The 57,406-nt window shown below is 72.6% G+C and carries 48 protein-coding genes and 1 pseudogene (1 of these 49 cut by a window edge); 25 read left to right on the top strand and 24 right to left on the bottom strand.

What is annotated here, in order from left to right; all coding sequences use genetic code 11:
- The 3 genes from MID12_RS26620 to MID12_RS26610 form a co-directional block, all read right to left on the bottom strand.
- Positions 1–552, bottom strand: the beginning of a protein-coding gene (locus MID12_RS26620; protein ID WP_263171255.1) for a calcium:proton antiporter. 552 nt of this gene lie to the left of the window's left edge; the window shows 552 of its 1,104 coding nt (coding positions 1–552); the start codon lies at positions 550–552; the stop codon falls past the left edge of the window.
- Positions 553–672: 120 nt separating this feature from the next.
- Complete coding sequence (locus tag MID12_RS26615; RefSeq protein ID WP_263171253.1) at positions 673–1,656, bottom strand: TerC family protein; 984 nt, start codon at positions 1,654–1,656, stop codon at positions 673–675.
- A gap of 363 nt (positions 1,657–2,019) precedes the next feature.
- Positions 2,020–3,357, bottom strand: a complete 1,338-nt coding sequence (locus tag MID12_RS26610) for a M64 family metallopeptidase (RefSeq protein ID WP_263171251.1) — start codon at positions 3,355–3,357, stop codon at positions 2,020–2,022.
- 309 nt (positions 3,358–3,666) lie between these two features.
- On the opposite strand from MID12_RS26610, the gene MID12_RS26605 reads away from it, so the two are divergent.
- Positions 3,667–5,055, top strand: a complete 1,389-nt coding sequence (locus tag MID12_RS26605; RefSeq protein WP_263171248.1) for a helix-turn-helix domain-containing protein — start codon at positions 3,667–3,669, stop codon at positions 5,053–5,055.
- Between the two features lie 82 nt (positions 5,056–5,137).
- Here the strand turns inward: MID12_RS26605 and MID12_RS26600 are convergent, their stop codons facing one another.
- The 4 genes from MID12_RS26600 to MID12_RS26585 all read right to left on the bottom strand — a co-directional run bounded on the left by MID12_RS26600 (position 5,138) and on the right by MID12_RS26585 (position 11,218).
- Positions 5,138–7,168, bottom strand: coding sequence for a TerD family protein (locus MID12_RS26600; RefSeq protein ID WP_263171245.1), 2,031 nt, complete (start codon positions 7,166–7,168; stop codon positions 5,138–5,140).
- Positions 7,169–7,384: 216 nt separating this feature from the next.
- The gene (locus tag MID12_RS26595; RefSeq protein ID WP_040254570.1) at positions 7,385–7,963 is read right to left on the bottom strand and encodes a TerD family protein; all 579 of its coding nucleotides are present in this window, start codon (positions 7,961–7,963) and stop codon (positions 7,385–7,387) included.
- A 207-nt stretch (positions 7,964–8,170) separates the two neighbouring features.
- Entirely contained in the window at positions 8,171–10,309 is a 2,139-nt protein-coding gene (gene uvrB / locus MID12_RS26590) for an excinuclease ABC subunit UvrB (RefSeq protein WP_040258371.1), read from the bottom strand.
- A gap of 63 nt (positions 10,310–10,372) precedes the next feature.
- Positions 10,373–11,218: an MHYT domain-containing protein gene (locus tag MID12_RS26585; protein ID WP_263171237.1), complete on the bottom strand. Its 846-nt coding sequence runs from the start codon at positions 11,216–11,218 to the stop codon at positions 10,373–10,375.
- 279 nt (positions 11,219–11,497) lie between these two features.
- On the opposite strand from MID12_RS26585, the gene MID12_RS26580 reads away from it, so the two are divergent.
- The 5 genes from MID12_RS26580 (at position 11,498) to MID12_RS26560 (ending at position 16,693) form a co-directional block, all read left to right on the top strand.
- On the top strand, positions 11,498–12,406 hold the full coding sequence (locus MID12_RS26580) for a glycerophosphodiester phosphodiesterase (protein ID WP_040254567.1): 909 nt from the start codon (positions 11,498–11,500) through the stop codon (positions 12,404–12,406).
- A gap of 118 nt (positions 12,407–12,524) precedes the next feature.
- The gene (locus MID12_RS26575; protein ID WP_263171231.1) at positions 12,525–13,214 is read left to right on the top strand and encodes a methylated-DNA--[protein]-cysteine S-methyltransferase; all 690 of its coding nucleotides are present in this window, start codon (positions 12,525–12,527) and stop codon (positions 13,212–13,214) included.
- A 170-nt stretch (positions 13,215–13,384) separates the two neighbouring features.
- Positions 13,385–14,290, top strand: a complete 906-nt coding sequence (locus tag MID12_RS26570) for a pseudouridine-5'-phosphate glycosidase (protein ID WP_263171229.1) — start codon at positions 13,385–13,387, stop codon at positions 14,288–14,290.
- Between the two features lie 128 nt (positions 14,291–14,418).
- Positions 14,419–15,378 carry a carbohydrate kinase family protein gene (locus tag MID12_RS26565; RefSeq protein ID WP_411577010.1) on the top strand — a complete coding sequence of 320 codons (960 nt, stop codon included), beginning with the start codon at positions 14,419–14,421 and terminating at the stop codon, positions 15,376–15,378.
- A 187-nt stretch (positions 15,379–15,565) separates the two neighbouring features.
- Complete coding sequence (locus MID12_RS26560) at positions 15,566–16,693, top strand: magnesium and cobalt transport protein CorA (protein WP_040254563.1); 1,128 nt, start codon at positions 15,566–15,568, stop codon at positions 16,691–16,693.
- 42 nt (positions 16,694–16,735) lie between these two features.
- On the opposite strand, the gene MID12_RS26555 is transcribed toward MID12_RS26560, so the two are convergent.
- Complete coding sequence (locus MID12_RS26555) at positions 16,736–17,155, bottom strand: CBS domain-containing protein (RefSeq protein WP_040254560.1); 420 nt, start codon at positions 17,153–17,155, stop codon at positions 16,736–16,738.
- A gap of 190 nt (positions 17,156–17,345) precedes the next feature.
- Positions 17,346–17,975 (bottom strand): annotated as a pseudogene (locus tag MID12_RS26550) (uridine kinase); the annotation flags it as partial.
- Between the two features lie 289 nt (positions 17,976–18,264).
- On the opposite strand from MID12_RS26550, the gene MID12_RS26545 reads away from it, so the two are divergent.
- Positions 18,265–18,744 (top strand): DUF1772 domain-containing protein, encoded by a 480-nt coding sequence (locus MID12_RS26545; protein ID WP_040254558.1) that lies wholly within the window; start codon positions 18,265–18,267, stop codon positions 18,742–18,744.
- A 238-nt stretch (positions 18,745–18,982) separates the two neighbouring features.
- Positions 18,983–20,470 (top strand): glutamate synthase subunit beta, encoded by a 1,488-nt coding sequence (locus MID12_RS26540; RefSeq protein ID WP_263171221.1) that lies wholly within the window; start codon positions 18,983–18,985, stop codon positions 20,468–20,470.
- 144 nt (positions 20,471–20,614) lie between these two features.
- Here the strand turns inward: MID12_RS26540 and MID12_RS26535 are convergent, their stop codons facing one another.
- From MID12_RS26535 to MID12_RS26525, 3 genes are all read right to left on the bottom strand, one after another.
- Positions 20,615–21,430: an SAM-dependent methyltransferase gene (locus tag MID12_RS26535; protein ID WP_040254556.1), complete on the bottom strand. Its 816-nt coding sequence runs from the start codon at positions 21,428–21,430 to the stop codon at positions 20,615–20,617.
- 97 nt (positions 21,431–21,527) lie between these two features.
- Positions 21,528–21,743 carry a DUF397 domain-containing protein gene (locus MID12_RS26530; RefSeq protein ID WP_078845505.1) on the bottom strand — a complete coding sequence of 72 codons (216 nt, stop codon included), beginning with the start codon at positions 21,741–21,743 and terminating at the stop codon, positions 21,528–21,530.
- Positions 21,744–21,770: 27 nt separating this feature from the next.
- Positions 21,771–22,634, bottom strand: a complete 864-nt coding sequence (locus MID12_RS26525; protein ID WP_263171218.1) for a helix-turn-helix domain-containing protein — start codon at positions 22,632–22,634, stop codon at positions 21,771–21,773.
- Between the two features lie 323 nt (positions 22,635–22,957).
- Here MID12_RS26525 and MID12_RS26520 point away from each other — a divergent pair, with 323 nt between their 5' ends.
- Both MID12_RS26520 and MID12_RS26515 read left to right on the top strand, forming a co-directional pair.
- On the top strand, positions 22,958–23,392 hold the full coding sequence (locus tag MID12_RS26520) for an ATP-binding protein (RefSeq protein ID WP_397914704.1): 435 nt from the start codon (positions 22,958–22,960) through the stop codon (positions 23,390–23,392).
- Positions 23,383–23,817 (top strand): hypothetical protein, encoded by a 435-nt coding sequence (locus MID12_RS26515; RefSeq protein ID WP_411577009.1) that lies wholly within the window; start codon positions 23,383–23,385, stop codon positions 23,815–23,817. Before MID12_RS26520 ends, MID12_RS26515 begins: the two co-directional genes overlap by 10 nt.
- A 101-nt stretch (positions 23,818–23,918) precedes the next feature.
- Here MID12_RS26515 and MID12_RS26510 read toward each other — a convergent pair whose 3' ends face one another.
- The gene (locus tag MID12_RS26510) at positions 23,919–24,092 is read right to left on the bottom strand and encodes a hypothetical protein (protein ID WP_107071397.1); all 174 of its coding nucleotides are present in this window, start codon (positions 24,090–24,092) and stop codon (positions 23,919–23,921) included.
- A 327-nt stretch (positions 24,093–24,419) separates the two neighbouring features.
- On the bottom strand, positions 24,420–25,130 hold the full coding sequence (locus MID12_RS26505; RefSeq protein WP_263171215.1) for a TetR/AcrR family transcriptional regulator: 711 nt from the start codon (positions 25,128–25,130) through the stop codon (positions 24,420–24,422).
- Positions 25,131–25,239: 109 nt separating this feature from the next.
- On the opposite strand from MID12_RS26505, the gene MID12_RS26500 reads away from it, so the two are divergent.
- Positions 25,240–26,838, top strand: a complete 1,599-nt coding sequence (locus MID12_RS26500) for an FAD-binding oxidoreductase (RefSeq protein ID WP_263171212.1) — start codon at positions 25,240–25,242, stop codon at positions 26,836–26,838.
- A 127-nt stretch (positions 26,839–26,965) separates the two neighbouring features.
- Here MID12_RS26500 and MID12_RS26495 read toward each other — a convergent pair whose 3' ends face one another.
- Positions 26,966–28,009 (bottom strand): phosphatidylinositol-specific phospholipase C domain-containing protein, encoded by a 1,044-nt coding sequence (locus MID12_RS26495; RefSeq protein ID WP_040254550.1) that lies wholly within the window; start codon positions 28,007–28,009, stop codon positions 26,966–26,968.
- Positions 28,010–28,397: 388 nt separating this feature from the next.
- Between MID12_RS26495 and MID12_RS26490 the strand changes: the two genes are divergently transcribed.
- The 3 genes from MID12_RS26490 (at position 28,398) to MID12_RS32515 (ending at position 31,137) form a co-directional block, all read left to right on the top strand.
- Positions 28,398–29,258 carry a serine protease gene (locus MID12_RS26490; RefSeq protein WP_040254549.1) on the top strand — a complete coding sequence of 287 codons (861 nt, stop codon included), beginning with the start codon at positions 28,398–28,400 and terminating at the stop codon, positions 29,256–29,258.
- A gap of 260 nt (positions 29,259–29,518) precedes the next feature.
- Positions 29,519–29,935 carry a (2Fe-2S) ferredoxin domain-containing protein gene (locus tag MID12_RS26485; RefSeq protein WP_263171205.1) on the top strand — a complete coding sequence of 139 codons (417 nt, stop codon included), beginning with the start codon at positions 29,519–29,521 and terminating at the stop codon, positions 29,933–29,935.
- Positions 29,936–30,141: 206 nt separating this feature from the next.
- Complete coding sequence (locus MID12_RS32515; RefSeq protein WP_411577008.1) at positions 30,142–31,137, top strand: RNA-binding S4 domain-containing protein; 996 nt, start codon at positions 30,142–30,144, stop codon at positions 31,135–31,137.
- A 214-nt stretch (positions 31,138–31,351) separates the two neighbouring features.
- On the opposite strand, the gene MID12_RS26475 is transcribed toward MID12_RS32515, so the two are convergent.
- Positions 31,352–32,032 carry a class I SAM-dependent methyltransferase gene (locus tag MID12_RS26475; RefSeq protein WP_263171202.1) on the bottom strand — a complete coding sequence of 227 codons (681 nt, stop codon included), beginning with the start codon at positions 32,030–32,032 and terminating at the stop codon, positions 31,352–31,354.
- 209 nt (positions 32,033–32,241) lie between these two features.
- On the opposite strand from MID12_RS26475, the gene MID12_RS26470 reads away from it, so the two are divergent.
- Entirely contained in the window at positions 32,242–32,502 is a 261-nt protein-coding gene (locus MID12_RS26470; RefSeq protein ID WP_040254546.1) for a DUF6343 family protein, read from the top strand.
- A gap of 111 nt (positions 32,503–32,613) precedes the next feature.
- On the opposite strand, the gene MID12_RS26465 is transcribed toward MID12_RS26470, so the two are convergent.
- The 3 genes from MID12_RS26465 to MID12_RS26455 all read right to left on the bottom strand — a co-directional run bounded on the left by MID12_RS26465 (position 32,614) and on the right by MID12_RS26455 (position 34,430).
- The gene (locus tag MID12_RS26465; protein ID WP_040254545.1) at positions 32,614–32,994 is read right to left on the bottom strand and encodes a tetratricopeptide repeat protein; all 381 of its coding nucleotides are present in this window, start codon (positions 32,992–32,994) and stop codon (positions 32,614–32,616) included.
- A 160-nt stretch (positions 32,995–33,154) separates the two neighbouring features.
- Positions 33,155–33,778, bottom strand: a complete 624-nt coding sequence (coaE, locus tag MID12_RS26460) for a dephospho-CoA kinase (RefSeq protein ID WP_040254543.1) — start codon at positions 33,776–33,778, stop codon at positions 33,155–33,157.
- Positions 33,779–33,827: 49 nt separating this feature from the next.
- Positions 33,828–34,430, bottom strand: coding sequence for a TetR/AcrR family transcriptional regulator (locus MID12_RS26455; protein ID WP_263171196.1), 603 nt, complete (start codon positions 34,428–34,430; stop codon positions 33,828–33,830).
- Between the two features lie 111 nt (positions 34,431–34,541).
- Between MID12_RS26455 and MID12_RS26450 the strand changes: the two genes are divergently transcribed.
- Entirely contained in the window at positions 34,542–35,567 is a 1,026-nt protein-coding gene (locus MID12_RS26450; protein ID WP_263171192.1) for a DMT family transporter, read from the top strand.
- 42 nt (positions 35,568–35,609) lie between these two features.
- Here the strand turns inward: MID12_RS26450 and MID12_RS26445 are convergent, their stop codons facing one another.
- Both MID12_RS26445 and rpsA read right to left on the bottom strand, forming a co-directional pair.
- On the bottom strand, positions 35,610–36,548 hold the full coding sequence (locus MID12_RS26445; RefSeq protein WP_040254538.1) for a proteasome assembly chaperone family protein: 939 nt from the start codon (positions 36,546–36,548) through the stop codon (positions 35,610–35,612).
- Positions 36,549–36,734: 186 nt separating this feature from the next.
- Positions 36,735–38,234 carry a 30S ribosomal protein S1 gene (rpsA, locus tag MID12_RS26440; RefSeq protein WP_040254537.1) on the bottom strand — a complete coding sequence of 500 codons (1,500 nt, stop codon included), beginning with the start codon at positions 38,232–38,234 and terminating at the stop codon, positions 36,735–36,737.
- Between the two features lie 288 nt (positions 38,235–38,522).
- Between rpsA and MID12_RS26435 the strand changes: the two genes are divergently transcribed.
- Both MID12_RS26435 and MID12_RS26430 read left to right on the top strand, forming a co-directional pair.
- Positions 38,523–39,455: a class I SAM-dependent methyltransferase gene (locus MID12_RS26435; RefSeq protein ID WP_078845248.1), complete on the top strand. Its 933-nt coding sequence runs from the start codon at positions 38,523–38,525 to the stop codon at positions 39,453–39,455.
- Positions 39,456–39,617: 162 nt separating this feature from the next.
- Positions 39,618–42,392 carry an ATP-dependent RNA helicase gene (locus MID12_RS26430; protein WP_263171188.1) on the top strand — a complete coding sequence of 925 codons (2,775 nt, stop codon included), beginning with the start codon at positions 39,618–39,620 and terminating at the stop codon, positions 42,390–42,392.
- 134 nt (positions 42,393–42,526) lie between these two features.
- Here the strand turns inward: MID12_RS26430 and MID12_RS26425 are convergent, their stop codons facing one another.
- From MID12_RS26425 to polA, 3 genes are all read right to left on the bottom strand, one after another.
- Entirely contained in the window at positions 42,527–44,197 is a 1,671-nt protein-coding gene (locus MID12_RS26425) for a lytic murein transglycosylase (protein ID WP_263171185.1), read from the bottom strand.
- 315 nt (positions 44,198–44,512) lie between these two features.
- The gene (locus MID12_RS26420; protein ID WP_263171184.1) at positions 44,513–44,938 is read right to left on the bottom strand and encodes a hypothetical protein; all 426 of its coding nucleotides are present in this window, start codon (positions 44,936–44,938) and stop codon (positions 44,513–44,515) included.
- Positions 44,939–45,132: 194 nt separating this feature from the next.
- Entirely contained in the window at positions 45,133–47,865 is a 2,733-nt protein-coding gene (gene polA / locus MID12_RS26415) for a DNA polymerase I (RefSeq protein WP_263171183.1), read from the bottom strand.
- Between the two features lie 150 nt (positions 47,866–48,015).
- Between polA and MID12_RS26410 the strand changes: the two genes are divergently transcribed.
- From MID12_RS26410 to MID12_RS26380, 7 genes are all read left to right on the top strand, one after another.
- A complete protein-coding gene (locus tag MID12_RS26410; protein WP_263171180.1) occupies positions 48,016–50,295 on the top strand; it encodes an FdhF/YdeP family oxidoreductase in 2,280 nt (759 codons plus the stop codon).
- Positions 50,296–50,345: 50 nt separating this feature from the next.
- Complete coding sequence (locus tag MID12_RS26405) at positions 50,346–50,819, top strand: PaaI family thioesterase (protein ID WP_263171177.1); 474 nt, start codon at positions 50,346–50,348, stop codon at positions 50,817–50,819.
- Between the two features lie 681 nt (positions 50,820–51,500).
- Positions 51,501–52,736 (top strand): branched-chain amino acid ABC transporter substrate-binding protein, encoded by a 1,236-nt coding sequence (locus MID12_RS26400; RefSeq protein WP_040258364.1) that lies wholly within the window; start codon positions 51,501–51,503, stop codon positions 52,734–52,736.
- Positions 52,737–52,903: 167 nt separating this feature from the next.
- On the top strand, positions 52,904–53,833 hold the full coding sequence (locus MID12_RS26395) for a branched-chain amino acid ABC transporter permease (RefSeq protein WP_040254520.1): 930 nt from the start codon (positions 52,904–52,906) through the stop codon (positions 53,831–53,833).
- Between the two features lie 5 nt (positions 53,834–53,838).
- Positions 53,839–55,647 (top strand): branched-chain amino acid ABC transporter permease, encoded by a 1,809-nt coding sequence (locus tag MID12_RS26390; protein ID WP_040258363.1) that lies wholly within the window; start codon positions 53,839–53,841, stop codon positions 55,645–55,647.
- 5 nt (positions 55,648–55,652) lie between these two features.
- The gene (locus MID12_RS26385; RefSeq protein WP_040254517.1) at positions 55,653–56,579 is read left to right on the top strand and encodes an ABC transporter ATP-binding protein; all 927 of its coding nucleotides are present in this window, start codon (positions 55,653–55,655) and stop codon (positions 56,577–56,579) included.
- Positions 56,576–57,292 carry an ABC transporter ATP-binding protein gene (locus MID12_RS26380; RefSeq protein WP_040254516.1) on the top strand — a complete coding sequence of 239 codons (717 nt, stop codon included), beginning with the start codon at positions 56,576–56,578 and terminating at the stop codon, positions 57,290–57,292. The genes MID12_RS26385 and MID12_RS26380 overlap by 4 nt, the downstream gene beginning before the upstream one ends.
- Positions 57,293–57,406: the final 114 nt, after the last annotated feature.

The raw sequence follows: 57,406 nt of genomic DNA, 5'->3' as shown, positions 1-57,406 counted from the left end.
GACGAAGAGCCCGTACAGGACGAGGGAGGCGAGCGCGGCGAAGATCAGCTGGACCGTGCTGAACTCCGCTCCCGACCTGCTGGTGGTGAACTTCGGCAGCACCAGGCTGAGGGTGGCCAGGGTCGCGACGGTCGCGAGGGCGGCGCCGGTGCCCTCGGGGTTGAAGACGGCGACCCGGTGGCGGAGCGAGGCCACCAGGAGGCTGATGCCGACGATGCCGTTGCAGGTGATCATGACCGCGGCGAAGACGGTGTCCCGGGCGAGGGTGGCGCCCTTGGACCCGCCGTCGGCCATGAGGGTGACGATGAGGGCGACCTCGATGATCGTCACGGCGACGGCGAGGACGAGGGAGCCGAAGGGTTCGCCGACCCGGTGCGCGACGACCTCGGCGTGGTGCACGGCCGCGAGGACGGACACGGCCAGGATCACGGAGACCAGGCCCACGAGGAGCGGGGCGAGCGAACGCCCCCAGGTGAAGATCAGGAGCACCACGGCGAGTACGGGGACCGCCGTGGTCCACTTGGCGGCCAGAGTGCGGGGTCCCCACGTCATGCGGCTGATACTGGCAGTCCTTTCCGGCATGTGCATGCGCGGTCGCCGCCCCTCGGGCGGGGGCGGCGACCGTGATCGTCATGCGTCGGTCTACGGGTCTACGGGACGGGCAGGGGCGGGTCAGGCATCGATGTGCTTGCTCTCGCTCTCCCGCGCGGCGGCCTCGGCCTTGCGGGAGGCCCGCAGGCTGGTGATCGTCGTGATCACGAGGACACCGCAGATGACGCCGAGGGAGACCGGGATGGAGATCTCCGGTACGTGCACCCCGGTCTCGTGCAGGGCGTGCAGCACCAGCTTGACCCCGATGAACCCGAGGATCACCGACAGCCCGTAGCTGAGGTGGACCAGCTTCCTGAGCAGCCCGCCGATGAGGAAGTACAGCTGGCGCAGGCCCATCAGCGCGAAGGCGTTGGCGGTGAAGACGATGTACGGGTCCTGGGTGAGGCCGAAGATCGCCGGGATCGAGTCGAGCGCGAAGAGCACGTCGGTGGTGCCGATGGCGAGGATGACGACGAGCATCGGCGTCATCACACGCTTGCCGTTCTGGCGCACCCACAGCTTGGTGCCGTGGTAGCGGTCGGCCACGCCGAAGCGGCGCTCGACGGCCTTGAGGAGGCGGTTCTCCTCGAACTCCTCGTCCTCCTCGTCCTGGCGCGCCTCCTGGATGAGCTTCCAGGCCGTCCAGATGAGGAAGGCGCCGAAGAGGAAGAAGATCCAGGAGAAGCTGGCGATGATCGCGGCGCCGGCCGCGATGAAGATCGCGCGCAGCACCAGGGCGATCAGCACGCCGATGAGCAGGACCCGCTGCTGGTACTGGGTGGGCACCGAGAACTTCGCCATGATCAGCACGAAGACGAAGAGGTTGTCCACGCTGAGGGATTTCTCGGTGATGAAGCCCGCGAAGAACTCGCCCGCGGGCTGGCCGCCCGCGAAGGCGAGCAGGCCGAAGCCGAACAGGGCGGCGAGCGCGATCCAGACCACGGTCCAGATCCCGGCCTCCTTGAGGGAGACCTCGTGCGGCTTGCGGCCGATGAAGAAGTCGATCGCGATGAGGGCACTCAGCCCCAGGATCGTGCAGACCCACAGGGTCGTCGAAACATCCACTGCGCCTCCGGCAGTACGTAACGGCAAGGTCAGCGTCGTCGCTGCCGGAGGTCTCTTCCACCCGGGGCACTGCGCCCGGCGGGCCGGCGCCCCGGGACCGTGACCGGTCCGTACTGACGGGAACGCCGCAGTAGGAGTACTCCCCTCCGCACCAAGGAAGAGTACACGAATCACCAAGGAAGAGTAAAGAAAAAGGTAAAGGGCGCCCAAGTGCCCTGGTGGGGTAGGTGAGTTGGCGATCGCCCCGCACGGGGCCCGTCCGGCGTCCGTTGGGCGGGAAGGACCCGTGCGGGGCGATCGGCCGCGTGGTGCGCGGCGGTGGACGTCTGCCCGGGCGCCTGGTGCGGCGCCCGGGCGATCCGGTCAGCGCGCGAGCGGCCAGGTGAGCGAATCGGTGAGCCCCCGGCGCAGCGCCGGGTCCCGTACGGCGGCGGTCGGGTCGCTGACCGCGGCGGTCAGCCGGTGCGCGCGCCGGTCGCCCGCCGGGAGCAGGCCGTCGAGCCCGAGGGAGCGGGCACCGCGGGCCCCGGTGAGCTCCCGGCCGTCGAGGTACCAGCGCAGCTCGGGCTGGTCGACGGCCCCCGCGAGCCGGGTCACCCCGACCCGTACGGTGTCCTCGGCCGTCAGCTTCCGCCCGGCGGGGGCGCTCGCGGAGAGCATGCTCGCGTGGCGGTGGAAGCCCGCGATCATGGCCTCCCGGCCGACCACGTTGAACTCCCGGCCGAGCGTGCGCATGATCGAGTCCTCGCTCGGACGGTACAGGCCGAGCGGGTAGTAGCCCGCGCCCTCGAAGGCCCCGATGACGCCGCCGTCGGGGGTCGGCTCGCCGAGCCAGCGGTACCACTTGGCCTGCCGGGCCTCCAGCTGCCCGGCGTCGTACACCGAGGTGTTGCCCTCGCCGGTCTCCGCTCCGGTGTAGCGGCCGTACTCGTCGTAGGTGTACTCGTCGGCGAGCTTGCCGAGGGAGTGCCCGGTCTCGTGCACGGCGATCTGGCCGGACTGCTCGTTGCCGCCGGAGAGGGTGGCGATGCCGTCGTAGCCCACCGTGCTGCTCACGTCGTTGTAGCCCGCGCCGCCGTACTTGGTGCTGTTCGAGATCACGATCACCAGATCCGCGGCGGGCGCCTTCGCGGCGTAGCCCTCCACCTTGCCGGTGTCCACGCACAGCAGCCGCTCCAGACCGTCGCACCAGAAGTACGAGCTGAGCGCGGTGTCCTTGACGACGTCCTGCCCGGGGTCGCCGGAGACCCCGGACTCGCGCGAGACCGCGTCGACGGTCCACACATTGAAGAGGTTCTGGTACGTGGTGTACGGCTCGACGCCGGTGATGTCCTGCCACTTCTCCTTGGCGTCGGTGTGGAAGCGCTCCTGCTCGCCCTCGGTGTAGCCGTCCCCGATGACCACCACGTCGAGCTTGTCGGCGGTGGAGCCGTTGTTGACGACCTGGCCGACGTCCCCGTCCCCGGCGGGCGCCGGTGCCGCCGCCGAGGCGCGGGCTATCCGCTCGGGGGTGGCGGCCGGGACCTCCACGGGGCGCGGGTGCGCGGTGGGCGAGGAGAAGTACTCGACGTGGTGGCTGCCGCCCCGCGGGGACGACTCGGCCGCCCCGGGATCCGGAGCGGCCGATACGGGTGCGGTGGCGGCGGCGAGGACGACGGCGAGGATCGCACCGGCCGCTGCGCTGACTCTGGCTCTGTGCACGGTTGTTACCTCCCGGTGGGGGACGGGCGGGGGCAAGGGAGTACCGAGGTGACTTAAGTGCTGACGTAAGTGCACTTAAGTCAGTGAGCAAACATAGGAGCCGGCGCGCCGCGTGACAATGGCCCGGCGGCCCGATTCCCCTTCTCCGCAGACGACTTGGGAGCGGCACCCGACAGGCGAGGCACCCGGTTCGCACTGGTGACCCTTCGGCCTTTCCATGGTGCTCAACCCGTCGGTTAACTAGCCTTGAGCCGAGTACCGGACGAGCGGGCGGGGTCCGGTGCGACGGACACCGGGAGGCGTGCACGGATGGCAGCAGGCGGCGAGGCCCGGCGGCGGACGGACGCCCTGGACACGGACACCGGCATCGGGCGGCGCGTGCTGCGGCTGCGCACCGAACGCGGCCTGACCCAGCGCGAGTTGGCCGAACCCGCCTACACCGCCGCCTATATCTCCACCGTGGAGTCCGGCAAGGCCCGCCCCTCCCCGGCCGCGCTGCGCCATCTCGCCGCCCGGCTGACGGTGAGCGAGGAGGAGCTGGCCACCGGCCGCCCCGCGCATCTGGCCACCGAACTCGGCCTGCGCATCACGGAGGCCCGCCATCTGGCCGGCTCCGGCGACGCCCGGGAGGCCGCCGCCCGCCTGCGCGAACTGGCCGCGGAATCCGCCCGGTTCGCCCTGCCGGAGCAGGAGGCGGACGCCCGGACCGCGCTCGGCGACTGCGCCCTGGACCTCGGCGACCTCGACCTCGCCCGCGAGAACTACGCGTCCGCCGAGCGGCTCCTGTCCGGCACTCCCCTCCCCCGCCGCGCCGCCGCCGTACGCGGCCGGGCGGTGACGCACCTGCTCGCCGGTGAACTCCGCTACGCCTGCTATCTCCTTGAGTCCGCGATCGAGGAACTCGGCGCCCAGGGCCTCCAGGATCCGGAGGCTCTGGTGCTGCTGCACAGCGCGGTCATCGCCCCCTATGTGGACATGGGCGCCTACGCCCGCGCCGCGCAGAGCGCCGAACTGGCCCTGTCGCTGGCCCCGCGCGTGGAGGATCCGGCGCTGGTGGCACGGATGCACCGCGGGGTGGCCCGCGCCATGCTGGCCGCCGGCCGTACCGCCGAGGCCGACGCCTCGCTGGCCAAGGCGCAGGAACTCTACGGTCAGCTGCACATCCGCACCGAGCTGGCGCACTGCCACTGGATGCGCGGCTACGGGCGCGCCCAGGAGGGCGATCTGGCCGCCGCGGAACGGGAGTTGCGGCGCGCCCAGGACATGCTGGTGGCCGAGCGCGCCCAGTTGTTCGCCGCGCAGGTCGGGGTGGAGCTGGCGGACGTCCTGCGGCGGCGCGGTCGCCGCGAGGAGGCGGTCGCCGTGCTGGCCCGGCTCCTCGACGGCATCGGCGCCGAGCGGGGCGCCGTCCACGCGGGCGCCGCGCACCGCCTGCTCGGTCTGATCAGCGAGGAGGAGGGCGAGACCGGCGCCGCCGAGGGCCACTACCGGGACGCCCTCTCCCTCCTCGCCCACACCGGCGCCGCCGGGGACCTCGCCGACATCTGCCGCCTCCTCGGCGACCTCCTCCGCCGCCTCGGCCGCACGGAAGCCGCCCTGGACATCTACCGCACGGGCCTCGGCCACCGCGCGGCCCCGGGCACGACGACGCTGGGGCCGGGGGTGGAGGGGGTACCGGGACGGGCGGTGCCGCTGTGAGGGGGCCCGCCCGGGCAGGAAGGCGCCCGACCGGTCGGTGCCTGCCCGGTGTCGGCGCGCCCGGGTCGTGTCCCGATGCGGCCTAGCGACGGTACTCCCGTCCGGCCGCTATCTGGGCCAGTACCTGGTGCAGGATCCGGCTGCCGGGTGGGGTGAGGGGTGGTTCGTAGGTCCAGGCGTGGCCGACCCAGGGGTCGGCGAGGTGGTCGTCGGCCACGGGGGTCAGGCGCATCAGGGTGCGCCAGAGCGGGTCGAGCAGCGGGCCGTAGGCGGCGGCTGCCTCGCGGTCGGCGATCATCATCAGGTGGACGCCGACCTGGGGGCCCTCGTCGGCGAGGTATCTGAGCTGGGTGACGGCGCGGTCGTCGAAGCCGTGCGGGAAGTCGTGGACCAGGAGGAGGTGTTCGCCGGTGTCGATGTCGGGCGGCAGCGCGTCCGCGGCGCCGCTGCGGACGGCCATCTGGACGAGGTCGACGCGGCGGGTCAGCCGGGTCAGGGTCTCGGAGACCCCGGCGGCACCGGTGGCGGTCGGTGCGGTGAGCACGCCGGTGCGCAGCAGCGGGTCGAGCGCGGTGGCCGCCGATCCCGCCGGGTCGAGGACATGGACGCCGTACTCGCCCGCCGGGTAGGAGGCGAGCAGCCGGGCGACGAGCGCGACGGCGGTCTCCAGGGCGAGGCGGCGCAGGTCGTCCTCGTCGGTGAGGGTGGCACCGGAGGCGTGCCGGGCGCCGCTGTCGATCCACAGCCCGCGTTCGAGCGGCAGGCGGACCAGCATGGGGATGCGCAGCGGGCTCTCGGGCAGGTGCAGGTCGCCCAGGCGCAGCGCCATCGGCAGTTCGGTGGGCACCTGGTAGCCGTGCCAGACCGGGTTGTCCCAGCGGGCGTAGGCGGGCGGCAGCGCGGGCTCGACGACCTCGGCCTCGGCGCTGAGCTGCGCGAGGTCGCGGTCGAGGGCCTGGCGGGCCTGTTCGACGAGTGCGGTGTTGCGGTCCTGGGCCGCGGCGCGGGCGGCCTCGGCCTGGCCGCCGATGCGGCTGCGCGGGTCGGAGAGGACCTTGTCGAGTTCCTGCTCCAGGCGCGAGTCGGCGAAGTCGACGGCGCTGCGGTACGCGGCGACGGTCCGGGCCAGGTCCTCGAAGACCCCCCAGACCTGGTTGTACAGCCGCTCCTCCATGGACCAGCCGTTGGCGTCGCCCGCGACGGGCACCGCGGGCTGGGCGGGCGGCGCGGCCGGGGGCGGCGGGGTGGCCGTACGGCGGCCGGGGTGCGCGTAGTCGATGGGTCCCGTGGACGGCGGGCGCGCGGGCTCCGGCGCGGGCGGGGCCGCCTGCCCGGGCTGCGTGGCCGGTGACGGCTGGGGGTCCGGGGCGGGCTGCGCGGTCGTCGACGGCTGGGGGTCCGGGGCGGGTCGGGCTGCCGCTGTCGGCTGGGGGTCCGGGGCGGCCGGTGACGGCTGGGGGTCAGGAGCGGGGGCGGTGCCCGACGGGCCCGGGGCCGCGGTCCGGGTCCGGGGGGAGTCCCCGGCGGTGGTGCGGGGCGGGGGTGCGGCGACGGAGCGGGCCAGGCCCTGGGCGACGGCTTCGTCGATGGCGGTGGCGAGCTGCTGTGCCTCGGTCAGGCCCTGGTCGGTCAGCAGCTCGGCGAGTCCGCCCGCGTAGCCCTGGCCGACGGCCCTGACCTTCCAGGCCTCGCCGCGGCGGTAGAGCTCCAGGGCCACCACCGCGGACTCGGAGGCGAGTCCGGTGAGGGTGTAGCTGGCGATCTCGGTGGCGTCCAGGCCGGTGACGGCGACGAAGGGCGCGGCGAAGGAGCCGAAGTGGGCCGGTCCGCCGCCGGTGCGCGGCAGGGCGAGGAGGATGTTGACGCGCTGCGCTTCGGCGGGGAGGGCGTCCAGGTCGACGGCGAGCCGGTGCGCGGCGGCGGCCTGCTGGGGGACTTCGAGCCCGGGCAGGGCCGGGTTGCCGGGGTGGGCCACCCAGTCGCTGCCGCGGACCCGGTCCTGGTCGTCGCTGAGTGTCGCCCCGGCGGTGACGGGTGCCCCCGCCGAGATCCGGATCTCCAGACGGGTCCGGGTGAGGGCGTGGTTCTGCCCTCGGACCAGCTCGGCCGACATCGCCCTGCTCCCCCTCGCCGGCGCCGCCCCGGGCGGCGCCGTCCGCTGTGCCCGCCGCGCGGCGGGCCGTGTGTGCGGCGCGGTCTCCCGCGCCGGGTGGCCCGCTCCGCGGCGCGGAGGGGCCGTCCGCCTGTGCTGCCCGGTTCGCCCAGGTGGTGTCCGCGAGGTCTCGCCGCCGCCCGGAGGGCGGGGCGGACGGGACCGCGCGGGGAGGGCCTAGAGGTGCGGCAGGATCGCGGGCATCAGGTCCTGGAAGGTGCGGCCGTTGGACGGAGTGCCCAGGGCCGTCATCTGCCAGCCCTGGCCTGCGCGGTGCACCTTGGCCATGATCTGCGCGGTGTACTGGCCGCCGCCCGCGAGGGTGTAGCGCGCGAGCTCCTGGCCGTTGGTCTCGTCGACCAGGCGGCAGAAGGCGTTCTGCACCTCCTGGAAGGTCTGGCCGGTGAAGGAGTTCACCGTGAAGACGATCTGGTCGATGTGGACCGGGACGCGCTGGAGGTCGACGAGGACGGCCTCGTCGTCGCCGCCCTGGCCGACGCCGCCGACCAGGTTGTCGCCGGTGTGCCGCACGGAGCCGTCGTCGCTGACGAGGTGGCGGAAGAAGACCACGTCCACGGGCTGCTTGTCCGCGAAGAGCACCGCCGAGGCGTCCAGGTCGATCTCCCGGGTGCGCGAGCCGAACAGTCCGCGGCGCGGCGCGGCCTGCCAGCCGAGGCCCATCCGCACGGCGGTCAGCGAGCCGCCGTCGTTCTTCTGCAGGCTGATCGCCTGCCCCTTGGTCATATTGACCGTCACGCGCTCTTCCCCTCGTCGAGCTGTTCCCCCGCGGTCTCCGCGGTCGTGCAGGAAACCCTACGCAGCGCCACTGACAGCGCCCTCCCCCAGGCCGACTTTGTGTCGCTCTTGCAACACATCCGGCCCTCCGGTACGCGGCCGGACCTGCGCAGGCGGCACAGGCGGCCCACCTGCCCCGGGTGCGCCGCCCGGCCCGCGCCCGGGGCTTCAGGCCTGACCGGCCTCGCGCATCTGGCGCAGTTCCTTCTTCATCTCGGAGACCTCGTCCCGCAGCCGGGCCGCGATCTCGAACTGCAGGTCCGCCGCGGCGGCCCGCATCCGCTCGGTCATCTCCTCGATCTGCTGGGCGAGTTCGGCGGCGGGGGTGGTGGTGGGCGTGGTCTTGCCCGCCTTCTTCTTCCCGGCGGGCTTGCCTCCGTCCGCCCCGGCCTTGCCGAGCGCGGGCACCGGCGCCTTGGCCTTGCCGTTCGACGCCTGCCGGTAGCCGGTGCCGAGCAGCTTCTCGGTGTCGACCTGCTCGCGGGCGATGGTCGCCACGATGTCGTTGATCTTCTTGCGGAGCGGCTGCGGGTCGACGCCGTTGGCCGTGTTGTAGGCGATCTGCTTCTCCCGGCGCCGGTTGGTCTCCTCGATGGCCCGCTCCATCGCCGGGGTGATCTTGTCGGCGTACATATGGACCTGTCCGGAGACATTGCGCGCCGCGCGGCCGATGGTCTGGATCAGGGAGGTCCCGGAGCGCAGGAAGCCCTCCTTGTCGGCGTCGAGGATGGCGACGAGGGAGACCTCCGGCAGGTCGAGGCCCTCACGCAGCAGGTTGATGCCGACGAGGACGTCGTACTCACCGGCCCGCAGCTCCCGCAGGAGCTCCACCCGGCGCAGGGTGTCGACGTCGCTGTGCAGATAGCGGACCTGGATGCCCAGTTCGAGGAAGTAGTCGGTGAGGTCCTCGGCCATCTTCTTGGTGAGGGTGGTCACCAGGACGCGCTCGTCCTTCTCGGTGCGGCTGCGGATCTCGTGCACCAGGTCGTCGATCTGCCCCTCGGTCGGCTTGACGACGACCTCCGGGTCCACCAGGCCGGTGGGGCGGATGATCTGCTCGACATGGCCGTCGGAGCGGGACATCTCGTAGGTGCCGGGGGTGGCCGAGAGGTACACCGTCTGCCCGATGCGCTCCTGGAACTCCTCCCATTTCAGCGGGCGGTTGTCCAGCGCGGAGGGCAGCCGGAAGCCGTGGTCGACGAGGGTGCGCTTGCGGGAGGCGTCGCCCTCGTACATGGCGCCGATCTGCGGGACGGTGACATGGGACTCGTCGATGACGAGGAGGAAGTCGTCGGGGAAGTAGTCGAGGAGGGTGTTCGGCGGGGAGCCGGGCAGGCGGCCGTCGAAGTGCATCGAGTAGTTCTCCACGCCGGAGCAGGAGCCGATCTGGCGGAGCATCTCGATGTCGTAGGTGGTGCGCATGCGCAGCCGCTGGGCCTCCAGGAGCTTGCCCTGCTTCTCCAGTTCGGTGAGCCGCTCGCCCAGCTCCTTCTCGATGTCGCCGACGGCGCGCTCCAGGCGCTCGGGTCCGGCGACGTAGTGGGAGGCGGGGAAGACGTAGAGGTGGTCGTCGTCGCTGATGACCTCGCCGGTGAGCGGGTGCAGGGTGGACAGCGCCTCGATCTCGTCGCCGAACATCTCGATGCGCACGGCGAGTTCCTCGTACACCGGGAAGATCTCGATGGTGTCGCCGCGGACCCGGAAGGTGCCCCGGGTGAAGGCGAGGTCGTTGCGGGTGTACTGGATGTCGACGAAGCGGCGCAGCAGGTCGTCCCGGTCGATCTCGTCGCCGACCTTGAGGGAGACCATGCGGTCCACGTACTCCTGCGGTGTGCCGAGGCCGTAGATGCAGGAGACGGAGGCGACCACGACGACGTCGCGCCGGGTGAGCAGCGAGTTGGTCGCGGAGTGCCGCAGGCGCTCGACCTCCTCGTTGATCGAGGAGTCCTTCTCGATGTAGGTGTCCGACTGCGGGACGTACGCCTCGGGCTGGTAGTAGTCGTAGTACGAGACGAAGTACTCGACGGCGTTGTTCGGCAGGAGTTCGCGGAACTCGTTGGCGAGCTGTGCGGCCAGGGTCTTGTTCGGTGCCATGACCAGCGTGGGGCGCTGGAGCCGCTCGATCATCCACGCGGTGGTCGCGGACTTGCCGGTGCCGGTCGCGCCGAGGAGGACGACATCCTTCTCACCCGCGGTGACGCGCTTCTCCAGCTCGGCGATGGCGGTGGGCTGGTCACCGCTGGGCTGGTAGGGGCTGACGACCTCGAAGGGCGCCACGGTGCGTTCGATCTGGGTTACGGGCCGCATGAAGACCACCGTACGACCCCGCACTGACAACCGGCTCCCGGCGGCCTCGCGACCGGGGCGGGCTCAGCGCTGCGGGGTGCGGACCCGGGGCCGCTGGTGGGGTATGCGCCCGCCGGGGTTGACCGCGGACGGCAGCGACTCGGGGCCCCGGCCGGGGCGCCTGACGCGGGGGCGGCCCATGACCCGCATCGGGTCGAAGAGCACGATCGCCCCGGCGAGCAGGAGGAAGCCGAGGGGGCCGATCAGCATCGGGGCGAGGAGGGAGGCGGGTGAGCCGCCCGCCGGGTCCGCGGCGACCCCGTGGTCGTGCAGGCGCACGTCGACCGCGGCCATCCCGGTGTAGTGCATCCCGGCGGTCGCGAGGCCCATGGCGAGGCTGGCGCCGACGCTCCAGGCGAAGCCGCGCACCTGGCCCGCGGCCCAGAGCGCGGCGGTGGCGGCGACGACCGCGATCAGCACCGAGGCGGCGACGAGGAGGGTGTTGTAGTCGATTCGCCCGTTCAGCCGTATGCCGGCCATGCCGAGGTAGTGCATGGAGGCGATGCCGAGGCCGGTGACCGTCCCACCGGTGAAAAGGGCGGTGCCGCGCGGGCCCCGGTAGCCGACGATGAAGATCCCGACGCCGGTCATCACGACGGCCACACCGAGGCTCGCGACCATGGTCAGCCGGTCGTAGGCGAGGGTGCTCTCCCGTACGTCGAAGCCCATCATCGCGATGAAGTGCATGGACCAGATCCCGGAGCCGATGGCGGTGGAGCCGAGGGCGAGCCAGCCGGCCCGGCGGCGCGGGGGTTCGGCCAGGGAGCGCACGGTGCACCGCAGCCCGAGGGCGCCGCCCAGGCAGCCCATCAGGAAGGCGACGACGGGTGTGACGAGCCCGTAGCTGAATCCGTCGACCGTGCCGTGCATGCGCCGGTGCTCTCCCCTCCCGTCTCGCGCCTGGAGCCGCCGTCCCGTGCCTGCCCGCGGGTCCGCGGGCGGGGGGCCGTGGCCGAAGCAGAGATTATGACCCGCCACGCGGGCCCCGAACGGTTTTCCGGCAAAGAATCACGGTGACTCCCCACTTGTGTCCCCGGAGTGACCAAAGGAGCGCCGGTCTTCAACCTGTGGCAATCCTGGACTGGCCGTCCGTTGACTCTCCGCTGCCACAGTCCCCCCGACCGTGAGGTTCAGACACGAGGAGTCGCCGTGCTAGTACGTGCAGTCGCCATCACGTCCGCCGCCGTCCTGGGAGCCACCGCACTGCTCCAGCCCCCGCTCCCGGCCCGGGCGTCCACGCAGACCTCCCCCGCGCGTCCGCAGGCCCCCGCCGCCACGGACAGGATCAGCGTCATCGCGCACCGCGGGGCCTCCGGCTACGCCCCCGAGAACACCCTCGCCGCCGTCGACAAGGCGCACGAGCTGGGCTTCACCTGGGTCGAGAACGATGTGCAGCGCACCAAGGACGGCGAGCTGGTCGTCCTGCACGACACCGACCTCAAGCGCACCACGAACGCGGAGGAGCTCTACCCCGGGCGCGCGCCCTGGAAGGTCGCCGACTTCACCGCGGCGGAGATAGCGAGACTCGACGCCGGCAGCTGGTTCGGCGCCGAGTTCACCGGGGCGAGGGTGCCGACCCTCAAGCAGTACCTGGAGCGCGTCGACGAGAACCGGCAGAAGCTGCTCCTGGAGATCAAGGCGCCGGAGCTGTACCCGGGCATCGAGCGCGACATCCTGCGCACCCTGGACGAGGAGCACTGGCTCGCCGCCTCGGGCTCCTCCCGGCGGCTGGTGGTGCAGAGCTTCAGCGCGCCCTCGCTGCGCACCCTGCACGGCCTGCGCGGCGGGGTCACCACCGGCTTCCTCGGCACCCCCGCCGTCTCCGACCTCGGTACGTACGCCGAGTTCGCCGATCAGATCAATCCGACCGCCGCCACCCTGACCGCGGACTACGTCACCTCGGTGCACGCGGTGCACGGCGTCCACGGGCGGCCGCTGCACGTGTCCACCTGGACGGTGAACGACGCGGACACCACGCGCCGGGTCGCCGGGTACGGCGTGGACGGCATCATCACCAATGTCCCGGACACGGTGCGGGAGGCGCTGGAGTCCCGCTGACCGCGGGCAGGTCACGGCCCGGCGCACCCAGCCGGGCCGAGGCCGAAAACCGCTGCCCGCCACCCCTCGATGCCGCCAGCGGTCCGGCGATGTCAGTGGTGGTCCGTACGGTGTCCGCATGAACACCGAGAGGACTGCCGGGCCCGCGGCGGAGACCGGCACGGGCCCCGCGACGGACACCGGGACGGACGCGGTGCCGGACACCGGGACGGGCGCGGCGCCGGAGACCGGCGAGGGCGCCGGGCAGAGCGCCGGGCGGCGGGAGGCGGAGCGGCTGGTGTGGACGGTGGTCCGCACCGACATCGGCCCGCTGCTGCTCGCGGCCACCGAAGTCGGCCTGGTCAACGTGGTCTTCCATGCCTCGGAGCGGGTGCGCGGGAAGGCACTGGAAAGACTGGCGGGCCGCCTCGGGACACCACCGGTCCACGAACCCGACTCGCCGCTGCTCGCGGAACCGCTGCGCCAGCTCACGGCCTACTTCGCCGGTGAGCTGCACGACTTCTCCCTGCCGCTCGACTGGCGGATGCTCGGGGGCGCCAGGGGCTTCAACAGGCAGGTCCTCGAAGCTCTGGCGGCGGGCGTGCCCTTCGGCAGCGTCGCCGGGTACGGAGATCTGGCGAGCCGGGTCGGCCAGCCGAGGGCCGCGCAGGCGGTGGGGATCGCCATGGGCTCCAATCCGCTGCCGGTGGTGGTGCCCTGCCACCGCGTGGTGGAGAGCGACGGCGGCATAGGCGGCTTCGGCGGCGGACTGGAGACCAAGCGCCAACTGCTCGCCCTGGAAGGGGTACTTCCGCAGCCGCTGTTCTGAGCACTGCCGCGCGCCGCGGCCCCGCGCGGCCGGACACCGGAGGACAGACACCGGAGGACGGAAAAGGACGGAAAGAGCGCGCGCGACCGGACACGCGCGGGGCGAAGGGGTTTGATCCGCGGGCGCGCCCGCCAGGGATGAGAGGAGGTCCCCGAGCGCGGAGGTGCGCAGTGCTGGAGGTTTCCGAGGAGGTGGGCGAGGCACTGGCGAGCGGACGGCCGGTCGTCGCCCTGGAGTCCACGATCATCGCGCACGGGCTGCCCCGCCCGCGCAATCTCCAGGTCGCCCAGGAACTGGAGGCGGCGGTACGGGAGGAGGGCGCCGTCCCCGCGACCGTCGCCGTACTCGACGGGCGCCCCCTGGTCGGCCTCGGCAAGGCCGAGTTGGAGCGGGTGGCCAACGACGCCTCCGTACGCAAACTCAGCCACCGGGACCTGCCGCTCGCGAGGGCGACGGGGGCGAGCGGCGCCACCACGGTCTCGGCCACCGCGCTGCTGGCCGCCCGCGCCGGACTGCGGGTGTTCGCCACCGGCGGGCTGGGCGGAGTGCACCGCGACTGGGTGCAGACCCAGGACGAGTCGGCGGACCTGGAACTGCTGGCGCAGACCCGGATCACCGTGGTGTGCGCGGGGGTGAAGTCCCTGCTCGACGTGCCCGCCACCCTGCAGCGCCTGGAGACGCTCGGGGTGGCCGTCGCCGGATTCGGCACCGACCGCTTCCCCGGCTTCTACGTGACGGACTCGGGCAGCCCCGTCGACTGGACCCTGCACACGCCCGCGCAGGTCGCCGAGGTCATGCGGGCGCAGGACGACCTGGCGGCCCCGGACTCGGCGCTGATCGTGGCCAACCCGGTCCCCGAGGCCGAGCAGCTCGATCCGGCGGTGCACGCCCGCGCCCTGGCGGCCGCGCTCACCGCCTGCGCGCAGGAGGGCATCACCGGGCAGGCCGTCACCCCCTTCCTGCTCAGCCGCTTCGTCCGCGAGACCGACGGCGCCTCCCTGGAAGCCAACCTCGCCGCGGTACGCGGCAATGTCCGCCTCGCGGCCCGTATCGCGGTGTCCTGGTCGCGGCGGTGAGCGGGCGTCCGCGAGGGGCGGCCGGGGAGCCGGGGGCAGGGGGCTCCGGCGGGGCCGGGGACTCTGCTGGGTCCGGGGCGGCCGGGGGTCTTGCGGAGTCTCGTGGCTTCGCGGAGTCCCGTGGCTTCGTGGGATCCCGTGGCTCCTCGGAGTCCGGTGGCTTCGCCGGGTCCGGTGATGCCGTCGAGTCCGGGGCCGGGGCTCTGCTGGTGCTCGGGGAGGTGGTCACGGATGTGGTGGCCCGGCACCGCGGTCCGCTGGCCTCCGGTACCGACACGGCCGCCGAGATCCGCACGCTGCCCGGCGGGGCGGGCGCCAATGTGGCCTGCTGGGCGGCGCGTTGGGGCTGCCCGCGGGTGCGGATGCTCGGCAGCGCGGGGGCGGACTCCGCGCACTGGCACGAGAGCGCCCTGCGCGCGGCGGGTGTCGAGCCGCGGCTCGTCGTCCTGCCCGGGGAGCCGACCGGCACGGTGATCAGCCTGGTCGACGAGAGCGCCGCGGCGGAGCGGACCTTCCTCACCCAGAGCGCGGCCTCCCTCGGACTGACCCCGGCCCACTGGTCCGCCGCGGAACTCGACGGCTTCGCCCATCTGCACCTCTCCGGCTATCTGTTCTTCTCCCCGACCTCGCGCGCGACGGTGCGGGCCGCCCTGGCCTCGGCACGCGCACGCGGGGTACGGGTCAGCGTGGACCCCGCCTCGACCGGCTTCCTCTCCGCACTCGGTGTGGACCGCTTCCTGACGATGGTCGAGGGCGTCGAGGTCCTGCTGCCGAATCTGGACGAGGCCCGGCTGCTCACCGGACTTCCCGAACCGGCCGATGCCGCGGCCAAGTTGAGCCGCCAGTTCCCGCTCGTCGTCGTGACCCTCGGCGCCGAGGGCGCACTCGTCGCCCAGGACGGCCGGGTGGCGCCCCGGGTGCCGGGAGAGCCCGCCGTCCCCGTGGACACCACGGGCGCCGGGGACGCCTTCACCGGGGCCCTGCTCGCGGCGCTGCTCGCCGGTGCGCCGCCGGTGGCCGCGGCGGCGGAGGGGTGCCGGGCAGGGGCGCTGGCGGTGCGGCGCACCGGGGGCCGGCCCGTGGTGTGAGGGGAGCCCCGGGCCTGTGGAAAACCTGCCGTCTGTCCGATGGTCCGGCAAGCACACCCTCGTAAGAGCGGAGCGGAATGTCCCTTTTCCACAGGGCCGCCGCCGGACTCCGCCCCCGGCTGGCAGACTTGCCCGCCAAGCACGGATTCACCGTCCGCCCAGCTCACCTCAGTGCAAGGAGCCACACATGCCCATGGCCGGCAACCTACGGAAGGTTGGCAGCCTCCGCGGGGTCGACAGCCTGCGGAAGGTGGCGCGCCTTGGCCGCAGAAAACCCCGGGTCGACCTCAGCCACCCGGCGCGCTCACCGCTCGGCTCGGCCGTCGTCAACTGCGTGACCTACCGGCACGGCATACGCCAGCCCGGGAGCAGCGATGTCACGGCCGCCGTCAAGCAGGTGCGCGCCCAGGGGGACGGCTTCGTCTGGCTCGGACTGCACCAGCCCACGGTGCGGGAGTTCGAGGGAATCGCCGAACTCTTCGACCTGCACCCGCTCGCCGTCGAGGACGCGGTCCTGGCACACCAGCGCCCCAAGGTGGAGCGGTACGGGGAGACCCTCTTCGCCGTCTTCAAGAGCTGCTACTACGTCGACCACGCCGAACTCACCGCCACCAGCGAGGTCGTGGACACCGGCGAGATCATGGTGTTCGTCGGCCACGACTTCGTCATCACGGTGCGCCACGGCCGGCACGGTTCGCTGGGCCACGTCCGCGAGGAACTCGAGTCCAACCCGGATCAGTTGGCCAAGGGACCGGCGACGGTACTGCACGCCATAGCCGACCACGTGGTCGACGACTACCTGAACGTCGTCGAATCCGTCCAGGCGGACATCGACCAGGTGGAGACGGATGTCTTCGCCGAGGACAGCGCCGGGGTGGACCCGGGACGCATCTACCAGCTCAAGCGCGAACTCCTGGAGTTCAAGCGCGCGGTGGTCCCCCTCGCCCGCCCGCTCCAGGAACTCGCGAGCCGCCCCCTGAGCGTGGTGCAGCCCGAGATACAGGCGTACTTCCGGGACGTGGAGGACCATCTGCTCCGGGTGACCGAACAGGTCGCCGCCTTCGACGAACTGCTCAACTCCATACTCCAGGCACACCTGGCGCAGGTGACCGTCGCGCAGAACGCCGATATGCGCAAGATCACCGCCTGGGCCGCGGTCGTCGCCGTCCCCACGATGGCCTGCGGGATCTACGGCATGAACTTCGACCACATGCCCGAGTTGCACACCCGCTACGGGTACTGGGTGACGCTCGGCGCCATCGCCCTGGTCTGCGCGGTGCTGTACCGGGGCTTCCGGAGGAACGGATGGCTGTGAGTTCGCCGTAGACGTCAGGACGCAGGTGTCAGGACGTGGGCGTCAGGCCCTGGCGTAGACGCTTTCCATCCAGCCCGCGAGCTGCTCCTCGGAGAGGTGCCCGGCGAGGTCCGCCTCGCTGATCATGCCGACGAGCCGCTTGTCCTGGATGACGGGAAGCCGCCGGATGCGATGGTCCTGCATCTCGCCGAGGACCTGGCTCACATCGGCGTCGGCCTCGACCCAGCGGGGTGTGCCCCGGGCCATGTCGCCGGCCGTGGTCCGGGCCGGGTCGTGCCCCATGGCCACGCAGCCGATCACGATGTCGCGGTCCGTGAGGATGCCGCACAGCCGCTCGTTCTCGTCGCTGATGGGCAGGGCGCCCACATCGAGTTCGCGCATCAACTGGGCGGCGCGGTCGAGGGTTTCGTGGGCGGGGATCCAGCGGGCCCCCGGATGCATGATGTCCGCAGCGGTGGTCATGAACGGCCTCCCGGTCATCGGCAGCCGGCGCGGCGCGGGACACGTCGCAAGTCCCGGCCCCTTCATTGTGGGGGCGAGGCGGGGGACACGCACTTGCGGGCGGCGGGGAGGGGTGGGTGGGGTGGAGAGGGTGGGAGGGCGGTGGGGGCGGGGGGGGAGGAGGCCCCCACCCCCCCACCTCACCCCCGCCCCCCACCCAAGCCGGATGCCGGTCGTCGTCCGCGCGTACCACCACGTCGGCGGCGCGGACGGGGTCGGTCTCCCGCTCGTACCGTGCGAAGGCGGGCAGCGTCCACTGCTGGTCCTGCGGAGTGCGCCTGCGAAGCGCGGCGGGTGACAGGTTCAGGTGGACGGTGAGGTCGAAGGGGAACCAGTGGTGCAGCAGCAGGGGCCCGTGGAGCAGGAGGACGCCGCCGGGCGGGAGTTGGGTACGGGGGCTGCGGGTCGCGCGGTCGGTGGCGGGGTCCCAGAGGTCGGGGAGGACCCAGCCGGTGCCGCCCTCGTCCAGGGGTGTGAGGACCTCCCGCCACAGGGCCTTGATGTCGAACCATCCGTCGTAGAAGGACTCGGGGTCCTCATGGCCGAACTCGAAGCGCAGGGAGGCGGGGCGCAGGAACCCCTCGGTGCCGACGACGAGGGCGGGCCGTCCGCGGAGGCGCAGTTCCGCCGCGAGGCGTTCGGCCAGTTCGCCGGGCCGGGCGGCGGGTGCTCCGTCGACAGCCGCGCGTACGTGTGCCCCGCCCTCCGGCGGTTCCACGCGGAGCAGCCGCTCGGCGAGGTTCTGGCCGAGCCGTTCCCAGGTGATCGGTTCGAGTCGCACCTGATCATGATGCCCCGCGGCCGAGGCACGGGACAGGCGCGTCCCTCCCCGAAGAAGCCGCCCGGCACCGCCCTCCCCCGGCCCTCCCCTCGCACCGCCCGCACCGCGATCCTGGCCACGAGGGCAACCTCCTGACACAGTGGCGCACGCCGGGGTGGCCGACGGCGACCCCGCACCCGACACTCGGCACGCGCGGCGATGGCAGCCCCGGCAGACCCGAGCCTCGCCCTCCCCCACCCCCGAAACCCAGGACCCGACCCCCGGAACCCAGAACTCAAGGAGCAGCCCCATGGTCGAAGGACCGTACTTCGTGTTCACCGTGCTGGCGGCGCTGGCCTGTGGTCTGGTGGCCGGGGTCTTCACCGCGTTCTCGGCCTTTGTGATGCGGGGGCTCGCCGCGCTGCCCCCGAACCGGGGCCTGGCCGCGATGCAGTCGATCAATGTGGCGGCGGTGCGGCCGGCCTTCATGGCGCTGTTCCTGGGCGCCGCGGTGCTCAGCGCGGTGGTCGCCGTGTTCACCCTGGTGAAGTGGCCGGAGGAGGCCGGCGTGGAGCTGCTGCTCGGCGCGGCCCTGTATCTGGCGGGGTCGTTCGGCGTGACCATGGCCGCGAACGTGCCCCGCAACACGGCTCTGGCGGAGCTGGACCCGGAGGCGCCGGAGAGCGAGGAGCCCTGGCGTGCCTACGTCGGCGAGTGGACCGCGTGGAACCACATCCGCGCCGGTGCCGCGCTGGCCGCCACGGCCTGCTTCGTCCTCGCCCTCACCTGACCGCGCCGCCCCGCACACCACCCACCACACCCGGCACCACGCACCACATCCCACTCGCCACCCACCGCAGCACGCACCACGCTCACGCACTCACGCATCACGCACCACGCACCACGCACCGCACCCGAAATCCCGCACCCCCGAGCTTCGCGCCTCCCGCCCCCTCCGTCGTATCGTGGGCTGGAGGTGTTCGCCGCGCCCCGGGCGTTCGCCTCACCCCAGGCAAGGGAGACGGCCCATGGCCGACCCCAAGGGTTTCCTCACCACCGGCCGGCAGGAGTGGCCGCGTCGACCCGTGGACGAGCGGGTCCGGGACTGGGACGAGGTGTATGTCCCGGGCGGGCTGCTGCCGATCATCTCGGAGCAGGCGGACCGGTGCATGGACTGCGGGGTGCCGTTCTGCCACGAGGCCTGTCCGCTGGGGAATCTGATCCCCGACTGGAACGATCTGGTGGCCAGGGACGACTGGCGGGCCGCCTCGGAGCGCCTGCACGCCACCAACAACTTTCCCGAGTTCACCGGGCGGCTGTGCCCGGCGCCCTGCGAGTCGGGGTGTGTGCTGGCCATCAACCAGCCGGCGGTCACGATCAAGAACGTGGAGGCGGCGATCGCCGACCGCGCCTGGGAGGACGGTCTGGTGCCACCGCGTCCGCCCGACCGCCTGTCGGGGCGCTCGGTCGGGGTGGTGGGTTCGGGTCCGGCGGGTCTGGCCGCCGCGCAGCAGTTGACGCGGGCGGGGCACACGGTCGCGGTGTACGAGCGGGACGACCGTGCCGGGGGTCTGATGCGGTACGGGATCCCGAGTTTCAAGATGGAGCGGGTGCATCTGGAGCGCAGGCTGCGGCAGATGGCGGAGGAGGGAACGGTCTTCCGTACGTCGACGGCGGTGGGCAAGGACGTCGGGGCGAAGGAGTTGCTGGCGCGGCACGACGCGGTGGTGCTGGCGGTGGGTGCCACCGCCGGGCGTGAACTGGCGCTGCCGGGCCGGGAGTTGGCGGGGATCCACCAGGCGATGGAGTATCTGCCGCTGGCGAACCGGGTGGGCGAGGGCGATCTCGCGCGGTCTCCGCTGAGCGCCTCGGGCCGGCATGTGGTGATCGTGGGCGGCGGGGACACGGGGGCGGACTGCCTGGGTACGGCGGTGCGCGAGGGGGCGGCCTCGGTGACCCAGCTGGACATCTATCCGCAACCGGCGCGGGGGCGGGACGAGGAGGCGGAGCCCTGGCCCACGTATCCGAAGATCTACCGGCTGACGCCCGCGCACGAGGAGGCCCGCGAGGTGCGCACGGCCCCCGTGGCGGATGCCGACGCGCGGCTCTTCGCCTCCTCGACGGTGCGGTTCTCGGGGGATGCCGCGGGGCATGTGCGGGAGCTGCACCTGGTGGAGGTGGACGAGCGGCGGCGCACCCGGGAGGGCACCCGGCGCTCGCTGCCCGCGGATCTGGTGCTGCTGGCGCTCGGCTTCTCCGGCCCGGACCGTACGGACGGTGTCGCGGAGCAGTTGGGCCTGGAGGTGGACATCCGGGGGACGTACGCGCGTGACGCGGGGTTCGCGACCAATGTGCCCGGGGTGTTCGCGGCGGGCGACGCGGGGCGGGGCCAGTCGCTGATCGTCTGGGCGATCGCCGAGGGGCGGGCGGTCGCGGCGGCGGTGGATCGCTGGCTGTCCGGGAGTACGCGGCTGCCGTCGCCGATCGGTCCGTACGACAGTCCGATGCGGGTGTGACCGGGGAGGCGGTGGCAGCATGCGGCGGTGGGCGACCGCCCGGCCTGCTGCCTCGCGCGGGGCGCCGACGCTCCCCCACCTCACCCGTCAGCGGAAGGTGGGGCCTGCCCGAATCCCTGCGCCCCTGCCCCTGGCCCCTGCCCTCTAAGCCTTGCGAGCCACCGCTCCGAAGCCCGGCATGGGCTGGAAGTCCTCCTGGCCTTCGACGGGTTCGCCGAGTTCGGGGTGCCAGGTGTCGAGGACGGCGACGCCCGGTTCGACGAGTTCGAGCTTGTGGAAGAAGCGTTCGACCTCGTGGCGGTCGCGCAGGGCGAGGGTGATGCCGCTCTTCTTGTAGAGGTCGTCGGCCTCGTCGGCGTTCTCGCGGGTGAACTGGCCGGTGCCGTGGGACAGCATGAGGTAGCTGCCGGAGGGCAGGGCGTCCATGAAGCGGTCGACGAGTTCGTAGGCGCCGTCCTCGTCGGGGACGAAGTGCAGGAGCGCGATGAGCGAGAGCGCGATGGGCCGGGTGAAGTCGAGGGCCTCGCGGGCGCGTTCGATGATGGTCTCGGGGTCGCGGACGTCGGCCTGGAGGTATTCGGTGCTGCCTTCGGGGGTGCTGACCAGGAGTGCTTCGGCGTGGGCGAGGACGATGGGGTCGTTGTCGCAGTAGACGATGCGGGCGTCGGGGGCGATCTGCTGGGCGACCTGGTGCAGATTGGGCGCGGTGGGGATGCCGGTGCCGATGTCGAGGAACTGCTTGACGCCCTGCCCGGCGAGCCAGCGGGTGGCGCGGTGCATGAAGGCGCGGTTGGCGCGGGCCATGATCGGGATGCGGGGTTCGATGGCGAGGAGCTGGCGTCCCATCTCCTCGTCGACCGGGTAGTTGTCCTTGCCGCCCAGCCACCAGTCGTACATCCGTGCCGGGTGCGGCTTGCTGGTGTCGATGCGGGAGCTGGGGGTGGCGTCGTGCCCGGTCATGAGGATCTCCGTAGGTCCGTGGGGCGTGGGGCGGGTGACGGGTGCGGCAGGCGGAGGCGCGGGGTCGAGGCGGAGGCCGGGGGCAGGGGGGCGGAGGTCAGGAGAGCAGGAAGTCGGCTTCGCCGGACTTGGCGCCCTGGATGAAGGCGGTGATCTCGCCGGAGGTGTAGATGAGGGCGGGTCCGTCGGGGTCCGCGGACTGGCGTACGGCGACGCGGCCGTCGGCGAGTTTCATGGCTTCCACGCAGTTGCCGCCGTTGCCGCCGCTCCAGGGCCTGAGCCAGCCCTCGGTGCCGAGTTCGCGTGCGGGCATGCCGTTGTATATGCGGGAGCGGTCCACTCAGAACTCCTTGCGGAGATCGCGCAGGATCTCCTTCGTGCGGTGTGCCGTCGCGGCGTGTGCCGCCATGCGGTCCATGACCTCCAGGTGGGTGGCCACCTCGGCGCGGGCGTCGAGGTAGACGGCTCCGGTCAGGTACTCGCTGTAGACCATGTCCGGGAGTTCGGGCATGGCGAATCGGAACAGCACGAAGGGCCCGTACGTGCCGGGGTGCGGACCGGCGGCGAACTCGGCGATCTGCAGGGTCACATTGGGCATGTCCATGGATGCGAGGAGCCGGTCGATCTGGGCGCGCATGGTGGCGTTGCCGCCGACCGGGCGGCGCAGCGCGGTCTCGTCCATGACGACCCACAGCCGCGGGGGGTCCTCCTCGCGGGTGAGCAGTTCCTGGCGGCGCATGCGCAGGGCGACGTGCCGTTCGATGTCCTCGGGCACGGTCTGCCCGATGGCGCCGGAGTCCATGACGCCACGCGCGTAGTCCTCGGTCTGCAGGAGGCCGGGGACGAAGTGCGGGTCGTAGGAGCGGATGAGGCTGGCGGCGCCCTCCAGGCTGACGTACATGGAGAACCAGCCGGGCAGGATGTCGTGGAAGCGCTGCCACCAGCCGGGTTTGTTGGCTTCCTCGGCGAGGGTGACGAAGGCTTCGGCCTCTTCCTCGCCGACTCCGTAGGACTTCAGCAGGAGTTGGAGGTAGGGGATCTTGAAGCCGACCTCGGCCATCTCCATGCGCCGGACCGTGGCGGGCGCGACGCGGAGGATCTTGGCGGCCTCCTCGCGCTTGAGGCCGGCGCGTTCGCGCAGGTCCTGCAGTCGCCGCCCGAGGACGACCTGGCCGACCGTCGGCGCGGACCGCGGCTCGCTCACGTCGTTCCTCCACGAAGTCGCGTCACACGATGTCCCGTACGTCCGGCCGTGTCCCAACTCGGGGCGCCCGGGACGCTGTTGCGAGCAGTGTGCCACGGGCTCCACCAACAGCCCACACCACTCTGCAATTTTCAAAGTGCCACTTGCCAAGTGTCCGTGGCGCCGCGATAGTGGCAAGCGTGACTTTGTCCGCGCCGTTAGGAACAGACGCCACCGCCGCCCCCCACGGCGCCGCCGCTCCGGCGGACCGGACGGGGACCGGCGCGCGCCGTTTCCGCTTCGAGCTGGCCCCGCACCCGGGGTCGGCCGCGCATGCCCGGCAGGTGACCCGTGACCGCCTCGGTGGCTGGTCCGTCTGCCAGGACACCCGCGAGGCCGCGGAACTGGTCGTCTCCGAACTCGTCACCAACGCCGTGGTGCACACCGTCTCGCGCCGCATCGTCTGCGAACTGCACGACGACGCGGCGGGAGTGGTACGGATCGCGGTGCGCGACGAGGGCTGTCCCGACGGCGCTCCGCGCCCCTCCGCACAGCAGCCGGAAGAGGAGCACGGGAGGGGACTGCTCCTCGTCTCCGCGATGTGCAGTGCCTGGGGTGCGCAGGACACCGGCCCGGGACTGCTGGTCTGGGCGGAACTGCCCCGGCAGTCGGACGACCGGGACCGCGGCGCGCGGGCCGACGACGCCGGGCGGACTCACACCGGTACGCGCGGTACCGAGCCGGACCGGACGGGCGGAGGGGAGCGGGTATGGGTATGAGCGCGGCCCCGATGCCGACGATGGACAGCCTGGTCCGCCTCTCCCGGGCACGGCGCACCACCGCCCCGCCGCCGGTGCGGCTCGCCGTGCCGGGCTCGATGTCCACCCCGCTCGGCTGCGACGCCGTCGCCGTCCCCGCGGTCTACGGGCGGCTGCTGCTGGCCCGGCTGCCGCGCGCGGGCTGCGTCTACGAGGACGGCAGCCGCTGGTGGTGGATCGTCCCCTCGGACTCCGATGTGGCCCTGAAGTGGCCCGCGCCCGCGCACTACGCGGCCGGTGCCCTGGTGCCCGACGCGCCCGCCCGCCCCGGACTGATCCACCGTCCGGAGGCGGAGGTTCCGTACACGCCGCCGATCCCGCTGTATCTGGCCCTGTGCCGCCTGACCGGTACGCCGCCCGCCTGGTCCCGGCCGGTGAGCGCCTGACCGGCCCGTAGTCCTTTTCTCGGTTCAGGTGCAGCTGAGCCCCGGCGCCCGCTCGTGGCACCGGGGCTCAGCTGTGTCCCGGTGCTGCCGGGGGCGGGAGGCTACTCGACGGGTTCGCGGGCGCGCACGATCACCAGGAAGGCGTCGCTCGCCAGGTCCATCACGACCTCGGCGCGCTCGCCTTCCAGGCGGCGGGCCCGCGCGAACTCCTCCGCGGGCCACGACCCCCGGGGTCCCCCGGCGGGGAAACGCTCCAGAACCGTCCGCCCGGTCATCCGGCACCTCCGCTCACGCGCCACGGCGGCGCCCCGCGGCCGGGGTCCCGGCCGGTGCACCTGCAACGACGCTCCACGCCGTCTTGTCACTCGACGGCTCGCAGATCATGACCGCGGATCGCCCCCTCCGGCTGTGCCCGCGCTCACAACGTGACCGGAAAGACACCGCGAAACCCCAGGCAGACCGCCCCCACCCCCGCGCACACCCGGCCTGGACACGCGCCCCGCCCACCTCGATGCGCCCCTCCGCGCCCCACTGCACCCGGGCGACCGCGCTCCCTTCAGCCCCCTCGGCCGTCGTACGCGTCAGCCCTCGCGCTCGCTGCGTCAGCCCTCGCCCCCGCCGCGGTGGCGCTCACCCCCGTCGTGGCGGCGCTCGCCCCCGTCGTGACGGCGCTCACCCTCACCGCCCGCGGGGCCGCCGAAGCGCACCGCCTGGAGGATCCGCGCGCACCGCTCCCCCATGCTCGCGGCGCTCTCCTCGGGGTGGCGGGCCCACCAGACGACGCTCTGGCCGACGAGGGTGTTCCACAGGCGCTTGAGCAGGTCGGCGTCGAGCGGGTCCTCGATGTTCCCGGCGCGCAGGACGTCCTGGGCGCCGCCCGCGGCCAGTTCGTCGATGGCGTCCCGGTAGCGCCGCGCGGTCTCGTAGGGCGCGCTGCCGGCGGGCAGGGACTGGTCGTACAGCAGGAACCAGGCGCCCGGGCGGCCCTCCAGGGTGGCGAACACCGCCCGCAGTACAGCGATCGGGGTGGCGGGCTCGGCCGCGGGGCGGTGCATCGCGGCCCGTACGGCGGTGGCGAGGGGTTCGCCGACCCGGGCCAGGCAGGTGGTGTAGAGGCCGTCCTTGGACCCGAAGTACTGGTAGAGCAGCGGCTTGGTGACGCCGATCCGCCGGGCGAGGGCGGCCATCGACACCCCGGTGTAGCCGTGCCTGCCGAACTCCTCGGTCGCCACGGCGAGGATCTGCTCCTCGCGGTCGCGGCGCGGGACGCCCTTGGTGCCCGCGCGGGCCGCCGCCGCTCTTGCCTTCTCCATGACCGGCATCTTACCTTACGGTAATATACCTCTGGGTAAGTTCACTCCCGGAGCGTCCGCCACCCAGCCGCAGGCCGAGCCGCACGCCGGCCCGAACAAGGAGTACGCCATGGACGAGGGGCACCCGGAGGAGCACCCGGCCGAGCACCGCACCCGGTCGTGGTGGGGCTGGGGCTGGCGCGAGGAGGCGCTGCCGGACGCGGAGTGCGCGGCCCTCGGCGCCCTGCTGCCGGGGCTGCCCGCGGACCCGCTGCCGGTCCCCCGGGTCGCCGACCTCGACCTGCCCGAGCCCGCCGCGACCGTGCCCGCCTCGCTCGCCCCGCTGGTGACCGCGGACCCGGCCGACCGTGCCGCGCACGCCCTCGGCAAGGCGTACCGCGATGTGGTCCGCGCCCTGCACCGCACCCCGGGCCGGGTGCCCGACCTGGTGGCGCGGCCCCGCGGCGAGCAGGACGTGGCCGATCTCCTGGACTGGGCGGGCCGCACCGGCACCGCCGTGATCCCCTACGGCGGCGGCTCCTCGGTCGTCGGCGGCGTCGAGTACCGGGGCGAGGCGCATCCGGCGGTGCTGAGCCTGGACCTGACGCGGATGGACCAGGTCCTGGAGGTGGACCGGGTCAGCCGCGCCGCCCGCGTCCAGGGCGGGGTGCTCGGCCCGCACCTGGAGCGGCAGTTGCGCCCGTACGGGCTGACCCTGCGCCACTTCCCGCAGAGCTTCGAGTTCTCCACCCTGGGCGGCTGGCTCGCCACCCGGGCCGGCGGCCACTACGCCACCCTGCACACCCATATCGACGACTTCACCGAGTCCCTGCGGGTGGTCACCCCGATCGGCGTCAACTCCTCCTGGCGGCTGCCCGGTTCGGGCGCGGGCCCCTCCCCCGACCGGCTGTTCCTCGGCTCCGAGGGCACCCTGGGCGTGATCACCGAGGCCTGGATGCGGCTCCAGGACCGGCCCGTGCACAAGGCCTCCGCGGCCGTCCTCTTCGACTCCTTCGAGGCCGCCGCCGAGGCCGTACGGGTACTGGCCCAGTCGGGGCTGCACCCCGCCAACTGCCGCCTGCTCGACCGGGGCGAGGCCGCGTTCTCCGGCGCCGCCGCGGACGGTTCGACGGTCCTCGTGCTCGGCTTCGAGTCCGCGCACGCCCCGGTCGGCGAGAGCCTCGCGGCGGCCGTCTCGCTCGCCCGCGACCACGGCGGGCGGCCCGCGCCGGAGCCCGCCGGGGCGCGGGGCGCGGTCGACTCCTGGCGGGCGGCCTTCCTGCGGATGCCCTACCAGCGCGATGCCCTGGCCCGGATGAGCGGCATCGTGGAGACCTTCGAGACGGCCTGCACCTGGGACCGGCTGCCCGCACTCTACGAGTCGGTACGCGCCGAGACCGCCGCCGCGGTCAAGGAGGTCACCGGCGCCGAGGGCCTGGTCAACTGCCGCCTCACGCACGTCTATCCGGACGGCGCCGCCCCGTACTTCACGGTGATCGCGGCGGGGCGGCGCGGTGCGGAGCTGCGGATGTGGGACGAGGTCAAGGCGGCCGCCATGGAGGTGCTGGGGCGCCACCGGGCGACCGTCACCCACCACCACGCCGTCGGCCGCGACCACCGCCCCGGCTACGACCGGCAGCGCCCCGAGCCCTTCGCCCGGGCCCTCGGCGCGGTGAAGTCGGCCCTCGATCCGCAGGGCGTGCTCAACCCGGGGGTCCTCCTCGGCTGAGCCGCCGGAGGAGCGGACGCGCGGCCGGACGGTCGGGGGCGGGGCACGCAGTCATCCGGTCACACCGGTCACCCACTCACTCGGCCGGGCGGGACCCGCCGTCGCCCGCCCGCCCGGCCGCGCTCGCTCAACTCCCGTCGCCCCGCGGCAGTACGGAGGACACGACGCCCGGCAGCGGATACCAGTCCGCCGAGGCGATGGTGGCCTGGTGGGCGGCGAGCAGCGCCACGCGTTCGCGGGCCTGGGCCTCGGTGGGGCGGGTGCCGTCGATGACCGGGGGCACGTTGTGGGCGTCGGTCATGATCAGGAGGTAGTTGCCGCGCCCGTACCAGTCGGTGTCGATGGAGCCGCCCAGGTAGGTGGCGGCGTCCCCGTCGAAGACGACGAACCAGGGGCGCAGCGAGGCGTCGGTGTAGCGGGTGCGGGGGTCGCCCGCGGCGGCCTTGTGCACGGCCGGGAAGGCGGCGGCCCGGTCGAGTTGGCCCGCGGCGGCGAGGTCGCGCAGGTGGATGGCGTACTCGCGGTCGGTCCACAGGGTGTCCAGCGGGTTGGACTCCTCCACGGTGCCGGGGATCAGCTCGACGAGGAACTTGCCCGCGAGGTCCGCGCGGCGGGGCCAGGCCCCGGCGCGGGAGGCCTCGTCCAGGTCGGCGTGGCCCGCGGCGAGATCGCCGGGGCGGAAGAGCGCGTCGCCGAGCTTCTCGCCGAGGAGGGTGTCGAGTGCGGCGGGTCCGCGGCCGCGGTTGGCGAGGAAGCCGTCCTTGAGTTCGAGCTTGAGGACGACGGGGCGGTGGCCGGGGTGCGCCTCGTGCCAGGCGCGGATGTCGGAGAGGCAGCCGCCCAGGTCGTGGCTGGTGGGCCCGGTGCGCAGGTCCTCGGGGCGCTGGGCGTTCTCGCAGTTGTTGTCGTTGCCGAGGGGGTTGCTGTGCGAGACCCGCCAGGAGCTGCCGAGGGCGTTGGCCCACACGTCGAGTTCGAGCATGCCCGCGCCCGAGTCGAGCGCGTCCGCGAAGTACGGGTAGGTGGACTTCTCGTAGGCGTTGTGCACACCGACACCGGTGGTGGAGGCGTACGGCAGCTGTGCCGGATCCGCCGCGCCCGCCGGGCCGCTGCCCAGGACCAACACCCCCGCCGCCACCAGTGTCGCCACGGCACCCGTACGTCTGACCATCTCCCGGCTCCCTTCGAGACCCCGCAGGATTTCCTGCAAATCGCCTGCACGGTAAGGGAGTTGTATGACCGGGCGGAAGACGGCGGCTTACCGGGGCCGGTCCGCGCACGGACCGCGGACAGGCCTCGGACCGTTCCCGGACGGACCTTGGGCAGGCCTCGGACCGGCCGCGGACCCGCCTTGGACCGCTCTGCGACCGGCCTCGAAGGGGGCGTTTCTTGGCCGTTTCTTTGCCAAAAAGACCTGGGCCAGGGGCCGTTCACCAGGGGTGCGCCCTTGTCCGTCACGTACCGGGCACCCCACAATGCCCTAGCCAAATCCGATAAACCGAAGAACTCCGGCCCAAAGGACCGAAGCGCTCCGGTCGATTCGAAGAGGAACCCCCCACATGAAGAAGCCTCTTGTCGGCGCACTGTTCGCCGCCGTCGCCCTCGTCGGCGCGGGTGCGGTCCCGGCCGCCTCGGCCACGGCCCAGGACGCCGCGCCCGCCAAGCAGTCGAAGGCCAAGGCCGTCGACTTCGCCGGAACGGTGGCGCTCAGCAACTGTTCCGGTTCGCTCATCCGCATGCCCGACTCGCAGCCCGGTGACCCGGCGCTCGTCATGTCCAACGGCCACTGCCTGGAGAGCGGCTTCCCCGGCCCCGGCGAGGTCGTCGTGGACCAGCCCTCCAGCCGCACCTTCACCCTGCTGAACGCCGACGCCTCCGACGCCGCGACGCTGAAGGCCACCAAGGTCGCGTACGGCACGATGACCGACACCGACGTCTCCGTCTACGAACTGGACAGCACCTACCAGGAGATCGAGGACGAGTCCGGCATCAAGGCGCTCGAACTCGCCGACCAGCACCCCGAGCAGGGCAAGGCCATCACCGTGGTCTCGGGCTACTGGAAGAAGACCTACAGCTGCAGCGTGGACGGCTTCGTGCACGAGCTGCGCGAGGGCGACTGGACCTGGAAGGACTCGGTCCGCTACACCCCCGAGTGCCAGACCATCGGCGGCACCTCGGGCTCGCCCGTGGTGGACGACGCGAGCGGCAAGGTCGTCGCCGTGAACAACACGGGCAACGAGGACGGCGAGGAGTGCACGGACAACAACCCGTGCGAGGTGGACGAGAACGGCAACGTCACCGTCCACAAGGGCACCAACTACGCCCAGGAGACCTACAACATCCCCGCCTGCTTCGGCGAGGGCAACAAGCTCGACCTCGGCGCGGAGGGCTGCACCCTGCCCAAGCCCACCCGCCGCTGAGCCCACGGCCTCCAGCCTCCAGCTGAACTGACAGCTGGAATGGCTGAACCAGCCGGAACAGCCGAAACGGCTGAAACGGCTGAAACGGCTGGAACGGCTGAACCAGCTGACGGTACGCACGGTGGCCCCGGCCCGCACCACGGGCCGGGGCCGCCTGGCGTCCGCGACCCCGGCGGCCTCCCGCACCCGCGCGGCGGCGACCATCACCCTGACCGGCGGCCCGGACCATCCGGCTGCCGTCAGCCAAGGAGTCCAAGACCATGCCTACGGCGATCCGGCCCGCCCGCGGCCGCCCGTGCACCCTCGTGGTGTGCCGCGGCTGCTGCTGCGGCCAGCCGCTCAAGTACCCGGGCTGGGACCACGCGGCACAGCTGCGCCGGTTCACCGCGGCCGCCACCGCCTCCGAGGGCCGCTTCGCGGTCCGGGTGACCGACTGCCTCGGCCCCTGCGACCAGGCGAACATCGTCGTGCTGAGCCCCTCCCCCGAAGGACGGCGGCGCGGCGGCCGCCCGGCCTGGATCGGCTGGTCCATGGGCGCGGACTGCACCGAGGAGATCATCCGCTGGGCCCACTCCGGCGGCCCGGGCCTCGCCCCCGCCCCGCTCACCCTGGAGCTCCAGTTCGTCGAGTCCCCCGCGGAACGCCGCCGCCGACAAGAGCAGGACCGCCCTGCCTGAGCTGGCGTACGCCGTCGTGCGTACGAACGCCCTCCGGCGGTACGGGTGTTACGGGTATCGGCTGAGGCGGACGGCAGCGCGGTGCTGCGGAGGTGGGGGCGTGCGGGTGCGCGGGCCCTGGGGGCGTGCGGGCCTGCGGGCTGGCGTACGGGCGAGCGCGGGGAAATCCAGGAGTCCTGCCGGGGCCCAGCGGCTAGGGTCGCCCCATGACGCCGCATCCGTCGCAGAGCAACCCGGAGCCCGAACCGACCGACCCGGCTCCGGCTCCGGCTCCTGTCCAGGCTGAGGCCGAGGCCGGGACCCGAGCAGCGGCCCGCGCCGAGGACCGGGACCAGGCCGACGAGCCCGCGGAGGGCGGCCGGGACCAGGCTTCCGGCGCCGGTGGCGGCGCGGCCGGGGACAGGGCCAACGGCGGTGCCGGGCACGGCGGTTCGGTACGCGTGGACAGCTGGATCTGGTCCGTACGGCTGGTCAAGAGCAGGTCGCTGGCCGCGACCGCCTGCCGTGGCGGCCATGTCCGGGTCAACGGCGACCGGGTCAAGCCCTCCCAGGCCGTACGGGTGGGCGACGAGGTCCGGCTGCGCCATGCGGGCCGGGAGCGGATCGTCGTGGTCAGGCAGCTGCTGCGCAAGCGGGTCGGGGCGCCCGAGGCGGTGAAGTGCTATGTCGACAACAGCCCGCCGCCTCCGCCGCGCGAGGCCGTCGCCCCGGCCGGGATCCGGGACCGTGGCACCGGCCGCCCCACCAAGCGGGACCGCCGTGAAATGGAACGCCTGCGCGGAGCAGGCGGCTTCGCCACACCGCCCTCCCCCGTACCCCCTGGCTTCCAGGGCCCGAACCCCCTCGGCGGCGGCGCCGGAACCCGCTCGGCCGACGAGGCCACCACCGACGAGCAGCAAGCCACGACGGACGACGGCCCGGGCAGCGGGGACGCCCACCCGGACCGCACGGACGCACGCGAGAACCGAGCTGGACGCAAACGCCGGGACGGGCGCGACACCGAAGGCGAACAGGACGACAGAGGCGGACGGAACCGCAGCCGCGGACGGGACAGCGGAGACGGACGCGGCAGCAGAGGCGACCGGGGCAGCGGAGACGGACGCAGCAGCCGAAGCGGACGTGAGAGCAAGCGCGCCGGTGGCCGGAGCGGCGAACCCGAGCGCTCGCACCGCAGGCGCGGAGGCGGGCGTCCGGAGTCCTGACGTACGGCGCCGTCTCCCGTGAACCGGGCGGCGGAAACCGAACCCCGGGACAGACGAAACCGAACCCGGGGCGGACGGGAACCGAAACCCGGGCGGACGGAACCGACGCCAGGGCACCAGCCGGGCCAACGCCCCACAACACGAGGACTGCCCGACCCCGGCGCACGCCCCCGCCGCCTTGCTCTCCTCCTCGGTCGGGCGCTCCGCCCCCCTCTCAGTCCACCGCGACCACCCGTACCCAGATCCGGTCCTCGGTGAGGTACCGGTCGACGGCCAGCCCCTCCTCGGCGAGTGCCGACTCGAACTGCTCCCTGGTCAGCGGCCGGGCGCGGAAGGTCTGGCTCCAGGTGGCGTCGGGGAACTCGTACTCCGCGCGCACCGAGTGCACCCCGTCGCCGACCGGTTCCGAGGAGAGGATCCGTACGGTGAAGCCCTGCGGATCGACGCGTTCGCGCGGCAGGCGGGTGTGGTAGTCCTCGCCCTCCCGCTGGATCACCAGGACCCCACCCTTCGCGAGATGGCGGCGGCAGGTGGCGAGCAGGGCGCGCCGCACCGCGGCGTCCCCGGCGTGCACCAGGAAGGAGGCGAGCAGCACCGCCTCGAAGGTCTCGCCGAGGTCGAGCGACTCGATGGGACTGCACACCGTCCGCGCGCCGGTGACGCGGTCCAGCATCTGCTGCGACTCGTCGACGGCGGTGACGCGGAAGCCGCGGTCCAGGAGCGGGTGCGTGATCCGGCCCACCCCGCTGCCGAGTTCGAGGAGGTGTGCCCCGGCGGGTATCGCGGCGGCGACGATATCGGGTTCCTCCCCCACGGGCAGGCGGGCGTACAGCTCGACCGCGCAGCCGTCCGGGGTGATCGCGCCGGGCCCGGTGCCCTGATGTCCCTCTCTCATCCGTACGTCCATGCCCTCTCCAACGCCCGGCCGCCACCGAGCGTTCCCACCCGCACACACCTGGCGACCATCCGGCCTCGCCGGGTCCGGATCCGGGTCCGGGCCGCCGGGGATGATGTCTCCTCCCGCGCCCGGTGGTCGCACACTGGGGGAAGAGACGGGGGAAGGGAAGGTCGGCCGTCGGAGCAGGGAGGCAGGCGAGGCGCAGGATGCGTACCGGAAACGAGCCCCTCACCGCGCGCAGTCCGTTGCGGATGCGGTTCTGGCTCAGTCTGTGGGGCCTGCTGTGGGCGGTCGGCGGCACGCTCGCCTTCGCCTTCACCGGGCGGGTCGGCTGGGCGGTGGCCTGCGGAGTCTTCGGGATCGTCGTGGTGACCGATCTGATCATCGTGATCCGGCATATCCGCCAGGGCCCGCACTTCCAGCCGGGCCGCGACGTCCCCCCGTACGAACCGCCCCGCCGCCGCTGACCCCCGTACCGGCCGCACCCGGGTGGCTCACCGCACCCTGAACGCTCCCAGCGCCCTGGACACTCACCGCGCTCCGGTGGCTCAGGGCCCGCACCCGCTCACCCGGGAAGCTCAGGAGTCGAAGCGCGCGGCCTTCAGATACTGCGGACGCGGGTCGAGCGCCGCAGCCAGCCGGAAGTGCCGCAGGGCCTGCTCGGGCCGCCCGGCGCGCTCATAGGTGCGGGCGAGGGCGAAGTGCGCGAAGGCGTTGTCCGGCTCCCGCTCCAGGACGATGGTGAACTCCAGCTCGGCGGGGCGCAGTTGGGCCGCCGCGAAGAAGGCGCGGGCGCGCAGCAGCCGGGCGGCGGTGTTCTCCGGGTGGGCGGCGATCACCGGGTCGAGGAGTTTCACCGCGCCCCGGGGATCGCGCGCGGCGAGCAGCTGCTCGGCGGCGCGGAAGTCGATGACATGCGTCTCCGGCGTACGTCCTGCGGATCCACTGCTTTCGGGCACGGCGGAATTCCTTCCCTCGTCGGGGAGGTTCAACGCGCGCGACGGGGGAGGGTATTCCTGTCCGGGCGACTCGGCCGGTCGAGCCCGGGAGACTCGGCCGCCGCGGCGGCGGGCCGCGACCCTCGGGCGAACGGTCCTCCAGGCGTACGGTCCTCGGGCCTCAGGCGTCCGGACCGGCGGTGCTCTGCTCGTGGGCCCGCTTGGCCAGTTCGGCCCAGACCTCCTCGACCCGGGCGCGCAGTGCGGGCAGTTCGCCGTCGTTGTCGACGACGAGGTCGGCGATCTCGCGGCGCTGCTCCCGGGTGGCCTGCGCGGCCATCCGCGCGCGGGCGTCCTCCTCGCTCATCCCCCGCAGCGCCACCAGGCGTTCGAGCTGGGTCTCGGGCGAGGCGTCCACGACGACGACCAGGTCGTAGAGGGGGGCGAGGCCGTTCTCGGTGAGGAGCGGGACGTCGTGCACCACCACGGCGTCCGCGCCGGCGGCGCGCTGCAGCTCGGCGGAGCGGGCGCCCACCAGCGGGTGCACGATCGCGTTGAGGGCGGCGAGCTTCTCCGGGTCGGCGAAGACGATGCCGCCGAGCTTGGCGCGGTCCAGGCTGCCGTCGGCGGCGAGCACCTCCGCGCCGAAGGCCTCGGTCACGGCGGCGAGGCCGGGGGTGCCGGGCGCCACGACCTCGCGTGCGATCCGGTCCGAGTCGATCAGCACCGCACCGTGTCCGACGAGCAGCCGGGACACCTCGCTCTTGCCGGCGCCGATACCACCGGTCAGGCCCACTTTCAGCATGGACGCCAGCGTAGTACGGGCGGCTCCGACCGCTCGGCGGGCCCCGCGCTCAGCCGCCCGCGGTGTGGGCGTCGAGCAGCAACGCGGCCTGAGCGGCGGCGAGTTCGAGCGCCCCGGGGAAGACCTCCAGGCCGTGGGTGGCGAGGGCGCCCTCGTGCAGGAGCATGAGCGAGCGGGCCAGTCGCTCGGCGTCCGGCGCCCCGATCCCCTCGCCGAGGTGGCGGAAGCAGTCGAGCATCCACTGCTTCTGACCGGCGATGACGGCATGCGCCGGGTGCGCCGGATCGCCGACCTCGACATGGGCGTTGACCATGCTGCACCCTCGGCCGCTGTGTTCTCCGGCCCACCGCGCGGAGGCCGCGAAGACGGCAAGGACGCGCGCCCGGGGGTCGGGGCCCGCGGCCGCCAGCCGCTCCGCGAGGAAGGCGCGCCAGCGTTCGTCGCGGTCCGCGAGGTACTCCACGACGAGCTGGTCCTTGGAGCCGAACCGGTCGTAGATCGTCTTCTTGGTGACCCCGGCCTCGGCGGCGATGAGGTCCACCCCGACCGCGTGGATGCCGCGGGCGTAGAAGAGCCGGGCGGCGGCGTCCCGGACCCGCCTCGCCGCGGGGGTCATGGCGATGCGGTGCGGTGACCGTGCTTCGCTGTCCATGGCCCCAGGGTATACCGATCTGTATAGTGGGCGAGGTATACCGATCTGTTTACTCCACGAACGGCACGGCTTGCTCCACGAACCACACGGCCCCCGCGAGGTGACCCCGGCATGAAGCTGCTGATCTCGGCCGCGTTCGTCCTGTGCTGGAGCTCGGGCTTCATCGGCGCCAAGCTCGGCGCGGGCAGCGCGGCGACCCCCACCCTCCTCATGTGGCGCTTCCTGCCGCTGGCCCTGCTGCTGCTCACCGCCGCGGCCCTGCTCCGGGCGGCCCGGCGGCGCACCGCCGCCCGCGCGCTCGTGCCTCCCTCGGAGGCCCTACGGTCCTGGTCGCCCCGGAGCCTCGCCCGGCAGACGCTGATCGGGCTGCTCTCCCAGAGCGGCTATCTGCTGAGCGTCTACTACGCGATCCAGCTGGGCGTCTCCAGCGGCACCACCGCCCTGATCGACGGCACCCAGCCCCTGGTCGCGGGCGCCCTCGCCGGCCCGCTGCTCGGCCAGTACGTCACCCGGCGCCAGTGGCTCGGCCTCGGGCTCGGGGTGAGCGGGGTCCTGGTCGTCACCCTGGCGGACGCGGCGGACAGCCAGGGCGTGGACCGGTGGGCCTACCTCGTCCCGTTCGCCGGGATGCTGGCCCTGGTCGCGGCGACCTTCCTGCAGGGCAGCCGCGCCGCCCGGGCGCCCTCCCCGGTCGCGGCCCTGACCGTGCACGTCACCACCAGCGCCGTCGTCTTCAGCGCCCTCGCCCTCGTGACCGGCACCGCGGTCCCGCCCGCCGAGCCCCGGTTCTGGTGGGCCGTCGCCTGGCTGGTGGTCCTGTCGACCTTCGGCGGCTACGGCCTGTACTGGCTGATCCTGCGGCGCTCGGGCGTCACCCGGGTCAACACCCTGATGTTCCTCATGGCCCCGGTGACCGCGCTCTGGGGAGCCCTGATGTTCGGCGAGACCTTCGGCCCGGGGACCGTACTGGGCCTCGCGCTCGCCCTCGCCGCGGTCCGCGTGGTGCACCGCGGTGCGGCCGGCTCCATGAGCGACCCGGCGGCAGCGGAAACCCCGGCGGGCCGTGGGCACACCGGGGTTGTGGACGAGACGTACGAGGGGCGGGCCGCCCGGGGGCCGGGGAGCCGGACCCGCTGAGAAAGACCGCCAGGGCGCCGTGCGGGACGGTGAAGACCCCCCCTAGCTGTCGCCCTCGCGCTCGGCGAGGAAGCGCTCGAAGTCGCGGCCGATCTCGTCGGCGGAGGGGATGTCGGCGGGCTCGGCGAGCATATTGCCCCGGGTCTGGGAACCGGCCGCCGCGTCGTACTGGTGCTCAAGTCCCTCGACCAGGGCGACCAGTTCGCTGTCGCCCTGCTGGATCTGGCGGTCGATCTCCGTCTGGGTGCGATGGGCCTCGGTACGCAGGCTGTGCGCGACCCCCGGCAGCACCAGACCGGTCGCCGCGGTGATCGATTCGAGCACGGTCAGGGCGGCGTCCGGATACGGGGAGCGGGCGATGTAGTGCGGGACGTGCGCCGCGACCCCGAGGACATCGTGCCCCGCGTTCATCAGGCGGTACTCGACGAGCGCCTCCGCGCTGCCCGGCACCTGCGCCTCCTCGAAGGGGCTGCGGTGGCCGGGGACGAGGTCGGTCCGGCTGCCGTGCGGGGTCAGGCCCACCGGCCGGGTGTGCGGCACCCCCATGGGAATGCCGTGGTAGTTGACGCTCAGGCGGACACCCAGGCGCTCCACGATCTGCTGCACGGCGGCGGCGAACCGCTCCCACTCGACGTCCGGTTCGGGACCGGAGAGCAGCAGGAAGGGGGCGCCGGTGGCGTCCTGGAGCAGGCGCACGTCCAGGGTGGGCTCCTCGTAGGAGCCCCAGCGGTCCCGCTTGAAGGTCAGCAGCGGGCGGCGGGCGCGGTAGTCCACCAGCCGGTCGTGGTCGAAGCGGGCGACGACCTGCTGCGGCAGGGTGTCGAGGAGGTGCTCGTTGAGCTGCTCCCCCGTCTCACCGGCGTCGATGTAGCCGTCGAAGTGATAGAGCATGACCAGGCCCGCCGACTCCTGGGCGAGAGCCACGTCGACGACCGACAGGCCCTTGGGCTCCCATGCGAACAAACCCTGTGGATCAAGCACAGTGACCGCTCCTCCTCGTGTCTGTGAGGAGAACGCGGCCCGTGGGGCGATCATTCCCGGCCCCGCCGAATCCCGCCCCGGGCGCACCGATTCGGCCACTGCGCATCCGGGCCGCACACGCACCGCGGCCCGCACCCCCGGAAGGGTGCGGGCCGCGGTGACGGCTCGATCAGCCGCCGTGGGCGATCAGCTCTGGCCGCCGGCCAGCTTCTCGCGCAGAGCCGCCAGGGCCTCGTCCGACGCCAGGGCGCCGGAGTTGTCCGCGGGCTCCGAGGAGTACGAACCGCCGCCACCGGAGGCAGCCGGAGCTGCCGCGGTGTCGCCGCCCTCGGCGGCAGCGGCGGCGTCCGCCTCGCGGGACTTGATGACCTGCGCCTGGTGCTGCTCGAAGCGCTGCTGCGCCTCGGCGTACTGGCGCTCCCACTCCTCGCGCTGCTTCTCGTACCCCTCGAGCCAGTCGTTGGTCTCGGGGTCGAAGCCCTCGGGGTAGATGTAGTTGCCCTGGTCGTCGTACGAGGCGGCCATGCCGTACAGGGTCGGGTCGAACTCGACCACGGACGGGTCGGCACCGAAGGACTCGTTGGCCTGCTTCAGCGAGAGGCTGATGCGACGGCGCTCGAGGTCGATGTCGATGACCTTGACGAAGATCTCGTCGTTGACCTGGACGACCTGCTCCGGGATCTCCACGTGGCGCTCGGCCAGCTCGGAGATGTGGACCAGGCCCTCGATGCCCTCGTCGACGCGGACGAACGCACCGAACGGAACCAGCTTGGTGACCTTGCCGGGAACGACCTGGCCGATCTGGTGGGTCCGGGCGAACTGCTGCCACGGGTCTTCCTGCGTCGCCTTGAGCGAGAGGGAGACGCGCTCGCGGTCCATGTCGACGTCGAGGACCTCGACCGTGACCTCCTGGCCGACCTCGACGACCTCGGAGGGGTGGTCGATGTGCTTCCAGGACAGCTCGGAGACGTGGACCAGGCCGTCGACGCCACCGAGGTCCACGAACGCACCGAAGTTGACGATCGAGGAGACGACGCCGGAGCGGACCTGGCCCTTCTGCAGGGTGGTGAGGAAGGTCTGGCGCACCTCGGACTGGGTCTGCTCCAGCCAGGCGCGGCGGGACAGGACCACGTTGTTGCGGTTCTTGTCCAGCTCGATGATCTTCGCCTCGAGCTCCTTGCCCACGTAGGGCTGGAGGTCGCGGACACGGCGCATCTCGACGAGGGAGGCCGGCAGGAAGCCGCGGAGGCCGATGTCGAGGATGAGACCACCCTTGACGACCTCGATGACGGTACCGGTGACGATGCCGTCCTCTTCCTTGATCTTCTCGATGGTGCCCCAGGCACGCTCGTACTGGGCGCGCTTCTTCGAGAGGATCAGGCGGCCTTCCTTGTCCTCCTTCTGGAGAACAAGGGCCTCGATCTCGTCACCGACGGCGACGACCTCGTTGGGGTCGACGTCGTGCTTGATCGAGAGCTCTCGGCTCGGGATGACACCTTCGGTCTTGTAACCGATGTCGAGCAGGACCTCGTCCCGGTCGACCTTCACGATGACGCCGTCGACGATGTCGCCGTCGTTGAAGTACTTGATCGTCTCGTCGATCGCGGCGAGGAAGGCTTCCTCGTTACCGATGTCGTTGACCGCTACCTGCGGGGTGGTGGCGGTGGTCTCGGTGCTGCTCGTCATGTGGGAAAGGGCTCCGGTACGGACATTGAAGTCGTAGGTACTGCTACGCCGGAGCCCGTATCGCCCTGAAGAAGCCGGACAGCCTGGGAAGCGCGGTTTCCGGACCCTCCGGAGATCCGGAGAGGGGAAAGCGCCTCGACAACCGAGAGACATGCAACAGAGGCGAGCGCAGCCTGCTCGGTCCGAGGAGCGCAGGCTCGCAGCGCAACTTGTAGCATACGGGGGCAGCCGGGCAGGGTCAACGCACGAAGACGGACACCCGGGGCGGATCGCCGCATACCCGGCACAATTCCTGTTCACCGTGGCCACGCGCGCCCGGCGCGCGCCTTCCGCCACCGGTTCCGGCAGGGGGCCCGCGGCGGATCACCGGAGAATACGACGAGGGAGCCGATCATCCAAGAGCCCGGAACACCCCAGGAGCCGGAGGCGACCCGGCGCACGGCGGGGGTCACGGAGAGCAGCCGCGCCAACCGCGGCTGGTGGGACCGCAACGCCGACGAGTACCAGCGTGAGCACGGCACCTTCCTCGGCGACGACCGCTTCGTCTGGGGCCCCGAGGGCCTGGACGAGGTGGAGGCCGAACTCCTCGGCCCCGTCGAGGAGCTCAAGGACGCCCGGGTCCTGGAGATCGGCGCGGGCGCCGCCCAGTGCTCGCGCTGGCTGCGCGCCCAGGGCGCCCGCCCCGTCGCCCTGGACCTCTCGCACCGCCAGCTCCAGCACGCGCTGCGCATCGGCAGCGAGGACATCGGCCTGGTCCAGGCCGACGCGGGCGCGCTGCCCTTCGCCGACGCCTCCTTCGACCTGGCCTGCTCCGCCTACGGGGCGCTGCCCTTCGTCGCCGAACCGGTGCGGGTGCTGCGCGAGGTGCGCCGGGTGCTGCGCCCGGGCGGCCGGTTCGTCTTCTCGGTGACCCACCCGGTGCGCTGGGCCTTCCCCGACGAGCCGGGCCCCGAGGGCCTGACCGTCTCCGCCTCCTACTTCGACCGCACCCCGTACGTGGAGCAGGACGAGGAGGGCCGCGCCGTGTACGTCGAGCACCACCGCACCCTCGGCGACCGGATCCGCGACGTGGTCGGCGCCGGACTGCGCCTGGTGGACGTCGTCGAGCCGGAGTGGCCGCGCTGGAACACCCAGGAGTGGGGCGGCTGGTCCCCGCTGCGCGGCGCCCTCCTCCCGGGCACGGCGATCTTCGTCTGCGTACGGGACCCGGAGCGGGGCTGAGCCGCACGGCCCGGCCGGAAGGTGCCGCCTCCCCGGGGTGTCATGTTCCGTCCCGGGGCCGTCGTGTCCCGGTGAGGCGCCCGCGGGCGCCTCACCGGAAAGCCTGGCCGGGAGGAGCGCCCGTACGGAAACGGAAGACGCGCCGTCCGGGAGACTGGGCGGGTGATCCGCACCGATGACCTCGCCCGACTGCCCGTCGCCTCGGCCGTGCCCGCGCTGCGCGAGGCCTTGGAGGACCACGGCAGCGCGGTGCTCTGCGCGCCGCCCGGCACCGGCAAGACCACGCTCGTACCGCTGGAGTTGGCCGGTCTGCTCGGGGCCGGGCCCGCGCGCCGGGTCCTGGTCGCCGAGCCGCGCCGGATCGCCGCCCGGGCCGCCGCCCGCCGGATGGCCTGGCTGCTCGGCGAGCCGGTGGGCGGACGGGTCGGCTACACGGTGCGCGGCGAGCGCAGGGCGGGACCGGACACCGCGGTCGAGGTGGTGACCACCGGGGTGCTGCTCCAACGGCTGCAGCGGGACCAGGAGTTGGCGGGTGTCGAGGTGGTCGTCCTCGACGAGTGCCACGAACGGCATCTGGACGCCGATACGGTCGCCGCCTTCCTGCTCGACGTACAGGCGGCGCTGCGGCCCGAGTTGCGACTGCTCGCGGCCTCCGCGACGACGGACGCGGCGGGCTGGGCGCGGCTGCTCGGCGACGCCCCCGTGATCGAGGCGGCGGGCACGGCCCACCCGGTGGAGGTGGTGTGGGCTCCCCCGGCCCGCCCGGTGCGGCCGCCGCACGGGATGCGGGTCGATCCGGCGCTGCTCGCCCAGGTGGCCTCGGTCGTCCGGCGGGCGCTGCGCGAACGCCCCGGTGATCTGCTCTGCTTCCTGCCCGGGGTGGGCGAGATCGCCCGGGTGGCCGGGCAGTTGGGGGATCTCGGCGGGGTGGAGGTGCTCCAGGTGCACGGCCGGGCCCCGGCGGCCGTGCAGGACGCGGTGCTCGCGCCGGGCGAGGGCAGGCGGGTGGTGCTCGCCACGGCGGTCGCGGAGTCCAGCCTGACGGTGCCCGGGGTGCGGATCGTGGTCGACTCCGGGCTGGCCCGGGAGCCGCGGGTCGACCACGCGCGCGGGCTGAGCGCGCTCACCACGGTGCGTGCCTCGCAGGCGGCGGGGCGCCAGCGGGCGGGCCGCGCCGGGCGGCAGGGGCCGGGCTGGGTCTACCGCTGCTGGTCCGAGGCCGAGGACGTGCGGCTGCCGCGCTTCCCGGCGCCGGAGATCCGGCTCGCCGACCTCACCGCCTTCGCGCTCCAGGCCGCCTGCTGGGGCGACCCCACCGCCGCAGGCCTGGCTCTGCTGGACGCCCCGCCGCCGGGGGCGATGGCGGCGGCCCGCGAGGTGCTCACCGCCATCGGCGCAGTGGAGCCGGACACCGGCCGGGCCACCGGGCGCGGGGCGCGGATGGCGCGCCTCGGCCTGCACCCCCGGCTCGCCCGCGCCCTCCTGGACGCCGCCGGGCAGATCGGTGCCCGGCGCGCGGCGGAGGTGGTGGCCCTGCTCAGCGAGGAGCCGCCGCGGGAGTACGGCGACGACCTCGCGGCGGCCTGGCGCACCGCACGGCGCGGCAAGGACGCCTACGCCGGCCGCTGGGAGACCGAGGCACGGCGGCTCACCTCGGCACTGTCCTCGTCCGGCGGCGCCTCCGGCGCGGCTCCCTCGCGGGACCGCTCTGCGGGCACGCGCCACGAGCGGGAGGGCGCGTACGAAAGCGGTGCGGGTGGTGCGGGCGGGTACGGGAGCGGTCCGCACGAGGGCGGTCTGCGGGCGGGTGAAAGCGGTGCGGGTAGGGCGGGGGCGTACGGAAGCGGCCCGTACGAGGGTGGTCCGCGGGCGGGCGAAGGCGGTGCGGGTGGTGGCAAGTCCCGTACCGGTCACAGCGGTTCGGGTGGGGCGGCGGCCGGGGGCGAGCGGGTGGCAGGCGGGGACGAGCGGGTGGCGGGGCTGGTCGCCGCGCTGGCCTTTCCGGAGCGGCTCGCGCGGGAGCGGGGCGGCGGCACGTACCAGATGGTGTCGGGGACCCGGGCCGAGACCGCCGAGGGTTCGCCGCTGCGCGGTGCCCGGTGGCTGGCGGTCGCGGTCGCCGACCGGCCGGTGGGCGCGGGGCAGGCCCGGGTGCGGCTCGCCGCCGCGGTGGACGAGGAGGTGGCGCTGCGGGCGGCGGCGCCGCTGCGTACCGAGTCGGCGGAGGTGGTGTGGGAGGACGGGGAGGTGGCGGCCCGGGAGACGAGCCGTCTCGGCGCGGTGACGCTCCGGCAGCGCCCGTCGGCGCCGGGCCGGGTGGATCCGGAGCGGGTGCGCGCGGCGCTTCTGGAGGGGCTGCGGACCGAGGGGCTCGGCCTGCTGCACTGGACCCGGGAGTCGCGGCAGCTGCGCGAGCGGCTGGCCTTTCTGCACCGCAGGCGGGGCGCGCCCTGGCCCGAGGTCGGTGACGCGGCCCTCCTCGACCGGGCCGGCGACTGGCTGGAGCCGGAGTTGGGCCGGGCGCGCAGGGCCGCCGACCTCGGCCGGATCGACGCCGGCCAGGCCTTGCAGCGGCTGCTCCCGTGGGCGGGCGGTGAGGCCGCCCGGCTGGGCGAACTGGCGCCCGAGCGCTTTCAGGTGCCGAGCGGTTCCCGGGTCCGTATCGACTACGCGGATCCCGAACGCCCGGTGCTCGCGGTGAAGTTGCAGGAGATGTTCGGCCTGGCGGTCACGCCGGAGGTGGACGGGGTGCCGCTGGTGGTGGAGCTGCTCTCCCCGGCGGGCCGCCCGGCGGCGGTCACCGCCGACCTCGCCTCCTTCTGGCGGGAGGGCTATCAGGCGGTACGCGCCGAACTCCGCGGCCGCTACCCGCGCCACCCCTGGCCCGAGGACCCGTCGAGCGCGCCCGCGACCCGGCGTGCCAATCCGCGGCGCTGAGCCAGCCGGGCCGGGGTGGGGCGGGGTGAGGCGCCAAGGGCGTTGCCCCGCAAGGGAGTTGGGGGTGTCTACGACCGCCGCCCCGGGCCCGGTGGTACGTACGGGCGCGGGGCGGCGGTGGTGCGGTGCGCGGGTCAGGCGGCGGGCGCCTGCACGGTGAGCTTGACGGTCAGGGTGGCGCCGCCCTCGGTGGTGAGGCGGAGCAGGAAGTCGCCGGTGCTCTGGTCGCTGTAGAGCGGGTCCAGCGTCAGGAGGCCCTTGTCGTCGGTCTTCAGGTTCTTCAGGGTGCGGACCGGCTTGCCGTCGGCGTCCTTGAAGAAGGGGCCCTTGTCGTTCTCCTTCGGGTCGTTCTCCGCCTTGATCAGGGTGGCGGTGGTGGCGACTCCGGGTGCCGCGGCGCCCTTGAGGGTGGCCTTCAGCTTCACGCGCTGGGCGAAGGCGGCGTTCGGGGCGCAGGTCAGCGGGGCGTCGTCGGTGCGGACCAGGGCGTCCGCGGCGGGCGGCGGGGGCGCGGTGACGGTCGCGGTGTGGTCGACGGGGGCGAGGTCGCGGCCCTCGACGGTGGCGCGGACCGTGAAGGTGCCGTCCTTCTTCCCGGCGCGCAGCGCGGGCGCGAGGGCCTTGCCGTCGGCCCCGGTGGGGACGGTGACGCGCTTCAGTCCGTCGGGGAAACGGCTGTCGGTGTCCCCGATGATCTCGAAGCGGATCTTCGCCTTGGCGATCGGCTTGCCGTTCTTGCCCTCGGCGCGCACGGTGACCTGCTCGGCGAAGAGTTCGCCGGTCGCGGAGGTGAGGGTGCCGGTCCCGGCGTCCTCCAGGTGGAAGACGTTCTCGCTCGGGGTGGGCGTCTCCTCGCCGGGCTCCTCCGGGTCGCCGGGCTTGCCGGGCTCCTCGGGCTTTCCGGGCTTGTCCGGCTTGGAGGGGCCGGGGTCCGGGGTGGAGCCGCCGGGCTTGGAGGGGCCGGGCTTCGGCTTCGGGGTGTGCGGCGGGGTGCTGGGCAGGCCGCCGGTGCCGTCGGGGATCTCGTGGGTGCCCTTGCGGTAGAACTCCAGCCAGGACAGGACGGTGCGCAGGTACTCCTCGGAGCGGTTGTAGCCGAGGATCGCCGCGTGCAGGTCCTTCTCGTCGGCGAGGTCGCGGCCGCCCGCGCAGAGGTAACTGCCCGCGGCCAGGGCCGCGTCGTAGATGTTGTTGGGGTCCTTGCGCCCGTCGCCGTTGGCGTCCGCGCCCCAGTTCTCCCAGGTGGAGGGGATGAACTGCATGGGTCCGACGGCGCGGTCGTGGACCGTGTCGCCGTCGTAGAGGCCGCCGTCGGTGTCGGTGATCCGGGCGAAGCCGTTGCCGTCGAGGACCGGGCCGAGGATCGGGGTGAGCGTGGTGCCGGCGGCGTCGACGCGTCCGCCGCGGGCCTGCCCGGACTCCACCTTGCCGATGGCGGCGAGCAGTTGCCAGGGCAGATTGCAGCCGGGGCGGCTGCGGGCGAGGGCCGACTCGGCCTTCTTGTAGGCGTCGAGCACGGAGGCGGGGATGCCGGACTCGGTGGGCCGGGAGCCCTCGGGGTCCTTGGCGCCAGGCACCGGGGCCGGGCTCTCCAGGGGCGGAAGGTCGGTGTAGTAGGGCGAGTTGCCGCTGACCGAGGTGTCCTCGCCGGGCGGCGGGGTGTCCTCGGCGCCCGCGTGCCGGTCGCGCTCGGGCGCGCTGCTCAGGCCGGGGGCCTGGGAGGCGGACAGGGCGGCGACGACGACCGCGGCCACCGCCGCGGTACCCGCACCTCTGCGAAGCCTTGACCCGAAGAACGCCGACATCCTGCTCCCCTCCCGTGGACCTGCCTCACACCTGTGCTCCCCCGCACGGCGTCCACCCGACCCTACGCAACTTCGCCCGATCGGGCACCCATTGGCCGGGCTTTTCCTCCCCCTGGGGGCCCCAGCCCTCCCCGCGGCCGGTCAAGGGCGCAGGTCAGTAGGGTCTCCGGGCCGAACAGGGGTACCGCGCGGGGCACTTTACGCGAGGCCGCGCCCCGCGGAATCCACCCGCGGGGTGCGCGTGCCCCGTCGTACGGACGCGGCGGGGGCCGGACCGGTTCCGCGGGCCCGGGGAGGGATCCGCCCGGGCGGGGATCAGCTGGGGTGCGGTTCGCCGAGGGCGAGGCGGACGCTGCCGCCGGGGAGCCGGACGGTGACGGTCAGCACCCCCGCCTCGCGGCCGCCGAGCCGCCGGCGCAGGCTCTCGGCGCGGCGCATGACGGTGTCGACGAGCAGGGTGCGCAGGCCGAGGCCCGAGTCGCAGCGGATCTTGCCGGCGGTGGGGCAGACCGTCCGGCCGCGGCCCCGCCGCAGCGCCCGGCGCCCGAGGTCCCGGCTCCGGGAGGGCAGCGTCCGCAGGTCGCGGGAGAGCCGCGCGGCCGGTTGCGGATCGCGGGCCTCCTCGGTCGCGGTGCGCCGTTCGGCGCGGGTGTCGGCGGCGACCGCGGCGATCGGCACGAGCAGCGCCGAGAGCGCGGCGGCCACGAAGGAGCGGCGCGTACGCCGGGTGCAGGGACCCATGCCGCCCATCGTGGCCCCCGCCTCGCGGCGCGGGCCCCCGCTCGTGGCCCGTCCGGGTGAGCGCCGGTGGTGACCGCCCGCTCACCCGGGGGTGAAACCGCTGGTCACAGGCGCGTACGGCGCCTCTGACCGGGCCCGGCGGAGGCTCGCGGGCGGCCCGGCGGAGGGGCCCGGACGCGGGCTGGTGCGCGGGCTCAGTGCGCGGCCGACTCCCAGTCCGGGCCGACGCCCACCGAGACGTCGAGCGGGGCGCGCAGCCGGACGGCTCCGGCCATCTCCCGGCGCATGATCTCCTCGGCCTTCGCGCGCTCGCCGGGGGCGATCTCCAGCACGATTTCGTCGTGCACCTGGAGCAGCATCCGCGAGCTGAGCTGCGCCTCGGTCAGCGCCCGGTCGACGTTGAGCATGGCGATCTTGACGATGTCGGCGGCGGTGCCCTGGATCGGGGCGTTCAGCGCCATCCGCTCGGCGGCCTCCCGGCGCTGCCGGTTGTCGCTGTTGAGGTCGGGCAGATAGCGGCGGCGCCCGAAGAGGGTCTCCGTGTAGCCGGTGGCCCTGGCCTCGTCGACGACCCGGCGCAGGTAGTCGCGCACCCCGCCGAAGCGCTCGAAGTACGTCTCCATCAGCGCCCGCGCCTCGGCGGCCTCGATGTTCAGCTGCTGGGAGAGGCCGAAGGCGGAGAGTCCGTAGGCGAGTCCGTACGACATGGCCTTGATCTTGCGCCGCATCTCGGCGTCGACCGCGGAGCCCGCCACCGAGAACACCTGGGAGGCGACGGTGGTGTGCAGGTCCTCGCCGGAGGTGAAGGCCTCCAGCAGGCCCTCGTCCTCGGAGAGATGGGCCATGACGCGCAGCTCGATCTGGCTGTAGTCCGCGGTCATCAGGGCCTCGTACCCCTCGCCGACGACGAAGCCGCGGCGGATGGCGCGGCCCTCGTCGGTGCGCACCGGGATGTTCTGCAGATTGGGCTCGGTGGAGGAGAGGCGGCCGGTGGCGGCGACGGTCTGGTTGAAGGTGGTGTGGATCCGGGTGTCGGGGGCGATCGACTTGATCAGGCCCTCGACGGTGACGCGGAGCTTGGCCTGCTCGCGGTGGCGCAGCATGAGCACCGGCAGTTCGTGCTCGGTCTGGGCGGCGAGCCAGGCCAGCGCGTCCGCGTCGGTGGTGTAGCCGGTCTTGGTCTTCTTCGTCCTGGGCAGGGCGAGTTCGCCGAAGAGGACTTCCTGGAGCTGCTTGGGCGATCCGAGGTTGAACTCGTGGCCGACGGAGGCGTGCGCCTCCTTCACGGCCTGCTGGACGGCGCCCGCGAACATCTCCTCCATCGCTTCGAGATGGGTGCGGTCGGCGGCGATGCCATGCCGCTCCATGCGGGCCAGGAGGAGGGAGGTGGGGAGTTCGATGTCGCGCAGCAGATCGGCGGCGCCGACCTCCTGGAGCTTCTCGCCGAAGACCACGGAGAGGTCGAGCACCGCGCGGGCCTGCCACATCAGGGCGTCGGCCTGGGCCTGGTCCTCGGCGCCGAAGGCGAGCTGCCCGTCGGCGGCGGAGGCGGGCGCCAGCTCCCGGTGGAGGTACTCCATGGAGAGCGCGTCCAGGGCGAAGGAGCGCCGGCCCGGCTTGACGAGGTAGGCGGCGAGCGCGGTGTCGGTGGTGATGCCCTCGATGCGCCAGCCGTGCTCGGCGAAGACCCGCAGCGCGCCCTTGGCGTTGTGCAGCACCTTCGGCTTGGCCGGGTCGGCGAGCCAGTCGGCGAAGGCGCTCTCGTCGGCGGCGTCCAGCTCGGCCGGGTCGAACCAGGCGGCCGCTCCCCCGGCGGCGGCGAGGGCGACCTCGGCGACGTTCCCGCTGCCGAGTGCCCAGCTGTCGACGCTGGCGAGGCCGAGGACGGCCTTGCCGTGCTCGGCGAGCCAGGGGGCCAGCTCGCCCGCGGCGAGCACCGTGCCGTCGATCTCGACGCCCTCGGCCAGCTCCTCCTGCTCGCTCTCCTCGGCGCCCGGGTCGACGGCGAGCAGCCGCTCCCGCAGCGAGGGGTTGCGGATCTCCAGGGTGTCCAGGACCAGCGCCACCGCCTTGCGGTCGTAGGGCAGGCGCTCCAGGTCGGCGACGGTCTTCGGCAGCTCCACGTCCCGCACCATCTCGGTCAGGCGGCGGTTGAGCTTGACCGACTCCAGGTGGTCGCGGAAGTTCTGCCCGGCCTTGCCCTTGACCTCCTCGGCGCGCTCCACCAGCTCGGCGAAGGAGCCGAACTGCTTGATCCACTTCGCGGCGGTCTTCTCGCCGACGCCGGGGATGCCGGGCAGGTTGTCCGAGGGGTCGCCGCGCAGCGCGGCGAAGTCGGGGTACTGCTGCGGGGTGAGGCCGTACCGCTCCTCGACCTGGGCGGGGGTGTACCGGGTCAGCTCGGAGACGCCCTTGGTCGGGTAGAGCACCGTGACGTGCTCGCTGACCAGCTGGAAGGAATCCCGGTCGCCGGTCACGATGAGGACCTCGTACCCGGCGGCCTCGGCCTGGGTGGCGAGGGTGGCGATGACGTCGTCGGCCTCGAAGCCGTCGACGGCGAAGCGCTCGGCGTGCATCGCGTCGAGCAGTTCGCCGATCAGCTCGACCTGGCCCTTGAACTCGTCCGGGGTGGTGGAGCGGTTGGCCTTGTACTCGCTGAACTCCGCCGACCGCCAGGTCTTGCGCGAGACGTCGAAGGCGACGGCGAAGTGCGTGGGCGTCTCGTCGCGCAGCGTGTTCGCGAGCATCGACGCGAAGCCGTAGATCGCGTTCGTCGGCTGCCCGGTCTGGGTGGTGAAGTTCTCCGCGGGCAGCGCGAAGAACGCCCGGTACGCCAGCGAATGCCCGTCCATGAGCATCAGCCTCGGCCGGGCCTCCGCGCCCTGGTTCTCGGTCTGCTCGGTCTTCTTCGATGCTGTCTTGGCCACGCTCCGATCCTGCCACGCCCCACTGACAGCCGGTGCCACCCGCGGTGCGCGACCCCTGGCGCTGTCAGAGGCGCGTGGGAGGATTTGTGCGACAGCGAGGTCAGTCAGTACGGGTGCCGGGCGCGCCCGCGGCAGAAGGGGAGGCCGACGATGGCCGCCAAGGCACCCAAGGGCGATCCGGTCCAGGACGCGCCGCAGGTCAGCGGCCCCCGGCACGCCGCGGCGGGGCTGCCCGCGGTCGGGCACTCCCTGAAGATGGCCCAGCAGCAGATGGGCACCCGCCGGGCCGCGCTGACCCTGCTGAGCGTCAACCAGAAGAAGGGCTTCGACTGCCCGGGCTGCGCCTGGCCCGAGCCGGAGAAGCGGCACACCGCGGAGTTCTGCGAGAACGGCGCCAAGGCGGTCGCCGAGGAGGCCACCCTGCGGCGGGTCACCCCGGCCTTCTTCGCGGAGCACCCGGTGAGCGAGCTGGCCGGGCGCAGCGGGTACTGGCTCGGCCAGCAGGGCCGCCTCACCCACCCGATGTTCCTCGCGGAGGGCTCCGACACCTACGAACCGGTCTCCTGGACCCGCGCCTTCGACCTGATCGCCGAGGAGCTGGCCGCGCTCGGCTCGCCCGACGAGGCCGTCTTCTACACCTCGGGCCGCACCAGCAACGAGGCGGCCTTCCTCTACCAGCTCTTCGCCCGCGAGTTCGGCACCAACAACCTCCCCGACTGCTCCAACATGTGCCATGAGTCGTCCGGTTCGGCGCTCACCGAGACGCTCGGCGTCGGCAAGGGCAGCGTCCTGCTGGAGGATCTCTACGAGGCCGACCTGATCATCGTCGCCGGGCAGAACCCGGGCACCAACCACCCGCGGATGCTCTCCGCCCTGGAGCGCGCGAAGGCGGGCGGCGCGAGGATCATCACCGTCAACCCGCTGCCCGAGGCGGGCATGGAGCGGTTCAAGAACCCGCAGACCGCCAAGGGGATGCTCGCCGGGGCGCCGCTGACCGACCTGTTCCTGCAGATCCGCCTCGGCGGCGACCAGGCCCTGTTCCGCCTGCTCAACAAGCTGATCCTGGACACCGAGGGCGCCGTCGACGAGCTCTTCGTGCGCGAACACACCCACGGCTTCGCCGAGTTCGCGGCGGCCGCCCGGGAGGCCGACTGGGCGCAGACGCTGCGGGCCACCGGCCTGGAGCGCGCCGAGGTGGAGAAGGCCCTCGCGCTGATGCTCGCCTCCCGGCGCACCGTGGTCTGCTGGGCGATGGGCCTGACCCAGCACAAGCACGCGGTGCCCACCATCCGCGAGGTCGTCAACTTCCTGCTGCTGCGCGGGAACATCGGCCGCCGGGGCGCCGGGGTCTGCCCGGTGCGCGGGCACTCCAACGTGCAGGGCGACCGCACCATGGGCATCTTCGAGCGCCCGGCGCCCGCCTTCCTGGACGCCCTGGAGAAGGAGTTCGGCTTCGCCCCGCCGCGCGCCCACGGCCTGGACGTGGTCCGCTCCATCGAGGCGCTGCGCGACGGAGAGGCGAAGGTCTTCTTCGCCATGGGCGGGAACTTCGTGGCCGCGAGCCCCGACACGGAGGTCACCGAGGCGGCGATGCGCCGGGCCCGGCTGACCGTGCACGTCTCGACCAAGCTCAACCGCTCGCATGTGGTCACCGGCGCCCGGGCGCTGATCCTGCCGACCCTCGGCCGCACCGAGCGCGATGTGCAGGCGGGCGGCGAGCAGTTCGTCACCGTCGAGGACTCGATGGGCATGGTGCACGCCTCCCGCGGCGGGCTGAAGCCCGCGAGCTCCACCCTGCTCTCCGAGCCCGCGATCGTGTGCCGCCTGGCCCGCCGCGTGCTCGGCGACGCCAGCCGCACCCCCTGGGAGGAGTTCGAGGGCGACTACGCGCGGGTGCGCGACCGGATCTCCCGGGTGGTGCCCGGCTTCGAGGACTTCGACGCCCGGGTGCGCGAGCCCGGCGGTTTCACGCTGCCGCACGCCCCGCGCGACGAGCGCCGCTTCCCCACCGCCACCGGCAAGGCCAACTTCACCTCGGCGCCGGTGACCTGGCCCCACGTGCCCGAAGGGCGGCTGCTCCTTCAGACCCTGCGCTCGCACGACCAGTACAACACCACGATCTACGGGCTCGACGACCGCTACCGCGGCATCAGGAACGGCCGCCGCGTCGTCCTGGTCCACCCCGAGGACGCCCGCGCGCTCGGCCTCGCCGACGGCTGCTACGCGGACCTGGTCAGCGAGTGGGAGGACGGCACCGAGCGCCGCGCCGACGGCTTCCGGGTGGTGCACTACCCGACGGCCCGCGGCTGCGCCGCCGCCTACTACCCGGAGACCAACGTCCTGGTGCCGCTGGGCGCCACCGCCGACACCAGCAACACCCCCGCGAGCAAGTCGGTGATCGTACGGCTGGAAGAATCGCCAGCGCACTAAGCGTTCGCTTAGAGTCAGCGGAAGCATTCCCGTACGAAGGAGCCGGCGCCATGGGCGAGCAGAAGCATGTGAAGTTCCCGCAGGAGGTCATCGAGGAGTACGCCTCCTTCGGGGTGGACCTGCCGGCCCTCTTCTCCGCCGGGCACCTCGGCACCCGGATGGGCATCGAGATCGTCGAGGCCTCCGCCGAGCGCGTGGTGGGCACCATGCCCGTCGAGGGCAACACCCAGCCCTACGGACTTCTGCACGGCGGCGCCTCCGCGGTCCTCGCCGAGACCCTCGGCTCCATCGCCTCGATGCTGCACGGCGGCATCCGCAAGCTCGCCGTCGGCGTCGACCTCAACTGCACCCACCACCGCTCCGCCCGCAGCGGCCTGGTCACCGGCACCGCCACCCCGCTGCACCGGGGCCGCACCACCGCCACGTACGAGATCGCCATCGAGGACGAGCGGGGCAAGCGGGTCTGCAGCGCGCGCCTCACCTGCCTGCTGCGCGACCTCGAACCGTCGCAGCCGGAGGCCTGACCGCTCCGGCCGGCGGCCCGGCGGCCCGGCGGGCGACGGAACAAAACAGCAGAAAGGCACGGCAACAAGGCGCGGACCGCTTCGGCTCGCGCCTTCGTCATTTCCCCGATCGCCGCACTGCCTCGGCACAATCGAAGCCGGATCGGGGTATTCACACCCTGTTTCACAGGGCGATTGCCGCGCTCGGCACCTGGCCGGAAATGCATGCCCCATACCGCGACCGGCGGCCCCGGCGCGCGGAATTCGCACAAGTCCGCACGCCATCGATCGCGGAATGTCGTCCAGAGACCCCTTGTCGTAACACTGGGTAACACAGGGGCAATACGCGGCCGTCGGCCCCAACCGCACCACCGGCCCCGGGAAGCCGCCCCCACCAGCGACGGAAGCCCGGAGCGCCGGGCGACGACGCCACGCATGACCGGAAGTGCACATTCTCAAAATGCGGACGACTGGCAAATTCCGGCAAACCAGCCAAGAATCCCCCGGCCAGAAGCGCTCAATACGGCGCGGCATAACAAGAAAGTCACAGCATGCCCTCGGCCACTGCCCCCACCCCTGATGGAGGCTTAGAGTCACGGCCAGTCACCGCTCCATGTGGGAGTTCGGTACCAACGCGGCACAAAACTGTCGAATCAAAGACGAGTGTGCCCGCGGAAAGGACTGATTGTGCGCCAGCGTTCCTTGCTGATCCTTACCTCCGTTCTCACCACCGGAGCCCTGAGCCTTACCGCATGCGGTTCGCGTGACGACGACGGCGGCGACAACTCCGGCGACGGCGAGAGCACCACGCTCACCATCGGCGTCGACGCCCCGCTGTCCGGCGAGAACTCCGCCACCGGCCTCGGCATCCAGTACGGCTCCCAGATCGCCGTCGACGACGCCAACAAGAAGAACCTCGTGCCCGGCGTCAAGTTCAAGCTCAAGGCCCTCGACGACAAGGCCCAGCCCGCCACCGGCCAGCAGAACGCCTCCGCGCTCGTCGGCGACAAGACCGTCGTCGGCGCCGTCGGCCCGCTGAACTCCGGCGTCGCCCAGTCGATGCAGCAGGTCTTCAACGCCGCCAACCTGGTCCAGATCTCGCCGTCCAACACGGCGCCCGAGCTGACCCAGGGCAAGAACTGGCAGAGCGGCGACAAGAAGCGGCCGTACGCCTCGTACTTCCGCACCGCCACCACCGACGCCAACCAGGGCGGCTTCGCCGCGGCCTACGCCGTCAAGGACCTGAAGAAGAAGCGCGTCTTCGTCGTCGACGACAAGCAGGCCTACGGCGCCGGCCTCGCCAAGATCTTCAAGGAGCAGTTCACCAAGCTCGGCGGCAAGGCGGCCGGCACCGACCACGTGAACACCGGCGACAAGGACTTCGGCTCCCTCGTCACGAAGATCAAGAACTCCAAGGCCGACATGGTCTACTACGGCGGCCAGTACGACGAGTCCCAGCTGATCACCAAGCAGCTCAAGGAAGCCGGGGCCAAGATCCCGCTCATGGGCGGCGACGGCATGTTCACGCCGACCTACATCAAGACCGCCGGCAAGGTCTCCGAGGGCGACCTCGCCACCTCGGTCGGCGTGCCCGCCGACACCCTGCCCAGCGCCCAGGACTTCATCAAGACCTACAAGGCCAAGAAGTACAAGGGCGACTACGGCACCTACGGCGGCTACTCCTACGACGGCGCCACCGCCATCATCAAGGCCGTCGGCGCCGTCAAGGACGCCAACGGCGGCAAGCTGCCCACCGGTGACGAGCTCCGCAAGAAGGTCCTCGAGGCCGTCGGCAAGTCCAACTTCGACGGCATCACCGGCACCGTCGCCTTCGACAAGTACGGCGACACCACCAACAAGCAGCTGACCGTCTACCAGGTCACCAAGGGCGAGTGGAAGGCCGTCAAGACCGACGAGTACACGGGCGAGGCCAACTGACCCCCCAGCACCAACGGCACCACCGACGGGCCGCGCGGAAGGCAGACCCCACCGCGCGGCCCGACCCATAGGGAGCACAACCCGGTAATCGGACCGAGGTCCGACCTGACCGGACAACTCCCGGAAAACCACCCCTGCACACTTCCAGCGACAATGGAGGCCATGCGGTGAACACCCTGCCGCAGCAGCTGGCCAACGGGCTGCTCCTCGGCTCGATGTACGGGCTCATCGCCATCGGCTACACGATGGTGTACGGCATCGTCCAGCTCATCAACTTCGCCCACGGCGAGATCTTCATGACCGGCGGCTTCGGCGCGCTCAGCGTTTACCTCATCCTCCCCGACAGCATCAACATCTGGGTCGCCCTGCCCCTGATGCTGATAGGCGGCGGCCTGGTGGCCGTCCTCATCGCCGTCGGCGCGGAACGCTTCGCCTACCGACCACTACGCGGGGCGCCACGCCTCGCCCCCCTGATCACCGCCATCGGCCTCTCCCTGGCACTCCAGGAGGCCATCCGCAACTTCTACCCGCAGGCCGACAAGCCCCGCGTCTTCCCCGAACTCGGCGAGGGCAGCTACGAGATCGGCAGCGTCACCTTCAAGAACGCCGACCTCTTCCTCATCGTCGCCGCCGTCGTCTGCATGACCGGACTCGCCTTCTTCGTCCGCCGCAGCCGCACCGGACGCGCCATGCAGGCCACCGCGCAGGACCCCGACACCGCGCAGCTCATGGGCATCGACACCAACCGCATCATCGTCATCGCCTTCGCCATCGGCGGCTTCTTCGCCGCCGTCGCCTCCGTCGCGTACGGCGCCAAGTACGGCCACGTCGAATACCGCATGGGCTTCCTCATGGGCCTCAAGGCCTTCACCGCGGCCGTCCTCGGCGGCATCGGCAACATCTACGGCGCCATGGTCGGCGGACTCGTCCTCGGCATCGCCGAGGTCACCGCCAGCGCCTACATCGACGGCATCCCCGGCATGGGCCAGTTCGGCGGCTCCAGCTGGGCCAACGTCTGGGCGTTCTGCCTCCTCATCCTCGTACTCCTGGTACGGCCGCAAGGCCTGCTCGGCGAACGCGTCGCGGACAGGGCGTGATCCACATGACCACCCAGACCACCACCACAGCCACCACGCCCGCCAAGGCCACGGCGTCCACGATCGTCCCGCTGCCCCTCGCGGCGGCCCGGGCCCTCGCCCTCCTCGGCGGCATCGCCACCCTCGTCTCCACCTTCCTCGCCTGGACGTGGACCGACGAGTTCCCCGGCGACCTGACGGTCTACGCCTACCCCGGCGGCCTCCAGTGGATGACCTTCATCGCCGGAGCCCTCGTCACCCTCTACGCCCTGGAGTCCTACGGCGTCCCCGGCCTGAAGTGGCTCAACCCCGGCCGCAGCAACGCCCCGCTCACGCTCACCGCGCTCGGCGCCTTCGGCGTCACCTGGTTCACCGTCCTCGCCATCGCCATCACCCTCAACGGCCTGGTGAACCTCGAACCCGGCGCGTACGTCGCCGCGGTGGCCTCCGCGCTGCCGCTGCTCGGCGTGCTCGCCCTCCCGCAGGACCGCAGCGAAGGCCAGACCGACAAGGAAGCCTTCCTCGCCCGCATCGGCAAGCCCGACCGGATCGCCCCGGCCGCCCCGCTGAACGGCTGGCTGGAGCGCGGCATCATCACCCTCGCCGCCGTCGCCGGGCTGTTCATCTTCACCTACGGCATCGACACCCCCTCCGACGAGGGCGAGACCTTCATCGGCTACCTGATCGTCGTCGTCTTCGCCGCCTGGGCCCTGCACAGCGCGGGCCTCCTCGACCGGCTCAGCAGGCTCGCCGCCGACAACCGGGCCTTCACCCTGGCCATGGGCTTCGTCGCCGCCATCGCCTTCCCCTTCACCCAGAGCGACGACCACTACGCCAACCTCGGCGTCAACATCCTGATCTTCGGAACCGTCGCCCTCGGCCTCAACATCGTCGTCGGCCTCGCCGGACTCCTCGACCTCGGCTACGTCGCCTTCCTCGGCGTCGGCGCCTACACCGCGGCCCTCGTCTCCGGCTCCGAGTTCAGCCGCTTCTCCGGCGTGCAGTTCCCCTTCTGGGCCGCCGCCCTCACCGGCGCCGCCGCCAGCCTCGTCTTCGGCGTCCTCATCGGCGCCCCCACCCTGCGGCTGCGCGGCGACTACCTCGCCATCGTCACCCTCGGCTTCGGAGAGATCTTCCGCATCGCCGTCAACAACATGGACGGCGTCTCCGGACCCAACATCACCGGCGGCCCCAACGGCATCTCCTCCATCCCCGACCTCAGCTTCTTCGGATTCAACTTCGGGGAGAGCCACGACGTCGTCGGATTCACGCTGGGCCGCTTCGCCAACTACTACCTGCTGATGGTCTTCATCATGGCCATCGTCGTCCTCGTCTACACCCGCGCCAGCGACAGCCGCATCGGCCGCAGCTGGATCGCCATCCGCGAGGACGAGACCGCCGCCACCGCCATGGGCATCAACGGCTTCCGGGTCAAGCTCATCGCCTTCGCCCTCGGCGCCAGCCTCGCCGGACTCGCCGGCACCGTCAGCGCCCACGTCACCTACAGCGTCGTCCCGACGCCGTACCAGTTCGCCGGATCCACGCCGCCCAACTCCGCCTTCCTGCTCGCCGCCGTCGTCCTCGGCGGCATGGGCACCGTCAGCGGACCCATCCTCGGCGCGGCGCTGCTCTACCTCATCCCCGAGAAGCTGACCTTCCTGCAGAACAAGAGCCTGCTCGTCTTCGGCATCGCCCTCGTCCTGCTCATGCGCTTCCGGCCGGAGGGCATCATCGCCAACCGCAGGCAGCAGCTCGAATTCCACGAGACCGGCCAACTCGACGTACCCACCACCGCACTCGGCACCGATACCTCCCTCAGCAAGGCGGGGGCGTAACCCTCATGACCACAGCTCCCACCAAGACCGCGACCGCCACGGTCCTCCAGGCCAGCGGCGTCACCATGCGCTTCGGCGGACTCACCGCCGTCAAGGGCGTCGACCTCACCGTCAACAGCGGCGAGATCGTCGGCCTCATCGGCCCCAACGGCGCAGGCAAGACCACCTTCTTCAACTGCCTCACCGGCCTGTACGTGCCCACCGAGGGCACCGTCGCCTACAAGGGCACCGTCCTGCCGCCCAAGCCCCACCTCGTCACCAAGGCCGGCATCGCCCGCACCTTCCAGAACATCCGGCTCTTCGCCAACATGACCGTCCTGGAGAACGTGCTCGTCGGCCGCCACACCCGCACCAAGGAAGGCCTCTGGTCGGCCCTCCTGCGCGGCCCCGGCTTCAAGAAGGCCGAACGCGCCAGCGAGGAACGCGCCATGGAACTCCTGGAGTTCATCGGCCTCGACCACAAGCGCGACCACCTCGCCCGCAACCTGCCCTACGGCGAGCAGCGCAAGCTGGAGATCGCCCGCGCCCTCGCCAGCGAACCCGGCCTCCTCCTGCTCGACGAGCCCACCGCGGGCATGAACCCGCAGGAGACCCGCGCCACCGAGGAGCTCGTCTTCGCCATCCGGGACAAGGGCACCGCCGTCCTGGTCATCGAGCACGACATGCGGTTCATCTTCAACCTCTGCGACCGCGTCGCCGTCCTCGTCCAGGGCGAGAAGCTCGTCGAAGGCACCAGCGACGTCGTCCAGAGCGACGAGCGCGTCGTCGCCGCCTACCTCGGCACCCCCTTCGAGGGCGCCCCCGAGGACGAGGCCCTGGGCGAGGTCCAGTCCGCCGAAGCCGCCGCGGCCGCCCCGCGCGCCAGCACCACCGGCAAGACCGCCGAGCCCCGCGCCGCAGGCGAGGCCGGCACCGAAGGAGACGACAAGTGACCGCACTTCTCGAGGTCCAGGACCTCAAGGTCGCCTACGGCAAGATCGAGGCCGTCAAGGGCATCTCCTTCAGCGTCGAAGCAGGCCAGGTCGTCACCCTCATCGGCACCAACGGCGCCGGCAAGACCACCACCCTGCGCACCCTCTCCGGGCTCCTCAAGCCCTCCGGCGGCCGGATCCTCTTCGACGGCAAGCCGCTCAACGGCACCCCCGCGCACAAGATCGTCGCCCTCGGGCTCGCCCACTCCCCCGAGGGCCGGCACATCTTCCCGCGCCTGAGCATCACCGAGAACCTGCAACTCGGCGCCTTCCTCCGCAAGGACGTCGAGGGCATCCAGAAGGACATCCAGCGCGCCTACGAGCTCTTCCCCATCCTCGGGGAACGCCGCAAGCAGGCCGCGGGCACCCTCTCCGGCGGCGAACAGCAGATGCTCGCCATGGGGCGCGCCCTGATGTCCCAGCCCAAGCTGCTCATGCTCGACGAACCCTCCATGGGCCTCTCGCCGATCATGATGCAGAAGATCATGGCGACCATCGCCGAACTCAAGGCGCAGGGCACCACCATCCTGCTCGTCGAGCAGAACGCGCAGGCCGCGCTCTCCCTCGCCGATCAGGGCCATGTCATGGAGGTCGGCAAGATCGTCGTCTCCGGCACCGGATCCGACCTGCTCACCGACGAGTCCGTCCGCAAGGCCTACCTCGGCGAGGACTGACCCCGGCACCCGCAAGAAACGGCGAGGCCCGCCCCCTGGTCGGGGGCGGGCCTCGCTGCTGCTGCTCGCGGCCTCCGCGGTGCTGCTGTCGCGGCCTCGGTGGTGCGGTCGCGG

Origin of the sequence: Streptomyces sp. SCSIO ZS0520 (genome assembly GCF_025643355.1) — a bacterium.
Taxonomy (GTDB): Bacteria; Actinomycetota; Actinomycetes; order Streptomycetales; family Streptomycetaceae; genus Streptomyces; species Streptomyces physcomitrii.
Note: the sequence above shows the minus strand (reverse complement) of the source record. Positions and strands in the feature narration are given on the sequence as shown.

Bases quoted from the DNA above. Each gene is read 5' to 3' on its own strand.
- MID12_RS26605 (WP_263171248.1), top strand. From the start codon at position 3,667: ATGGCAGCAGGCGGCGAGGCCCGGCGGCGGACGGACGCCCTGGACACG.
- MID12_RS26600 (WP_263171245.1), bottom strand. From the start codon at position 7,168: ATGTCGGCCGAGCTGGTCCGAGGGCAGAACCACGCCCTCACCCGGACC.
- uvrB (WP_040258371.1), bottom strand. From the start codon at position 10,309: ATGCGGCCCGTAACCCAGATCGAACGCACCGTGGCGCCCTTCGAGGTC.
- MID12_RS26585 (WP_263171237.1), bottom strand. From the start codon at position 11,218: ATGCACGGCACGGTCGACGGATTCAGCTACGGGCTCGTCACACCCGTC.
- MID12_RS26575 (WP_263171231.1), top strand. From the start codon at position 12,525: ATGAACACCGAGAGGACTGCCGGGCCCGCGGCGGAGACCGGCACGGGC.
- MID12_RS26560 (WP_040254563.1), top strand. From the start codon at position 15,566: ATGCCCATGGCCGGCAACCTACGGAAGGTTGGCAGCCTCCGCGGGGTC.
- MID12_RS26555 (WP_040254560.1), bottom strand. From the start codon at position 17,155: ATGACCACCGCTGCGGACATCATGCATCCGGGGGCCCGCTGGATCCCC.
- MID12_RS26545 (WP_040254558.1), top strand. From the start codon at position 18,265: ATGGTCGAAGGACCGTACTTCGTGTTCACCGTGCTGGCGGCGCTGGCC.
- MID12_RS26540 (WP_263171221.1), top strand. From the start codon at position 18,983: ATGGCCGACCCCAAGGGTTTCCTCACCACCGGCCGGCAGGAGTGGCCG.
- MID12_RS26535 (WP_040254556.1), bottom strand. From the start codon at position 21,430: ATGACCGGGCACGACGCCACCCCCAGCTCCCGCATCGACACCAGCAAG.
- MID12_RS26530 (WP_078845505.1), bottom strand. From the start codon at position 21,743: ATGCCCGCACGCGAACTCGGCACCGAGGGCTGGCTCAGGCCCTGGAGC.
- MID12_RS26515 (WP_411577009.1), top strand. From the start codon at position 23,383: ATGGGTATGAGCGCGGCCCCGATGCCGACGATGGACAGCCTGGTCCGC.
- MID12_RS26510 (WP_107071397.1), bottom strand. From the start codon at position 24,092: ATGACCGGGCGGACGGTTCTGGAGCGTTTCCCCGCCGGGGGACCCCGG.
- MID12_RS26505 (WP_263171215.1), bottom strand. From the start codon at position 25,130: ATGGAGAAGGCAAGAGCGGCGGCGGCCCGCGCGGGCACCAAGGGCGTC.
- MID12_RS26500 (WP_263171212.1), top strand. From the start codon at position 25,240: ATGGACGAGGGGCACCCGGAGGAGCACCCGGCCGAGCACCGCACCCGG.
- MID12_RS26495 (WP_040254550.1), bottom strand. From the start codon at position 28,009: ATGGTCAGACGTACGGGTGCCGTGGCGACACTGGTGGCGGCGGGGGTG.
- MID12_RS26490 (WP_040254549.1), top strand. From the start codon at position 28,398: ATGAAGAAGCCTCTTGTCGGCGCACTGTTCGCCGCCGTCGCCCTCGTC.
- MID12_RS26485 (WP_263171205.1), top strand. From the start codon at position 29,519: ATGCCTACGGCGATCCGGCCCGCCCGCGGCCGCCCGTGCACCCTCGTG.
- MID12_RS32515 (WP_411577008.1), top strand. From the start codon at position 30,142: ATGACGCCGCATCCGTCGCAGAGCAACCCGGAGCCCGAACCGACCGAC.
- MID12_RS26475 (WP_263171202.1), bottom strand. From the start codon at position 32,032: ATGAGAGAGGGACATCAGGGCACCGGGCCCGGCGCGATCACCCCGGAC.
- MID12_RS26470 (WP_040254546.1), top strand. From the start codon at position 32,242: ATGCGTACCGGAAACGAGCCCCTCACCGCGCGCAGTCCGTTGCGGATG.
- coaE (WP_040254543.1), bottom strand. From the start codon at position 33,778: ATGCTGAAAGTGGGCCTGACCGGTGGTATCGGCGCCGGCAAGAGCGAG.
- MID12_RS26455 (WP_263171196.1), bottom strand. From the start codon at position 34,430: ATGGACAGCGAAGCACGGTCACCGCACCGCATCGCCATGACCCCCGCG.
- MID12_RS26450 (WP_263171192.1), top strand. From the start codon at position 34,542: ATGAAGCTGCTGATCTCGGCCGCGTTCGTCCTGTGCTGGAGCTCGGGC.
- rpsA (WP_040254537.1), bottom strand. From the start codon at position 38,234: ATGACGAGCAGCACCGAGACCACCGCCACCACCCCGCAGGTAGCGGTC.
- MID12_RS26425 (WP_263171185.1), bottom strand. From the start codon at position 44,197: ATGTCGGCGTTCTTCGGGTCAAGGCTTCGCAGAGGTGCGGGTACCGCG.
- MID12_RS26420 (WP_263171184.1), bottom strand. From the start codon at position 44,938: ATGGGTCCCTGCACCCGGCGTACGCGCCGCTCCTTCGTGGCCGCCGCG.
- MID12_RS26410 (WP_263171180.1), top strand. From the start codon at position 48,016: ATGGCCGCCAAGGCACCCAAGGGCGATCCGGTCCAGGACGCGCCGCAG.
- MID12_RS26405 (WP_263171177.1), top strand. From the start codon at position 50,346: ATGGGCGAGCAGAAGCATGTGAAGTTCCCGCAGGAGGTCATCGAGGAG.
- MID12_RS26390 (WP_040258363.1), top strand. From the start codon at position 53,839: ATGACCACCCAGACCACCACCACAGCCACCACGCCCGCCAAGGCCACG.
- MID12_RS26385 (WP_040254517.1), top strand. From the start codon at position 55,653: ATGACCACAGCTCCCACCAAGACCGCGACCGCCACGGTCCTCCAGGCC.